Genomic DNA, 57,671 nt, shown 5'->3' on the forward strand with positions numbered 1-57,671 from the left:
CTCGTTGGCAAAGGCGATGGCGCGGTGTCGAATCTCATTCCACGAAAGTGGCATGTGCGAAGCATAGCAAACGCGGCGGCGTGGTCAATGGGAAGTCGTGGGCCGTTAATTACGGCTACGGTGTTTAGTTGTCGCCGCGCTGTTGTTCAAGCTCGTTCTTCTACGCCTATCCAAGCATTGAATCCCTTTCGTTAACGACGGTTCACGTTTGGCTTGTAACAGGATAAACCTGCTACAGGTCATTGCGCGCAATTATGCACAGGCTGGTCAAAAAACACCACCAACCTAATCTTTGGCACAGCATGGTGAAAAATTTATCTACGAAAATGTGGGTTTTGTTTTTTCGGGTACGAATGGTAAATTGCGTCGTTTCTGCTTCAAACCCGTGGTTTTCCAAGTGTTTCCGACATAATACTGTCATTCTGGATGGTTTTCTTAGCGCCATTTGAAAAGAAGTCTTCGTTAAGAATACCATAAAGGATGCTGTTGGCATCTTCCTTGCTTAAGCCCTCATAGCCTGGTCAGTAGTGGCTGGGTTTTGCCCATTGCAAGGTTATGAATTTGAACGAATATGACATTGGTGTCTTTCATGATGAGATGTTCGGCGAGGACGGGACCCCCCGCGCCGCAGCAAAGCATCTGGCCAGGAATATCGCCTCCATGGAGGATGGCGAATTGGGCTTGCGGCAGCGCGCGGCGGATCGGGCGCTGATCCAGTCGGGTATCACGTTTAACGTCTATGGTGCTGCCCAAGGCGTGGAGAAAACATTACCGTTTGATCTGATCCCACGGATTTTACCCGCCACCGAATGGAGCCGCATTGAGCGCGGCTTAAAGCAACGCATCGAGGCGCTCAATCTGTTCATTGACGATTTGTACCACGATCGCAAGATCATCAAGGACAAGGTCGTTCCGGAAGAGATCATTGCCTCGTCCAAAGGGTACCGGCAGCAATGCATGGGCATGAACCCGCCCCACGGCATCTGGATGCACATTACCGGTACCGACCTCGTGCGTCACAGCGATGGAATTATTTACGTACTCGAAGACAACCTGCGCTGCCCCTCTGGCGTTTCCTATGTGCTGGAAAACCGGCGGCTCATGAAGAGTTTGTTTCCACAGGTCTTCGCGGCTTCCAAAATCCGGCCTGTATCCAGTTATCCCAACCAATTGCGGGACATGCTGGAGTACCTGGCACCGGAGGAGACCGCGCAGCCCCGGGTGGTGTTGCTGACGCCGGGCGTTTACAATTCCGCGTACTTTGAACACGCATTCCTGGCTCAACAAATGGGGGTGGAACTGGTGGAAGGCAGCGACTTGGTGGTGGCGGATAATTACGTCTGGATGCGCACCACGAAGGGATTCGAGCGCGTGGATGTGATTTACCGCCGCATTGATGATGACTTCCTGGACCCGGAAGCCTTCCGGGAGGATTCCATGATCGGCGTGCCGGGATTAATGAAGGTGTATCAAGCAGGCAACGTGGCGTTGGCCAACGCGCCGGGCACGGGGGTGGCGGATGATAAGGTGGTCTATGCCTATGTGCCACGAGTGATCAAGTATTACCTGGGCCAGGACGCGATTATCCCCAATGTGCCCACCTACATTTGCGCGGAAGAGCCAGAACTGAAATACACGCTGGAACATCTGGATCAACTGGTGGTCAAGGCCGCCAATGAATCCGGCGGCTATGGCATGTTGGTGGGACCGCATTCCACCGCCGAACAACGTTCGGAATTTGCAACTCGAGTGACCGCCAATCCACGCAACTACATTGCCCAGCCCACGTTGGCACTTTCACGGGTGCCCACCTTGTGCGATGGCAGGCTCGAAGGGCGGCATGTGGATTTACGCCCCTACATCCTTTATGGCAAAGGCATTTTCGTGCTGCCAGGCGGCTTGACCCGCGTGGCGCTCAAGAAAGGTTCCCTGGTGGTGAACTCCTCCCAGGGCGGAGGCAGCAAGGATACCTGGGTGCTGGCCGATTCACCGGTGGTGGAAAAGGAAGCGCTGGAACCGGAGGTGCTCCATGCTTAGTCGCGTCGCCGATAGTCTATACTGGATGAACCGCTACGTAGAACGCGCGGAAAGCGTGGCGCGGTTCGTGGATGTCAATTTGAACCTGATGCTGGACTCCCAGAGCGGTGAGGGACAGCAATGGCAGCCATTGGTCAACACCACGGGTGACCATGAAGAGTTCGCCAAGCGTTTTGGACAACCCACTGAAAAGACGGTCACTCAGTTTCTCACCTTTGACTCGGAGAATGGCAACTCCATCATGTCCTGCATCAGCAGCGCCCGGGAAAACGCGCGCTCGATCCGGGAAATCATCTCCTCGGAGATGTGGGAACAGCTCAACACGTTTTACCTGATGTTGCGGGACGCCGAAAATTACGGCAAGTGGCGCGCGAACCCGCACGATTTCTTCACGGCGGTGAAGCATCAGAGCCATCTCTTCTGCGGCATCACCGACGCCACCATGACCCATGGTGAGGCGTGGCATTTTGGCCGCCTGGGACGCAAGCTGGAGCGCGCGGATAAAACATCGCGCATGTTGGATGTCAAATATTTCATCCTCCTGCGCTCCGCAGCGGATGTGGGTTCGCCGTTTGACGATGTGCAGTGGGCGGCGGTGCTGCGCTCGGCCAGCGCGTTCGAAATGTATCGCAAGCGCCACGGACGGCTTTCGCCGCGTGGCATCGTGGAGTTTTTGTTGCTGGATCATGAATTTCCACGGGCCATCCGTTTCTGCATGGACACCGCCCGCAACTCGCTGCATGCCATCTCCGGCACCCCCATGGGCAGCTTCCGCACCGCCCCGGAAAAACTGCTGGGGCAACTCACCTCGGATCTGGCGTACGCGCAGGTGGACGACATTATCAATAGTGGCCTGCACGAATATCTGGACGAATTACAAAGCAAAATTAACCGCGTGGACGTGGGGGTGTTTGAAACCTTCTTTGCCCGCAAAATGCCCGCCACCAATCGGCGGTCAGCCTTGGAAAAGAAATAATCATGTCCATTCACGTTGCCCTGCATCACCGTTCGCGTTACAGCTATGACCGTCCGGTATCACTCTCGCCACATCTGATCCGGCTGCGGCCCGCGCCGCATTGCCGCACACCCATCTTGAGCTACTCGCTCAAATTGCAGCCGCAGGAGCACTTCCTGAACTGGCAGCAAGATCCGTTCAGCAATTATCAGGCGCGCATGGTGATCCCGGAGAAAACCACGGAGCTGGTGGTGGAGGTGGACCTGGTCGCCGAAATGGCGATCTATAATCCGTTCGATTTCTTTGTCGAACCGGCGGCCGAGGCGTTTCCATTTACCTATGAGCCCGGTTTAAAGCGGGAGCTAACGCCCTTCCTCGCGTCGGCACCACCAGGCCCGTTGATGGAGCAATACCTGACGACGGTGAAACCCAACGGGCAGCATACTGTGGACTTCCTGGTCGGCCTAAATCAGCGCCTGTGGAGCGAGTTGAAATACCTGATTCGACTCGAACCCGGCGTGCAAACGCCGGAGGAAACGCTGGCCTCGAAATCAGGCGCTTGCCGCGACTCCGCCTGGCTGCTGGTGCAGATTCTGCGCCATCTTGGGCTGGCCGCGCGGTTTGCCTCCGGTTACCTGATCCAGTTGAAACCGGATGTTAAATCGCTGGATGGTCCTTCCGGCGCCGAGCAGGACTTCACCGACCTGCATGCCTGGTGCGAAGTGTTTCTGCCCGGTGCCGGCTGGATCGGGCTGGACCCCACCTCTGGATTGCTGGCGGGTGAAGGCCACATTCCGCTGGCGTGCTCGCCGGAGCCCTCCAGCGCTGCCGCCATCACGGGGGCGGTGGATGAGTGCGAGTCCACCTTTGCGCATGAGATGAAAGTCACCCGCATTCATGAGTCCCCGCGGGTGACCAAGCCTTATACGGATGATCAATGGCGCGCGATCGAGTCGTTAGGACATGAAATTGACGCACAGTTGGTCCGCAATGATGTCCGGCTGACCATGGGGGGAGAGCCCACCTTCATTTCAATTGATAACATGGATGGGGAGGAATGGAACTTTACCGCCGTAGGCCCGGAAAAGCGGAAACTCTCCGGCGGACTGATGCGTCGTTTGAAAGATCGCTTTGCGCCCGGCGGACTATTGCATTACGGGCAGGGCAAATGGTATCCCGGTGAATCCCTGCCGCGCTGGGCTTTGTCCTGTTACTGGCGCAAGGATGGCCGCCCCATCTGGCAGGATGACCGGCTGTTTGCTTTGGATGACAAATCGTACGGCCACTCGGCGACGGAAGCCCAGCACTTCATCGCCCACCTGGCAGGGGTACTGGAAGTGAAGTCGGATTACATCATGCCGGCGTATGAGGATGCCTGGTATTATCTATGGCGGGAGCGCCGGTTGCCTGCCAATGTGGACCCGTTAAAAGCGAATCTGGACGAACCGGAAGAGCGGGAGCGATTGGCCCGGATTTTCGGTCAGGGCCTGGGACACATTGTGGGCTACGCGCTGCCGCTGCAACGCTGTGAATATACGGATTCCGGCTGGCTCTCCGGCCCGTGGTTTTTGCGGCGCGAGCATCTTTTCCTGACGCCGGGCGACTCCGCCATGGGGTTGCGGTTGCCCTTGGATTCCATTCCCTGGGTTGCCGCCGAGGATCTTCCGTACGTGATTCCGACCGACCCGACGGTGAAACTGCCGCCGCTGCCATCCATCGAGGAAATGCGGGCGCGCTATCGCCAACCGGAAGCCGTCAGCCACACCCAGGCGTTCCTCCGAAACAATTCGCACGGACGCGAGCACGGCAATCCCATGCTGGACTTCGCCACCCGTCCGCCGGCGCAGCAACAATCTGCCCATTGGATTGTGCGCACCGCCTTATGCGTTGAACCGCGCGAAGGGCGACTCCACATTTTCATGCCGCCAGTCGACAATACGGAGACGTACCTGAACTTGATCAACGCCATCGAGCAGACCGCCTCAGAACTGCAACTGCCCGTGGTGATCGAAGGTGAAAAGCCGCCGCATGATCAGCGTTTGAACCTGCTTCGGGTCACGCCGGATCCGGGGGTCATCGAGGTGAACCTGCACCCGGCGCGCAGTTGGGATGAACTGGTTTTTAACACCACCACCCTCTACGAGGAAGCCCGGCAATCGCGCTTGGGTACGGAAAAATTCATGATGGATGGCCGGCACGTGGGCACGGGCGGCGGCAACCACATCATTCTGGGCGGCCAGACGCCGATCGACAGCCCCATCCTGCGCCGGCCAGATCTGTTGCGCAGTCTGCTAGGATACTGGCAGAACCATCCGTCGCTCTCGTATTTGTTCAGCGGATTATTCATCGGCCCCACCAGCCAGCATCCCCGGGTGGATGAGGCGCGCCACGATTCGCTCTATGAGCTGGAAGTCGCCTTCCAGCAGGTGCCGGAACACGGTGAGGTGCCGCCCTGGCTGGTGGACCGCCTATTTCGCAACCTGCTGATTGATGCCACCGGCAACACGCACCGCACGGAGTTCTGCATTGATAAGCTGTACTCGCCGGAGTCATCCACGGGCCGGCTCGGGCTGGTGGAACTGCGCTCCTATGAAATGCCGCCGCACGCCCGCATGAGCCTGGCGCAGCACCTGTTGCTGCGTTCGCTGGTCGCCTGGTTCTGGCGGGAACCCTACACCCGGCCGCTGGTGCGCTGGGGCACCCAGTTGCATGACCGCTTCATGCTGCCGCACTTCGTGGCGGAAGATTTTCAGGATATCACCGCCGACCTGCAACGCGCGGGTTACCCGCTGCAACGGGCTTGGTTTGATCCGCATTTTGAGTTTCGGTTTCCGCATTATGGCACGATCAACCGCCGGGGCGTTTCCCTGGAACTGCGCCAGGCGTTGGAGCCATGGCACGTGCTGGGGGAACAAGGCCAACCCGGCGGCACCGTTCGCTGCGTGGATTCCTCCCTCGAACGGCTGCAAATCAAAGTGCGCGGCATGACGGATTCCCGCCACGTGGTCGCCTGCAACGGCCGGCGCGTGCCGCTGCATCCCACCGGGACGGAGGGCGAATTTGTCGCCGGCATCCGTTTCCGTGCCTGGCAACCGCCCGAATGTTTGCAGCCCAACATCGGCGTGCATGCCCCGCTGGTCTTTGACTTGGTGGACACCTGGAATGACCGCTCTATTGGCGGCTGCACCTACCACGTGGCGCACCCGGCGGGACGGAATTACGTCCAACTGCCCGTCAACGCCTATGAGGCCGAGAGCCGCCGGCTGGCGCGCTTCTTCGCAATGGGACATACCCCCTCGACCATGAAATTGCCACCGGGCGAAGCCAACAAGCTGTTCCCCTTCACACTCGATCTGCGCCGGGAGAGCTAACCACATGAGGATTAATCCCGAAATTCGGATGGCGGATTTCGGAATTATTTCACCTCCGCCACGCTGGCGTTTTCCCCGTTCCCGGGCTATTTTGCCTCCGAACATTTGATGAACGATTTTACCGCCAGTACCGAACCTTGCGCCGCGGAGTGCCCGGTGTGCCATTCCGGCCACTCCGGCGTGTTCGATGAAATGGTGGAGTCCGGCGGCCGCTTGCGTCCCCACTGGCAAAAGTTTGACATCTGGCTGAATCACCTGGGCCACGAGGAACTGACTGTGCGCTGGGAAAATGCCCGCCGCATTATCCGCGAGCACGGGATCACGTACAATGTTCATGGCGATCCGCAAGGCATGTCCCGCCCATGGGAACTGGATCTGGCTCCGCTAATCATCTCCGCTTCCGAATGGCAGCAACTGGAATCTGCGATCCTCCAGCGGGCGGTTCTGTTCAACCACATCCTGGCGGACCTGTACGACTTTCAGTGGCATCTGCGCGATGGTTTTTTCCCGCCGGCACTGGTGTACAATAATCCCGCGTATTTACGCCCCTGCCATGGCATGAAAGTGCCACGGGGTATGTTCATGCCCTTCTATGCGGCGGATCTCGCGCGTTCGGCGGATGGTCAGTGGTGGGTGCTGGCGGATCGCACCCAATCGCTGCTCGGGGCCGGCTACGCGCTGGAAAACCGGACCGTCCTGTCCCGGGTGATCCCGGAGGTCCTGCGGGATTGCGGGGTGCGTCCGCTAGGGGCGTTTTTCCGCGCCGAGCGGGATGCGCTGCGCAGCCTCGCGCCGCGCAACCAGGATAATCCCAACATCGTGTTGCTCAGTCCCGGTCCGCACAGCGCCGCCTATTTTGAACATGCGTTCCTCGCCCGGCACCTCGGGTTTCCGTTGGTGGAAGGGGGCGATCTGACGGTGCGCGACAGCCGGGTGTTCATCAAAACCCTCGAAGGGTTGCAACCGGTGGACGTGATCGTGCGCCGGGTGGATGACGCGTTCTGCGACCCACTCGAACTGCGCGACGACTCGTTCCTGGGGGTCTCCGGTCTGGTGCAGGCCGCGCGCGCGGGCAATGTGGCGCTGGCGAATCCCCTGGGCTCCGGCCTGCTGGAAAGCCCCGCGTTCATGGCCTTCTTGCCCACGCTCTGCCGCCATGTCATGGGGGCGGAACTGGCGTTGCCCTCGGTGGCCACCTGGTGGTGCGGTCAACCCCGGGAGCGCGCGTACGTGTTTGAACGGCTCGACCAGTTGATCATCAAACCCGCGTTTGGATCCCCCTCGCAAAAATCCTTCATCCCCGCCGAAATGAGCCGGCGGGAACGGGCCGCGCTGGAACAGGCTTTGAAGGCGCGCCCCCACGACTTTGTAGCCCAGGAACTGGTGCGCCCCTCGCACGCCCCGGTGCTGGTGAACCAGCATTGTGAATCCCGCCCGGTGGTGATGCGTATCTTTGCGGTGGCCGGCCCGCAAGAGGGGCAGTTTGTGGTGCTGCCCGGCGGCCTGACGCGGGTGCCGAATTCCTTGAACGATGATCCGGTGGCCATGCATCAAGGGGGCGGCAGCAAAGACACCTGGGTGCTGGCGGATGCTCCCCTGCCGTTGTCGTCCTCGCCGGCGGTGCTGACGGGCGCGGAAGTCGCGGAGAAAACCTTCAGCGGCCTGCCCAGCCGCGTGGCGGACAACCTCTTTTGGCTGGGGCGTTACACCGAACGTCTGGAAAACCTGCTGCGCGTACTGCGCAGTATGGCGAACCGGCTCACGGCGGAATCCTCGGGCGAAACGCGCACCGGCCAATCCTGCTTCGCACGGTTTCTGGCCGGTTATCATTTGGTCCCCACGGAACTGGCGGGCAACACGCCCGGCCACGCGCTGACCAATGAAGTCCTGCGCCTGATCTACGATCCCGAAACACCCGCCGGCGTGAAGCCGTTGCTGCAACACATCCAGACCACCGCCTGGATCGTGCGCGACCGGTTCTCCGCCGATACCTGGCGGATTCTCGCCCGGCTGCAAATGGACGCCAAGCCGCGCCCGGGCCGCCTGCCGCTGGTCAATGCGCAGGCGCAATTGGACACCCTCATTCTCGGCCTGGCCGCCCTCAGCGGCATGGAAATGGAAAACATGACGCGCGGCCACGGCTGGCGGTTCCTGGATTTTGGCCGCCGCCTCGAACGCGGCGTCCACCTCGTCCGCCTGCTGCGCGCCGCCCTCGCTCCCGAGCTGCCGCTGCCGCCCATGCTGGAATTGCTGCTGGCCATTTCCGACAGCTCCATGACGTATCGCCGCCGCTATTATGCCGAGGCCCAACTGCCCGGCGTCCTGCACCTGCTGCTTTCCGACGAAACCAATCCGCGCTCGCTGGCGTTCCAACTCGAAGCCCTGCGCGACCACTGCGCCAACCTCCCCCACGAGACGGAGCACGGCACGGCTGGTTCGGAACTCACGCGGCTGGCGCAGCTCCGCTCCGCCATTGCCACCGTGGATTTCCGCCCGCTCGCCCACGCCCGGCAGGAGGCCATGATGGCGCCCTTGGAAGCGTTGTTGACGAATTGGGCCAGCCAACTCTCCGGCGTCTCCGACCAGCTCACCCACCATTACTTCAGCCACACCCAATCGCTGAGCAGCTCCGGATGAAACAACAACTCTTCGAGATCAAGCACGTCACCACCTACCGTTACGAGGGCGCGGTGGCCCTGTCGCATCATCTCCTGCGCCTGACGCCGCGCGAACTCAACCGCCAGCGCTGCCTCTCCCACTTCATCGAACTCGATCCCACCCCCACCGTCACCGCCACGCATACCGATTACTTTGGCAACCGCGTCACCTTCATCACGCAGGAAAGCGTCCATAGCGAATTCACCGTCATCGCCCAAAGCACCGTCGCCGTGGGCCCGGCCTCCATCCCAGACCCGGCGGAAACCCCTCCGTGGGAAACCGTGCGCCGCCTCTGCAACGGCGACCATACCGGCCGCTCCCTGGAAGCCACCGAGTTCGTGTACAACTCGCCGCTGGTGCAGGTGCATCGCGGCTATGCGGACTATGCGGCGGCCTCCTTCACCCCGAACCGCCCGATGCTCGAAGCGGCGCTGGACCTGACCCGGCGCATTCATGCCGATTTCAAATTCGACGCCAAAGCCACCACCGTCGCCACCCCCCTCCAGCAAGTCTTCCAGCAGCGCCGGGGCGTCTGCCAGGACTTTGCCCACATCCAGATTGCCTGCTTCCGGGCCATGGGCATTCCCGCCCGCTACGTCAGCGGCTACCTGGAAACCCTGCCGCCGGTCAACCAACCGCGCCTCATCGGGGCGGATGCCTCCCACGCCTGGGTGGCCTTCTTCTGCCCCGGCCTTGGCTGGACGGATCTGGACCCCACCAACAACGTGCTGCCCAGCCTGCGCCACATCACCCTGGGCTGGGGCCGCGATTTCAGCGACGTGAGCCCCATCCGCGGCGTCATCCTTGGAGGCGGCCATCACACCCTCAAAGTGGGCGTGGACGTCATCCCGCTCGACACCATCTCCTGGTCGAGTGGGTGAGCGATAGACCCATCCCCGTTTCCCCCACGCAACCAACCCGGGCCTTCCATGCCGTTATCCTTTGGGATAACCCCGCAAGCAGCGCGCCAATCCTGAACAGGATTGCGTCACCGGAGACCATGGTTGGTGCGGCAAGGGCCAATGGGGGCCGCGCCTACCATGGGAATCTCGCGCACCATGACTGGGCAACCCCGTAGGCGGTTGCGGCAATTGGGGACGGCGAAAAATTTTGGAGTGCGGTGGCAACTGCCGGGGGAAAAGGGGCGGCAGGCGACACCGCTTTGAATTTCAACCGGTATTCCGCAATCCGCAATCCGCATTCCGAATTCGAGGGTTCCGCCGCCGCCATGCGACACGGGTTCAGAAATGGTAGTTTGGGCTGCCACAGGCGGGTTGGCGCATCCATCCAAAGCGGCGTCGCGGCCCCCCTCCACCCCCGCCTTGCCGCACGCACTCCAAAAAACGTCCCCCCGCCTAATCCAGCGCTGGATGGGATTCCCTCAATCCGAAAGGATTGACAGCTTGTAGTCGGTCGGTCGCGAGGGGCACGGGGCGCGACCACCGGAAAACCGCAGCATGCACGACGCACCCCGAAGCGGGTGCCAGCGCATCCCTGCCCTGCTTCTGGATGAAACTGCCGCGACGTCAAACCGCCTCACGGCCATTCCGCAATCCGCATTCCGCATTCCGAATTCGGGGGTTCCGCAATCCGAAATTATGGTCCCGCCACCACCACCCGAAAACCGACATCGTAGTACCGATAAGCAGGCGTGAAGTTGATACGGCGCGAGGAGGGCAGATCGCCGGGACGCCTGCTAATCCACGACGCCCCACGCATCACCCGGGAGCCACTTTGGCCATTAGAATAATCCTCGCACCACTGCCAAACATTCCCTCCCATATCATACAGGCCAAATTGATTGGCTTGAAAGCTCCCGACTGGTGAGGTGTATTCAAAATCATCCACGTTCAACTTAGCATAGTTCCCCGCCCCCTTCGGCGGCGGCCATTGCGTCCCCCAAGGATAAATACTTGGGAGCCTACCGTCCTTGCTGCCCGGAGTACCGTTCTCTTCCTTATCCCCAATCCCCACCGCATAGCTCCACTCTGCATCCGTCGGCAGCCGGTATTCCTGTCCCGCTGCCAACTTCCCTTCTCTTTGCTCCTTCTTGGTCAGCCAAGCACAAAATGCCTTGGCGTCGTTCCAGCTTACCTTCACCACCGGATGGATGCCATCCTGGGCAAAGCGGAGACTCTTCCACGAACTGTCCACACTTGGATTTGCCTCGGCATACTTTTGATAATCCTGCACCCGCACAACCCAGATGCCAAACAACACCTTCGTCCCCGGCACCGGCGCAAATGGCATGCCCAGGCTATTCGTCCAAGGATGATCTTTACTCGCCGACAGAAACGCTTTGGTCGGTTGATTAACACTATCGCCAAAATTTTTTTCCGAGGGTTGTGAAGATTTAAGCACACCCGCCAACCATGCCCCGACAATCAATAATGCCACCGCCACCAGGCCAACCTTCCAATTCCAAACTGACTTCCCGGCTTTGGCTTCATCTGGTGACAGTCCTTCCCATACCGCTTTGGCACTCGGCGGCCGCTTCCCCGGTTCCTTTTCCAAGCACGCCATCACCGTCTGTGTCACTGGCAAGGGCACCACTGCCTCCCGCTTCAACTCCCGCAACCGCTCCGGGATGGGCTTCACCACTTCTGTCTCCAGGATCGCCTTCATCGCTCCCGGATGCGCCGTGTAAGGCGTCTCACCAGTCAGTAGTTGGTACAACGTCGCCCCCAGGGAATAGATATCATCCACTGGTTCGGCGGGTTTTCCATCCAATTGCTGCGGGCTCATGTACCACGGGGTGCCGAGGATCTGCCGTCGCTCGGTCAGCCCGGTGGTGCCGCCACTGCCTTTGACGCCCGTGGCCGCGATCCCGAAATCCACCAGCTTGAGCGCGCCCGTGGCATCCACCAGCAGGTTTGCCGGTTTCAAGTCCCGGTGAACCACTCCTTGGCTGTGAGCGTGAGCAAGCCCATCGCACAACTGCTGCACCCAGGGGCGCAACTTCTCCCATGTAAACAATTCCTGTGGTTGTTCCACCAATAAGGCATGGAGGGATTTCCCCTCCACGTATTCCATAGAGATGAAACCGGTTTCACCCGCAGGCTTATGCAAATCATGGATCCGGACAATGTTGACATGGGTTAACGCTTGGGCTTTGGCTACTTCATTGCGCATACCGCGCAGCGCTTCCGGATTGTTGGAGACCTCGGCGGACAGGAACTTCAAGGCCACTTCCTTGCTCAACTCCTCATCCTGCGCCAGCCAGACCTGCCCCATGCCGCCTGCACCGAGGGGACGGATCAGGGTAAAGCGCCCCGCCCCGACCTTTTGGCCGGGCGCAATGTTTGAATTACCAATCTGGCTTGCCATGCCGGGAAGGTAAAGGCGGCGGCGGCAGGAGGGAAGGAAAAAGCGTGCCCGGATGCCCTACACCCAAGTATTACCGGGGTATTTCTGCTGCAAGGCGCGGCGGGGCTTGGGGTATTGGTTGGCGCGGAAGGCGGGCCAACCGCGGGTGGCTTCCAGGCGTTTGCCGTCGGGGGTGCAGAGCCAGAGTTTCACCGGCACGCGGCCTTCGCCGAGGCACGGGTGATCCTTGCGCGCAAAGCATTCGTTCGCCTCGTCTGCCACCCGGTTTCCGTTCTAATCCCAAATCACAGATTTCAAAGGCACGGTGGCCATCACCGCGTCAGCCTCTCGGCCATAGCCGGAACCAGACGCGTTGCGGGGATTGAATCAAGATTTCGCGCAGTAGCGCCTCCATATTCACCGCTTTCGGTTCCTCCAGCCGCCGAGATAGGATCAGGGCGATGAACATGACCACGGCGATGGCGGCGAAAAAGAGGGTGAACCGGGTCCAATGCAGGTTCAGCCATAAGTAATCACGCTGGCCCAGGGCGTCAATCAGCATGCCCCATCCCACTGGCGCGGTGCCCAGCGCCAGGCTGGTGGTTACGGAATAAATCGCAAAGAAATGGCTGCGCCCCATTACCGGGGATACCGCCATGGCGAGGCGCGTGTTGGACATTTGCACCAATGCGGAAAACAGGCCCATGAAGAAGTGCAACCCCAACAGCAGGGACCAAGTGGCTTTAAAGTAACCGCCCGCCAGGGCCACCCAGCCCGCCAGCAGCACCAGCCAGATCAGAAAGCTGAACGACAGCACCGGCTTGCTGCCCAGGGAATCCAGCCGCGAGCCCAGAAACCAGAGGCTGCCCAGGCCGCCACAGTAAAAGACTGCGCTGAGGAAAAGAATCTGGCCTTCGGCGAGCGCTGTCTCGGACTTCAGAAAAGCGACGGTGAACGCCTGGATGCCGCCATAGACCACGGCCCACGCCATGGCTTCCCAAAGCAGGCGGCGGAACGGCTGATGGCGGGACATTTCCAGCCACGGCACCTGGGTCTTGGATTGCCGGTCTTCCTCGGGGACCGGCACATCCGGCATGCGCTTAAGAAAGTTCAGGCTGGCAGCACCCGCGAGGCCGCTGAAGCCAAACAGCACGGCGAATTGCCAGGGACTGGGATTGGTTCCCAGGCAGAAAGCGGCCAACAGCGCGCACGCCACACTGGCCACACTGACGCACGCGGCATCCCGCGCCAGGTAACGGCCCCGCACCGCCTCGGGCACCAGCCCGGCAATCCAAGGCAACCATGCCGAACTCGAGATGCCGCGCGAGAGGTTGAACCCGAACAGTAACATGAGTATCAAGGCCAGGCGGGTGCCGGCGTCCAGGAATCCGCCGGTGAAGGGGACCAGCGCCATGGCGAAAATGAACATGACGCGGGTGCCCCAGCCGGCGAACACAAAGCGTTTGTAGCCCACGCGCGCGACGTAGTGGGCGGCCGGGATTTGAAAGATCACCAGCAGCGGCATCATGCCCGCGATGATGCCCAGCACCGTGGCGCTGGCATTCAGCGTTTTGGCATACAACACCATGGGACTGCCCAACACGACCTGAAACGACAGCGCGTTAAACACAGCGAACAGGTACGCATTATGCAGGCCCGGCGGAAAGGTTGCCCGGGATGATGACTCAGTTGACATTCAAGCCGCCATGGTTCCGGCGGCAGGATACAAATGCCTCATTTTAGGGATAATTGCAAGGATGAGGAATGAATAGCCCGCGAATGCCGGGCAAAGCTGAAAGCCTTTTGCACCAGATTTATTGGCAGGTGCGTTGGGAGAAACAGGGTGTAGCCGAGGGTGAGTTCGTTCAGGGAAAGGGGGGCGGAGATTCCGGCAGTCCAATTATTTCGGCGCTGTCCATTCGAGCCGTGCAAGCTGAATTCCTTTCAAACTTGGCAGCAGCGCCGCAATGTAATACTGGCCTTCGTGCTTGATAATCTCCGGTGCCGCCACCGGCAACCGGCAGAGAAAATGGCCCTCGTCGTGGTTCACGCCAAAATCGAGCGGGTCCCGAGAATAATACACGCTGGTCTGCTGATTCGCGCCGTAGCGCTGCGTGCGGAACAGGTAGAATTGCCCCGGCTCCAGTTCGACCACGAACGGGCATTCGGCGGAGTAATTGGCGGAGCCGGATTGTCCGCCCGCCGCGACCATGCGCGCCGCGCTCCAGGTGCGGAGGTCTTTCGAGGTGCGGCAAAAGTCGGCGCCTTCCTTGCCGGTGTGCGCCGTGTAATAGCAGTACCAGAGTTCCCCGATGCGAAGGACCATGGGGTCGCGCGTTTGGGCGTAGGCATCCGGGGAGCGAAACAGGGTGACTTTGCCCTCGGCGTTCAACTGGCGCGCGAAGGTTTTTCCATCTTGGCTCGTGGCGGAGCAGATGTCTTCCCAGCCGCCGTAGAACATGGCGTAGTGGCCATCCGCCTTAAATACATAGGGCGCCTGCAAACCGCCCGCCAGTTCGCCGGTCTTCGGGTCAGCATGCAGGGCGACGCCCATCGGTTTCCAATTGGCGTCGGTCAATTTCGCGCCTTCCCAGCGGTAGAACAGCCGGGTATGGCCCGGCTCTTTGGTGCTGCGGATGCACGACCAAAGCTGCCAGGTGCCATCCGCCGCCGGCCAGACAGCGAAATCCACCGGCTGCTGTTTGGGGTTGGTCAGTTCGCCGAGGTCGGGATCGCCCGCGATCTGCCACCAATCCCCCACGATGCGCGGTTGCTTGGGCGCATCATCGGCCCACAGGGTTGAGGCAATGGCTCCGGCGAACAGGAGGCCAGCGATCCAGCGGCGAGCGTTTCGGCAGCAGGCAGGCATGATGTTATTGGGTTATTTTTGTCGGTTAGCAGGCGCATTCGGTCCGCCAAAGAGTTCCTTGAACTTCGCGGCGGCGCGTGGGAAGTCCGTTTTGTACGTGCCCTTCTCGCCGGGCGAAATCTGGTGAAGGCCGTCCGGGGGTTCGCAATTGAAATCAAAGTAGCAATGGAAGGCGACGCGGTTGGCAGGGTCGTTGATGAACCGGTGCATCTGCTCGACAAAATACGGGTTGTCCCGGCCGCCATGACCGCTGGGCCGGTTCTTCACGCCCCACTCGCAAATGGCGAGCGGCTTGCCCTGTTCGCGGGCGAACTTGCTCCAGAACGCGAGCCCGTGATCGCCGCCGAAGATTTCCTTTTCCCAAACCTTCCGCTGGCGGGCCTCGATCTCGGACGCGCTGGCCTGGGCCGGCCACGGATACGTATCCGCCTGCCACGATTCATCATAAACATCCACGCCGATGAAATCCACGAACTCCGCGCCCGGCCAGGCTTTCTCCGCCGGGAATTGCTGGTAGCCGAGCGTGGGGTTCCAGCAGAATTTCAGGTTTCCGGTGCCCGGCACGGCGCGCATGGTTTTGACAATCTGGCGCCAATATTCCGCGAACGCCGCTTCCTTGCCCTTGGCCCGCCAGGTGTACCAGTCGCCGTTGAACTCCCAGCCCGGCCGCAGGATTGTGTCGCCGAGCTGGTGGGCGAGCAGGTTTTCCGCAAATTGTTTGAAGTGGTGGTTGTAAGCGCCGGTGGCGGCTTTTTCGAGTGACACCGGCTCCCCAACCCCGCTGTCGCCCTGCTTGGGTCCGCTGCCATCCACCGGTCCGGCGAGGAGTGGGACGGCAAAAACGAACCGGCGGCCGGGCTGGGCATGCACCCACGCGGACCAGGTTTTCAGCCACCAGACGGGCCAGCCCACATTGCTCCAGGATTCGGAGCCAATGAAATCCTCGCCCCAGATCACGGGCCGGCCCAGCCACGCGGCAAAGGCGTCCACCTTGGCGGTTTCATTGACGCCGCGATACACGCCGATGGGCGGTTGGGATGGCGGTGGCTCCGCCGTCAGCCCGGTGAGCATACCTGCGGCGAGCCCAAGGATAAGGTTTTTGATTTTCATGTCTTGGAAGATACTTTCGCGCACGTGCAAAGCGAGCCTTTTCGGATGGGCCGGCGTCCTGCGAGTCTGTCGGTTCTGCCTTTGGATCGCCGCTAGAATTGGAATAGCGGATTCTTCTCCGTTTGGTAAATCACCCGGGTTTCGGGACCCGATCCTTCGGGAAAGAACTCGGGCTGGACGTGAGGGAACTCGCCTTTGGCGAGGAGAACCTTTTTCCGCCCGCTGCCATCCGGGCTCATGATATAAATGCCGACCCCGCGCGGGCCTTCCCGCGGCAGGGCGATATGGCGAAAGATCAGCCATTTGCCGTCGCTGGACCACGCCGCGACGCCTTCGGCGGTTTGTTTCCTTTCGGGGAAAAGAGGTTCGGTCAAATCCGTTTCCTTGCCGGTTGCGATATCGAGCAGCACAATGTGGAAGGCCCCGCCCACATTCCGCAAAATGCTGACGCGGGAACCATCGGGCGACAGGCGAGGATCATAGTCTCCCTGGCCGACACTCTCGGCGGGTGCGTTCGGGGATTTTTTGGGAAAGGAAATCTGCCGGGCTTCGGAGCCATCCCGGTTCATCATCCATACGCCCTGCAGGCCGCCGTTGTCTCCGGGGTGCGCGGTGAAGATGATTTTGTCCTGCACCTCATGCGGGTCTGCCATTTGGTGCAACGCAGGCGGCGTGGGCACCTGGGTGGTCAACCCCGTTTCGAGGTCATACCAATAGAGGTAGGCGCCCTTGCCGGAGCGGGTGGACACAAAGATGATCCGCTTCCCGTCCGAGGAAAAACTGGCGTTGGCGTTGACTTCGCCAGGCACGGGGCCGGCGATGGTTTTGAGTTCGGTCCCGCCGAGCTTGAAAAGACGTATTTCCGCATTCAAATAATTGTTATCTTCCTTGGCGAACCCGTCTTTGCCGGGATTGTTATAGGTGGTGAACACGACCCATTTCAGATCCGGCGAGACCCGGGTGTGAGACAACTGCCGTTTGGGATCGCTCAGGATCAGCTTTCGCGCGCTGCCGTCCATTTTGGAAATCCAGACGCTGAAATGGTCGGTCGGATCGGTTCTGATCTTCGCGGCAACCCGCTGGGGCGCCGCTTCGGCAGACTCAGCCGGTGCCGCGGTGCTCGCATTGCCGGGAGAGGCGGAAGCTGGGGCGCTCCCGTCCATCATCTTCAGAATGGCATCCGCAGTCTTCTCCACTTCCAGCCAGTCCTTGGCCTGCATCTGCCCGTGCATTTTCTTCATGAGTGCCAGGGCCTCCTTATTACCGGTCTTCTGGAGCCAAGCGGGCAGTTCTCTCTGGATTTTCTGGATCTTGGGAGGCAGGCGCTCATGGAGGCTGGCCACGGTCATCCCTTCGATCAGCGGCTCACCTTTGAGAAACTTGCGATAGGCCTGCAAGGCCTCGTCGCTCTCCGTGCATACGCGATAACTCATGTTCTTCATGGCTTCGCCGCCGATGCCCCAGGAGAAGAGGTTGACCAGCGTGGCGCCGTGATTGAACATCTTCGCGAGGTAGGTTTCCATGTTCATGCCGGTTTGGCCGGGACCGGTTCCGGGCTGCATGTTCGTCCCCTCGCTGGAGGACCATCCCACCTGCTGGTGCTTTTCCACCAGCTCGTAGATGTCCTCGAACAGGCCGGACTGCGGATAGGTCGAAAAACCAGGCCGATGGTGCTTTCCGAAGGCCACGGACGGCGGCGCAAAATGATTGTGCTGGGAATACGTGATCTCCCCTTGGCGTTTCATGTAGGTGATGCTCTTGTCGTCGCCGGTGAAAGCGCGGCGCGAGAGGAACGCGGTGTGGGAGTAGATTTTCTGCGGGGCAACCCCGGCGTCGGTGAGTCCGGTCGTCCATAGCTCGATGAATTCCTGGACAACTTTTTCCAGCTCGACGTTCATGTCCTGCGGCGGGTGTTCGCGCGTGAAGCCACGATTGCGTAGCGCGCGATAGCCGAGATACTTGCCGGTCTTGAAATCCTGCCCGATCATGGTCTCCCAGCCGGCGATGACGCCGGCGAACAGCTCTGGCCTTTTGAGTTGCTGTAGCCGATTCACGCCCGCCTGGATCGCTTTGCCGATGACGGCCGAACGCTGCCGTACCTCGCGCTGGACGGCCTGGCTGTTGAAACACATCTGCGGAGGCGCGGAGGTCGGCTTCTTTGACCAGTCCAGGCGCCGGCTCGTATTCGGCGTCCCGTCCCAGTCGAGGGCCTCGACGTTCTGCGGATCGCTCCACAGATCCTTGCGACTCCGCCAGAACATGGAGTCATCAACATGAAAGCCGACGGCCATATTGGCTTCGAGGGCCAGATCAAATGCCCTTTCAACAAACTGGGCGATCTCAATGTTGCTCTGATCAAAACAAAGCGGCCCGAGCATCACCGCCAGCCGCGTCTGCGGATCGCCCACCGTGCCGATCCGCTGTTTGATATCCTCAACGTAGTTGCGAAGCGCCGCCGTGCCCGGCACGAGCGGTTCCCTCATCCCGCTGCTCAGCGCCTGAGCGTCGTTCGGATCGGGAGTGAAGCGGGTGAAGATCTGAAAGGCCAGATACCGGGTCTCCGACTCCGCTCCGGCATTCGCAAGACTGAGGGAGACGATGCCGAGCAGGCAAAGGAGGACGATTTTTAGTATCGTTTTCACGGGATGAATGGCGGGGACAATGAGGTTAGCGAAGCAACCGTGTACGGCACACGCTCATTTCGTATCCTGCTGGAGTTGTTCGAGGAGCCGATCCAACTCTGCCTCAGCTTCCATGACTTTACCCGCTTCGATCAGGGGCTTGAACTTCTCTTCCATCGTCCTGGCGATGGCCGATGGATCGCGCCCGCTATCCGACCATTTTTTCGCGCCTTCTTGGACGCGCTGAACTTTTTCCGTGAGCCGTTTGCGCGCGTCCTCCGCGAGTTGTTTGCCGCCATCCTTCGCGATCTCGCGCAGCTTGGTCTGCTGTTCTGGCGTCAGCAGATTCTTGATCTCCACCAGCAATCCGATATGGAGATGCTTCAGTTCACGTTCGGAATCAAGCACCTTGTCAAGTTGCACAACGAGCGCTGCCTCATCCACGCGTTCCCGTTTCGCGAGGGTCGCGAGCGCCGCCGTTTCGCGTTCCAGTTGTTTCCGCAATTCCTCGGAACGCGGTTGCGTCTTCTCCACGCGGGTCCGGAAGGCCTCCCGCTGGTCCTGAGTCAGGCCGATCTGGTCGCGTGCCAGCAGGACGAGTTCCGGCGGGAAAAAGGCGCCGGCAAAAGGATCTGCCGCCGCAGCGGATTTATCTGCTGATGGCAGCGTGCAGATCGTGGTGAGGAATGCGATGAAGGTAATGAGTTTCATAATAGGTATGTTGTTTTTGTGTCAATTGCGGGGATGTCACTGGGGAAAGTCAGGCTGATTGAGCAGCGAAGCGGTCGGCGACATCCACGCAGGCAGCGTTGAAGCCGTCTCGACGGACAGTCGTGCGATGGTGTTTTGGGTTGAAACGATGGTGGCAGCAATATCTGCGTGCTCCCGCGAAGCACCGCGCTGCCTTGGAAGCAACACCAGCATGACGAATGCCACACAGGCCGCGGTGGCAGCAAGCCAACGCCAATACGGTGGTGCCGGGCGGGCGAGTAATTCCGGGAAGGTCGCTGTTCTGCTGGTCCCGTTCTCCGTGATGGTCACCATCTCCGCCGCCGCATCCAGCGCCACGTCGAGGTTCATGTAATCGAGATACAAGGCGCGCAGGTCCGCGTCCTCCTTCAGCGCCGCTTGCAGCGCGGCCGCTTCCGCCGCACTCGCCTGCCCATTCACATAGCGCTGAATCTGTTCGTGCCAGTGGTCGTTCATGTGAGTTCCTCCCGCGCGATGGTGCGGCGCACGCACTCCAGCAGCGCCTGCCGGATGCGATGCAGCAGCTTGTAAAGGGACATCGCCGTCTGCCCTCGTTGCGCAGCGAGTTCATCCATGCGTGTGCCTTTGGCGTAGGCTGAGAGCACCAGCTTGCGCTGTGGCTCCGGCAGCTTTTGCAGACAGGTCTCCAGCGCTTCCCGCTGTGCCTCATGGCTCTGGGTGGCCGCTGCTGCATCATCGGCCAGCCGGTTTACCAGTGCGTCATCAAAAACATGCCGGTCGCGTCCCCGGTCGCGCAAGTGCGCCAGCACCTCATAGCGCGCGACCCCAAAAGCCCACTTCCGAAAATCCCGTGTGGCGTCAAACGTCGCGAACTTCTGCCATAGCACCACCGCGACCTCTTGCATGACTTCCGAGGCATCGGCGCGCGACGGCAGCAGCGAGCGAACGAACGTGCGCAACGCCGGCTCATGCTCCGCGAAGAGGCGGAGAAACTGGTCGTGATGTTGGTCGTTCAAGTCGGGCATAGAGCACGTCACCAGTTATCTCCAAAAGGACATACCAGTTGCCGAAAAATCTTTTGCGAATCGCTGATAAGAATTTGTTTTCGGGTCGGTTTCACGACCAAAAAACAGTAACCGGGTGGCGGATACCCTGCAAATGAAAAGCAGATGTTTGAGTTAAGGCTGGAGGCATCCTGACAAACCGGATTGCGCTTGACGGGGTAGGGGTGAGGATTATGCTTACTGGCATGGAAGCATGCACAGTATCAAGGCGTTACCATGATGCCGCCGGTTCTCGGCGGGGCGTGATGATTGTGCGCCAGCAAGGGATTTTCAACCGCACCTGAGCATGCCCAGCGAAGCTGATACCTGCCGAAAGTTTGTGCTGCCCAAGCTCTATGCGGCGGGGTGGAACGACGATCAGATTGTCGAGCAACGCTCGTTTACGGATGGGCGCATTGTGGTGTCCGGCCCGAAGGTATGGCGGCGGGCGCAAAAGCGCGCGGATTACTTATTGCGCTACCGCACAAACGTGACGCTGGCCGTGGTGGAAGCCAAGCCCGCGCACAAGACGCCCGGCGAAGGGCTCCAGCAGGCCAAGGAATACGCGCAAATCCTGGACCTGAAATTTGCCTACAGCACCAATGGGCATGGCATCGTGGAATTTGATTTCATCACCGGCAAGGAAACGGTCGCGGATCAATTCCCCACGCCGGAGGCACTCTGGCAGCGGCTGCATGGGCACCTGGGGCTGAACTCCGCCGCGCAACAGGAACAGTACCTGGCGCCCGGCCCGGCGTCGTCCGGCAAGCTACTCCGCTATTACCAGGAGATCGCCGTGAACCGCATCATCCGGGCCATCCTCAACGGGCAGACCCGCGTGCTGATTACGATGGCCACGGGCACCGGGAAAACGATGGTCGCCTTCTACATCTGCTGGCGGTTATGGGCCTCGCGCTGGAATCGCAAGCACGACCCGACGCGCAAACCGCGCATCCTGTACCTGGCGGATCGGAATTTCCTGGTGGATGATCCCAAGGATAAAACGTTTGCGGCGTTCGGCGATGCCCGGCACAAGATTGAGGGCGGGGTGACGGTGCTCAGCCGGGAGTTGTATTTTGCGACGTACCAATCCATTGCCAAGGACGAGCGCCGACCCGGCCTGTATAAAGAGTTTCCCAGGGATTTCTTCGACCTCATCATCGTGGATGAATGCCATCGCGGCAGCGCGCGGGATGACTCGAACTGGCGGGAAATCCTCGATTACTTTGAGCCCGCGTACAAGCTGGGCATGACCGCCACGCCGCAGCGCGAGGAGAACAAGGATACCTACCTGTATTTTGGCAACCCGGTCTATACCTACAGCCTGAAGCAGGGGATTGATGACGGGTTCCTCGCGCCGTACCGGGTGCACCGGGTGGTCACGCAATGGGATGCCGTCGGATGGCGGCCCAGCAAGGCCGAACTGGACCGGTATGGCCGGGAAATCCCGGATGAGGTGTACCAGACCGCCGATTTTGAGCGTCGCGTGGCGCTGCGCGCCCGCACGGAGGCGGTGGCCCGGCACCTGACGGATTTTCTGAAAAAGACCGACCGCTTCGCCAAGACCATCGTGTTTTGCGTGGACCAGGAACACGCGTTGGAAATGAAGACGGCGCTCAACAACCTGAATGCGGACCTGGTGCGGAATTATCCGAACTACGTATGCCGCGTGACTTCCGATGAAGGGGACGTCGGGCGCGGGCACATGCAAAAGTTCCAGGATGTGGAGACGGACCCGCAATCCCCCATCATCCTCACCACCTCGCAACTGCTGACGACGGGACTGGACGCGCCGACCTGCCGGAACGTGGTGCTGCTGCGGCTGGTGAATTCCATGGTGGAGTTCAAGCAGATCATCGGGCGCGGCACCCGGGTGCGGGATGAGTACGGCAAGCTCTGGTTCAACATCCTGGATTACACCGGCTCGGCCACGCGCAATTTTGCCGATCCCAAGTTTGATGGGGATCCGGCCTTTGCCACGCAGGAGGAGATTGACAAACAGGGCAAAGTGAAAGCGACCGAGGTACTCACGCCGGAGGAACCTGAAGACGCCACCGGCGAAATCAACGAAACCCCTTCACTACAGCCTTCCAGGAAGTATTACGTTGACGGTGGGCGGGTGGAGATTGCGGCGGACCTAGTCTATGAACTGGACGCCCATGGCAAGCAACTGCGGGTAGTCAAGCTGACGGATTACACCGCGGAGAACGTGCGCACGCTGGCGGCGAACCCAGAGGAACTGCGCGCCTGCTGGACAGATACGGAGCGCCGGGCGGAGATCATCGCCCAACTGGCGGATCGGGGCATAGACTTTCAGACAGTGGCAACCCAGGCAGGCAAGCCGGAGGCAGACCCGTTTGATCTGCTGTGTCACCTGGCGTACAACGCGCCACTGCTGACGCGGCGGCAACGGGCGGACCGGGTGAAAAAGCAGGAAACGGCGTTCTTCAAGTTCTTCGGTCCGGAGGCGCGGGAAATTTTGAATGATCTGCTGGAGAAGTATGCGACGGATGGGGAATTGCAGTTCACCCTGCCGGATGTGTTGAAAGTCCGGCCCATCTCCGATCACGGTAATGTGAATGAGATTATCGGGAAATTTGGCGGGACGGAGAAGCTGAGGAATGCGGTAAACCAGTTGCAGGAACTGATCTATTCGGCTTGAAACGAAGACAGGATGAACAGGATTTACAGGATACCAAAACTCAGCAGATAAGGGAGTTTGGATTTTCATCCTGTTCATCTTGTTAATCCTGTCTCACACTTCGCATGAGGCATGATGACGACAGGATGAACAGGATTTACAGGATACCAAAATGGAAGACCAGGAATTAACTGAAAAAATCATCGGGTGTGCCATGAAAGTACACTCCACGCTGGGACCAGGCTTTCTGGAATCGGTGTACCACAAGGCTTTGGCTCATGAATTGCGCAAGGCTGGCTTGAAAGTCGAATGCGAAAAACCCATTACCGTTTATTACGACGGCGTTCCGGTCGGTGATTTTTCAGCCGACATGCTGGTTGAGGATCGGGTGATGCTGGAACTCAAAGCCAACCAAACGTTGGTGCCCGGCAACGAAGTCCAATTGGTGAATTATTTGACGGCAACCGGCACCGAAATTGGGTTGCTGTTAAATTTTGGCGCGGAACGATTGGAGTTCAAACGGAAATCACGAACCTATCGTCCCAAAAAGCCAGGACAGGGTTTGATGGATTCCAAATTGTGACCCTGATATGGATTTTATTATGACAGGATGAACAGGATTTACAGGATGGCTAAATTCGGTTGATAGTATTCGGAATTTCATCTTGTTCATCTTGTTAATCCTGTCGCACCCCGCATGCGAGGCATGATTATGACAGGATGAACAGGATTTACAGGATAGTTAAATTTAGCAGATAAGAGAATTCTGTTTTTTCATCCTGTTAATCCTGTTAATCCTGTCCTCAAAATAAATATCCGGGTTGTTTTATCCTGTTCATCCTGTTAATCCTGTCTTTAACAAATTTATGTCGTCACCAACCACAGCACAGTCGCTCGGGTCGTTGCTCAAGTCCGCGCGTGATATCATGCGCAAGGACAAGGGGCTCAACGGCGACCTTGACCGTCTGCCGATGCTGACCTGGATCATGTTCCTCAAGTTCCTGGATGATCTGGAGCAGCAACGGGAGGAGGAAGCCAAGCTGGCCGGGAAGAAGTTCCGCGCCGCCATCGAGCCGCCGTACCGTTGGCGGGATTGGGCCGCCAAATCCGACGGCATCACCGGGGATGAGTTGCTGGCTTTTATCAATAACGAGGAGGCCACGCGGCCCGATGGCAAGAAGGGGCCGGGCCTGTTCCGGTATCTGCGCACGCTCACCAGCGCCAACGGGGATGACCGCCGGGAGGTGGTGGCCACGGTGTTCAAGGGCGTGGATAACCGGATGAAAAGCGGGTATCTGTTGCGCGATGTCATCAACAAGGTCGCCGGCATCCATTTCACCTCCAGCGATGAGCTGCATACGCTGGGTTCCCTGTATGAATCCATGCTGCGGGAGATGCGGGATGCCGCCGGGGATTCGGGCGAGTTCTACACGCCGCGCGCGGTGGTGCGGCTCATGGTCACGGTGACTGATCCGCGCCTGGGCGAGACGGTGCTGGACCCGGCGTCAGGCACGGGCGGGTTCCTGGTCGAGGCGTACAATCACTTGTCCAAACAGGTCAAGACGGTGGCGGATCGCCGGGTGTTGCAGGAGAAGAGTCTGCTGGGGTGCGAGCCGAAGCAGTTGCCGTATCTGCTCTGCCAGATGAACCTGTTGCTGCACGGGCTGGATGCGCCGCAGATTGATCCCGGCAACGCCCTCCGGTTCAAGTTGACCGATATCGGCGAGCGGGAACGCGTGGATGTGATCCTGACGAACCCGCCGTTCGGCGGCGAGGAGGAGAAGGGCATCCAGGGGAATTTCCCGGAGGATAAACAGACGGCGGAAACGGCCATGTTGTTTTGCAGTTGATCATGCGGAAGCTGCGGCGTAATCCAAGTGGCAGCGCCGTCTCGGCGCTGAACAGCGGAAAACCAAGCGGCGGGACGCCGCTTCCACATTTCGCGCGGGCGGCGGTGGTGGTGCCGAATGGGACGTTGTTCGGGGATGGGGTATGCGCGCGGATCAAGGAGGAGTTGCTCAAGGAGTTCAACCTGCACACGATTGTGCGGCTGCCCAACGGGGTGTTTGCGCCGTACACCAGCATCCCGACCAATGTTTTTTTCTTTGACCGGTCCGGGCCGACTCAGGAGGTGTGGTATTATGAGCAGCCGCTGCCCGAGGGGCGGAAGAATTACACGAAGACGGCACCGATCCAGTTTGAGGAATTCGCGTCGCTCGTCGCCTGGTGGACCGACCGGAAGGAAACCGGACAGGCCTGGAAGGTGCCTGCCGCGGAACTGCTGGCCAACGGGTGCAACCTGGACCGCAAGAACCCGAGCGCCAAGGAAGACATTACGCATCTGCCGCCGGAACAGTTGGCGGCGGATATCTTGAAGAAGGAACAGCGGATTGCGGAGATCATGGGGAAGATCAATAAACTTCTCAGCATGCAGAAGCATGGCTAACCTCCTGACGAATGAGCACCCACATTCAAACTCAAGTGCCGTTTCGACTGGTGATCGCAGATAAACGCACCAACTCGGAGGGGCTACAACTTGCCGATATGGTGGCGCGGCCGGTGGCGCTGTCGGTGCTCCGCCCTGGCCAACCGAATCAAGCCTTTGAGATTCTGCGTTCCAAATTGTGGCAGGGACCGGATGCCAGTGTGGAAGGATATGGGTTGAAATGTTTTCCCGTAAAAAACGAAAGGCCACCGGGAAGTCCCAGTGACCCTACGCCGAACGGGTAGTCCCATTCCAAATCTGATCGAAACCTACTCATGCAAACCAGAAAATTCAAGTCCAATTCGCATAAAAATGAACACGATGGAAAAAGACAGGATGAACAGGATGGACAGGATGAAAACCGCCGGATGTGGATGGGATTTACACCGAATTTATTAGCATGAGCAAAACGTGGCCAAAGGTGAGGTTGGGTGAGGTGTTGAGGCACCGCAAGGAATTCATCACCATTGATGACCTTAAAAATTATCGGCGCCCGCGTGTTCAGCTTCATGTTCAAGGCATTGTCCTCCGCGATGAGGTGCCCGGCGCACTCATTAAGACAAAAACTCAACAAGTTTGCCAGGCAGGCGAATTTCTCGTCGCCGAAATTGATGCAAAGGTTGGTGGTTTTGGCATCGTGCCCATGTTCCTTGATGGCTCAATTGTCAGCAGTCATTATTTTCTGTTTGTCGTAGATGAGTCCAAGCTTGACCGACGATTTTTAGACTTCTTTATCCGCACGCCTACGTTTTGCGAACAAGTTGCTGCACAAGGCTCAACCAATTACGCGGCCATACGCCCAACCCATGTTCTTGGCTACGAAATCCCGTTGCCGCCGTTGGCGGAGCAGCGGCGGGTGGTGGCGCGGATTGAGGAACTGGCCGCCCAAATTCAGGAAGCCCAATCCCTCCGACAACAGGCCGTGCAGGAGGCGGAGGCGATTGTTGCCAATCAAATCAAAGCATTATTTGACGATGGCCAAGAGTCTGGATGGAAATACGGTTGCCTTGGCGATTACGTCGTTGATGACTGCTACGGCACATCGGAAAAGACTCACGACGACAGTTCGGCCACGCCGGTTCTTCGGATGGGAAACATTCAGAACGGTCGGCTTGACACACGCTGCTTGAAATATCTTCACATAGCAGAGAAGGAGCGGGCGAAGTTGCTCCTTACACGTGGCGACATCGTGGTGAATCGAACGAACAGCGCAGAGTTGGTTGGGAAATGTGCAGTGTTTGATCTGGACCGTGATTTTGCTTTTGCTTCTTACCTTATTCGCCTTCGTCTTGACTCCGACAAAGCCGACTCGCGCTTGGTTGCGTCATACATCAATTCGCCTGCTGGCCGTGCATATATGTTCAGCGAACGAAAACAGATGACAGGGCAGGCAAACGTCAACGCGACGAAATTGAAAGCGTTGCCAATCGCTTTGCCGCCACTTCCCCAACAACGCCGGATCGTAGCCGAACTGGACGCACTACAGGCGGAGGTGGATGCCTTGAAACGGTTGCAAGGCGAGACCGAAGTGGAATTGGATGCATTGCTGCCCGCTATTTTAGACCGGGCATTTAAAGGAGAATTATGAGTTATCCCGAATCTGAAATGCCCATCCGCCGCGAACTTGGCGAGGCGCTGATGGCGTTTATCAAGAAGTTGACGGCGACGCGGCTGGGGAATGACCAGGAGGATTCGGTGATGCGGCAGGTGGCGACCGAGGAATATCGTCAGGCCGTACTCAAGGCGGCGGCGCAAAATATTGAGGTTTCGCTTTGCTGGCATACGCTGGCGGTCTGGACGGAGGAAGGCAAGGAGCGCATCGGGTATTTTGCGCGGGCGCTGGATTGCTGCCGGGCGGAAGCCAAGGCCAAGCCGCCGGAGACGTTTCGGGAAATCTGGTGCTGGATTCACACGCAGGCGGATTGCCTGTTTGAAATCGGGCGGGTGCATTTCCACGAAGGCGCGCCGGAAGTGGCGCGGGAGTTTTTGACGGAAGCGCTGCCGCTGGCGCGCCAGGCCGATGCGTTGCAGGCGAAGGCCGATGTAACGGATGACCGGCTGGAAGGCCGGATCGCGGAATTGCTGTTGCAATTGCCGGAGGAAGAATAACGGCATCCTGTCAAAGCCTGTCGTGCCTGCAAGCCGAAACCGATGTGGGATTGGAGGCGTTGCAGCCGGCGATTTTGGATAAGGCGTTTAAGGGAGTGACATCTGAGGAAGGCCGAATTTTTTAGAAAAAGTGAATCATTCATCCAGCACCGCTCATTCCCTTGGTGCGCTTCTGAAATCCGAGCGCGACATCATGCGTGAGGGTGAGGCCGATGTGCCGCCCTTACAGGGCGGAGGGGATTTATTTGGGTGTGGTTTCCTGGGGCTTCGCTCGGCGCTTCACCCCAGGCTATCACATGAACGGGCCTTCAGCCCTCAAACAACGGCATGAATGTTTTGAAACCATATTTCGAGGGGCTCCGCTCGGCGCTCCACCCCAGGCTATCACATGAACAGGCCTTCGGCCCTTGTTAAATTCGTTTGATAGGATTCGTTTTTCATCCTGTCCATCCTGTTCATCCTGTCCTTTTTATCTTAAGATACTCATCATGTTGCGACAATTCGTTCATACGTTGAACATTTCCGCGCGCGGGCGCGGGTTCTATGAAATTACCGATGAGGTCAACGCGCTGGTGCGCCAGAGCGGTTTCCAGACCGGGCTGTGTACCCTCCATGTCCGGCACACCAGCGTTTCGTTGTTGATCCAGGAAAATGCCGATCCGGAAGTGCGGCTTGATCTGGAACGCTTCTTTAGCCGGTTGATCCCGGATGGCGATCCGTTGTTCCGCCACACCTGCGAGGGAGACGATGATATGCCCGCTCATGTGCGCACCGCGCTGACGTGCGTCAATCTCAGCATTCCGATTACCCAGGGAAAACTGGTACTCGGCACGTGGCAGGGGCTTTACTTATGGGAACATCGCACGGCCTCGCATCGGCGCGAGGTGGTGGTGCATTTAATCGGGGAAACGTGAACCAACAACCGTTCTGACCACGGATTTCACGAATGATACGGATTCACTGCGGCTTGCGCCGGGCACCCTGACGACGTGAGTTCAGGAATCGAGCGTGGAATGCGTTCCATCGCAGAAGGGCGGGTTTTTGGTATGCTTGCAGCCGCACCAAGTCACGCGGCGGGGATTAAAAATTTCAAAGGTTTTGGGCGCGAGGCCGGTGCCTTGATGGGAGCCGTCGCAATAGGGCTGGCTTTGGGAGCGTCCGCAGGAGCACCAATAGTAAACCCCTGGCATCATTTGGTCCACGTAGGGACCACGGCTGGCCACCACTGGGGCGGCGGGTTCCGCCGGTTCGGAGGCTAGCGCGGGTTCAAGGGCTTCCATCACCGGTACAGCGGGCGGCTCGGGCGTTGGCGTGGGAACAACGGGTGGTTCGAACGACGGTGCCGAGGCTTCCGAGGTAGGTTCCACCGGTTGAGGTTTGCGACCGAACAAACCCTGCACGTCAGTCACGTTGAGGTCCGTGAGATCAAAACAGATATTGGTTCCGCGTTTCTCGGCAATCGCGATTTGATCCGCCAGCACCTTGGTGGTTTTGCTGGCGTAGAAACGAACGGCGCCCACACTGAGATGAGCGCCAAAAATAACCATCAGGATACAGTGCTCGTCCACGTTGAGCATGAGGGTGCTGAATCGCTCGCCCTGCTGGTACATGCCGGGGAATTTGTCTTCATTCAACAAGCCGGCCATGAACTGCACGGCGTTGAAGGAGTTCGAGGCCAAGGTGGCCAGCACATCCGGCGGATACTGATCCTGTCCGCCGCATTGCTGAATCAAGTGCCCGGCCTTCTCCACCAAAAGAACATGATTGGCCTCGGTTTTGGCCATCAGTTCTTTCAGGGCGGCATCAATCCGCTGAAAGTCATCCTCGATCAGTTGAGGAAAATCCATAATCAGGTGGTGGAAATCCGGCGACCGCCCTCGTTGATGAACTTGTGCAACAACATGCGCGTAATCATATTGAGGGTTTCAAACACGCCTTCGCATTTGGGGGCGGTGGCGGTAAACGAGGGGACCTGGACATCACGATTATTAAGCAAGAACTCCATGTATTCGACGGGCGCGAGATTGGGCAGATCGCGTTTGTTGTACTGAAGCACGTAGGGGATGTCGTCAATGTTCATTTTCAGCCCCTTGAGGTTATCCGCCAGGTTTTGAAAACTCTCGACGTTTTCCTGCATCTTGTCGTATTGCGAATCGGCCACAAAGACAATGCCATCCACCCCGCGCAGCACGAGTTGGCGGGTGGTGTTGTAGATGACCTGGCCGGGTACGGTGTAGAGTTGGAACTTGGTCTTGAAGCCCTTGATGGCCATGGCCTCCAGGGGCATAAAGTCGAAGAACAGGGTGCGATCCGAGCTGGTGGCCAGCGATACCATTTTGCCCTTGGCATCCGCATTACCCACCTGCACGTTGGCGTGAACCTGCTCGAGGTTGGTGGTTTTACCGCATTTGGCAGGCCCGTAATAAACGATCTTGACCTGCAATTCTTTGGTTGCCGCATTAATGATTGCCATAAGTATTTGTCGTTTGTGGATTTTACTTTTGCTTTTGCAGTTCTTCTGCCACCAAATTGATATGGGCGGCGGGCAGGCATTCGCCCGGCCGGCTGACCGCCGCAAAAAAGACCGCGCCAGACTGGCAAATCTGCCATTGGCATTTGCCCGCCTTAAGGGTCAGGGCGGTCACGTCGCCCATGCCGATGTCTCGGGCATACTGGTTCATCCGATTGAAAATTTGCGGAATAAAGGCAGCCACCGTGTCGCTCTTGAAATCCGGCGGCAATTGGGCTGCGACCAGCATCCCATCCTCAAAGGCCAACAGCGTACCCGCAACCCCGGGCAAGGCCGCCGTGTGCTGCACAATATCGTTCAGTTCCCAGTTGGTGCGTCCGGGCTGCCCAAACAATTCGCCCAAGGTCGTGGGCAGCTTGACCGCCGCCGGAGTGGCGGCGGGGACTTGAATGGGGACGACCGGCGTGGATGATGCCGCAACGGGGGGCGGCGGAACCACCGGCACCGGCGCTGGAGCGGGGGGGGGCGGTGCGGCCGCCGTCTTGCCACCGAACATGTCGGGAATCTTGCTATCAATCGCCAGCTTTTTCTGGGCTTGTTGCGGCTTGTGCTGGCTTAAATATAGCGGCGCGACCACTTTTAATGGCAGATCCACGGAGGCGCTACCTTGCGCGGAGGCGCCCGAGGGAGCGGGCTTGACCCAGCCCAACAGTTGCTGCCAAGTGAACGCCACTTTGCCAAATTTAAGACCACGGCCCACTTCTTCAGTCGGAATGAAAATGAAACCACCATCGAGGCCGAGCTTGGCAATCTCTTGTTTGATCGCTTCCGGCCAATTGGCACTCACCTCGTTTACCGGGACGGTGATCATGCCCGCCACCACGGGGCCGGCAGGAACCGCCGGAGCCGGAGCGGGGGTGGAAACAGCGGGCGCAGGCGTCACCGGAGCGGCGGGTTTGGCCGGTGCCATGGACGGCAATCCGGCCGGTTTCGGTGCGGGAGCCGCCGGTTTCGTCCCACCAATCATGGTCGGCGCGGAAGCTGGTTTGGCCGCTGGCGCGCTGGATGCCGCCATCATTTCACGTAACGCGGGAGAGACTGACAGCGGAGCGGTTGGCGCTGGCGGTGGGGGCGGTACGCTGACTTGGGGGGGCTCAGGTTCAGGGGGCGATACCGGTTTTGGTGGTTCGGGTTCAGGGGCGGGTGCCGGTTTGAGAGGCGCTGGCGCTGGAACTGGAGCCGACTCGGATCTACTGCGGGCCGCCTCCATCGAGGCAACCCCGATGACGGTTGCCTTGTCCGCGCCGCCGGGTTTGCCTTTGGGGCCAAACAAACCACCGATATCGTTGGGAAGGGCGACCCGTTTTTGGTCGCTGCGCTTTGGCAGCGCGGCAGCGCCGACAATGGCAATAATCTCGCCCAGAGGAATTTCCACCTGGGTGTGATCCAGATCGCCGCCCGCCGCCAACAGCCCAGAAGCCCCTGACCGTAATTCGGCATAGGTGACCTTGACCACGCCGGTGGACAGTTGCGTCAGCGTTGCTTGCCGGGAGATTTTGACCACATCTTTTGCCCCGACGGCGCGCGTCAGTTTGTCGTGAAGCTCTTTGGGCAGCTTGGCGATGATGGGCTTGAGGGGCAGTTCCAAAACATCCGCAGGGTCCAGCAGGGGAACTGGCGACGGTTCCTCCATCGGAGCCGAGTGCGGAGCTGGCGCCGGGGCGGCCGAGGGTGGTTTGGCAGGTCTGGCAGGCTGCTGGACCTGAGGTTTGGGAGTGGCTGTGCCGGCGGGTGCCGGATTGGCTGGCTGGACCGGAGCCTGGGACTTCTCCTCCGGTTTGCCACCGAATAATTTTTTAAAGATGCCGAACATTAGGATACCTTTAGGGACGAGTCTGGCATGAATCCGGAAATAAATCCATAAAAATCGTCATAATTCATGGGACTTGCTTTTAGGCGGGGAATGGTCTTTAATGGTACGGGTGCCGGGTTGGTACGGCGGTTTTCATTTTGACCATCGGTTGCGCCATAAACCGGCTAAAGCCGGGATTCCGAACTGGGTGAGGCGCGACTTTGAGCGGTTGGGATCCTCCCGGCTTTAGCCGGGCGAGATCAGAATGAGAATGGCCTGGGACGGAAACGGCGACGTGGATAAGCATGGCAGAAAAATATAAGATTTTGTTGCTGGATGACGAGTTGGATCTGCTGGAACTGTACCAGGAGATGATGAAGCAACTCCCCAGTCAACCGGAAGTGCATACCTGCGATTCGGGTGCCAAGGCAATTGCATTGCTTGATTCCGAGCCGTTCAACCTGATGATTTCCGACCTGAACATGCCCCGCATGGACGGTTTGCAGGTGCTGTCCATTGTGCGCCGGAAATATCCCAAGCTGCGCGTCGTGGTCATCACTTCCATCATGGATGAACAGTTCCGTGCCCGCGCGTATGCGTTGGGGGTGGATTTGTTCTGGCAAAAACCCGGTAATGAGCAGGAGACCAAGCTGTTCCTGGAAAGCATTGAAGCGCTGATGGCCAAGGAGGAACAGGGTGGCTTTCGCGGGGTACAAAGCAAGAGCTTGGTGGACATCATTCAGCTTGAATGCATGTCCCAAAGTTCGGCGGTACTAAAAATCACCAACGGGGTGCTCGAGGGGCGCATTTGGATTATTAATGGCGAAATCATTGACGCTACCATTGGCGATCTTACGGGCGAGGATGCCTTCAAGAAAATCCTCTGCTGGAAGGCGGGTAATTTTGAAAGTCTGCCACCGGAGCCCACCCGCACGCGTACCGTGTTTAATTCGTATCAGGGTTTACTGTTGGATTCGGCGCAGAACATGGATGAGGCCCAGGCCATCGCCGATGGGAACGCGCCAGCGTCGGAAATTCATGAGGAAGCGAGCCAGCGCGTCACGCCGCTGCAAGCCAGCGCGAAGGTCAGCGGGGTGGATTTCCTGCTGTCGGTGCCCTTGGATGAAAGCAAGCCGTTCGAGCAGTGGGGGGTGGAAAGCCCCGAGACCATGCTCAAGTTCACCCGCTGGATGTTCCACACGTTTCATGAACTTGGGGAGCGTTTTGTGGCTGGGCAGGTGCGGGAGGTGGCGGGCCGCGGGATGCAGCGGCATGTGTCCATGGTGCGGGCGGGCGACCGATATTTGTGCGTCGGTCTCAAACGCAACCTGAATGCCGAGCAGCGGCGCGAAACTGTTAAAACCGTCATTTCCAAATGGGTATCCTGAATTTTTTTTCCAAGGCCAAACCGGAGCTATTACAACTGCCCAGCGGCAGTTTTACGGTGGATCCACAGGGGCGGGTGGTGAGTTCGACGTTGCCGCATAACTTTCCCGAGGAGCAGACGCGCCACATCGCCGGGGTGGTGCTGCAGGCCTTCAAACAGGCGCAAGCGGCCAACGTGCCGCTCCTGGAACTGGCCATTGAATTTTCCGCGTTGAAAATCACCGCCAAGGAAATGCGCGGTGGCGCCATGATTTTCCTCGCCCCGCACGGTCCCTCCACCCAAGGATAACCCGAACCATCCGCACGCCTATGAGCGACAAACAGAAAATTGAAAATGTAATTATCCAGTTGGAGACATACCTGGAAAGCTGGAAACAGTTCAAGACGTTCATTGAATTGGCGCGCGCCAAGAAATTTTCCCCGGAGGATGAGGCACAGTTCATGGAGGTGAAGAGCGCCGTGGCGCAACAGTTGGAAATGATCCTGGCCGCCTTTGAACAACCGGTGGTGGATCGCAATGAAATCCATGCGCTGCTCTCGGACGCCTCCTCGATCCGCAACCTGAGCGAGAAGACGGAAAACGCCCTGCGCAATGACGAGAACAAATGGAATAAAATTTACATCACCCTGCAGGCGGCGGTCGGCCAGCTTAAGGCGCAGCAGAAACAACTGGAGGGGAAATCGTTCTGGTCCGGGCTGTTTGGCGGCAAGAAATGACCACCAAGGTTAGTCGAGAGGTGTGCGCGGGCATTTTTCCCGCGTAAATTTACCACCATAAAAGCATTGTTTTTCATCGCTGCCCGGCGTAGGCTGGCAACGGATGATGAAGACATTCGCCGAAATGAATTTTCCGGGTCGCCTGATCGCCGTTGAGGGCCTCGACGGCTCGGGCAAGACCACCCAGCTTTACTTGCTCAAGCGCTGGCTTGAGGCGCAGAATCTCCGGGTGTTTCATAGTGAATGGAATTCCTCGGAGCTGGTCAAATCCGCCACCAGCCGGGGAAAAAAGAGTGAACTCCTCACCCCCACCACCTTCAGCCTGATTCACGCGACGGATTTTGCGGATCGCTATGAGCGCCAGTTGGTGCCGCTGTTGCGCGCCGGTTACCTGGTCTTGTGCGACCGGTATGCGTTCACCGCGTTTGCCCGGGATACGGTGCGCGGCTGCCCCGCCGAATGGGTGCGCGGAATCTATAGCTTCGCCTGCCAGCCGGACATCACCTTCTTTTTCCGGGCCAATTTGGACGTGTCGTTGCAGCGGATTCTGGATGGCCGCCCGCAATTGAAATATTTTGAGGCGGGCATGGACCTGCATCTTTCCAACGATCCGCAGGAGAGCTTCAAGATTTTCCAGGGGCGCTTGCTCGAACGCTATCTGGCGATGAGTTCCGAGTACCAATTCACCGTGATTGACGCCAACCAGGCCATTGAAACGCAGCAATCCCTGGTGCGTCGGCTGGTGGCCGCCCGAATCAACCTGGCGGACTATCCGCGCGTGCGCGCCACCCCCCAGAACCCCACTATTCCCGCCGCTGTATGAAAGCCAAAAACAAGCCTCGAACCACACCAGGAACCCCGCCGCCGGCCATCCAGGTGCCGCGTCCCACCCGTAAACGCTTTTACGGGCATGGGTTGCCGGGCGTCAACGTGGAACAACTGTTGGGGCGGCTGATTGTGGTGGAGGGAGCGGATGGCTCGGGGCGTTCCACGCAAATCCGCAAGCTGGTGGATTGGCTTGAAGGGACGGGACACGCCACCGCCCAGGTGGGGTTGAAACGTTCCACCCTTGTCAGCGAGGAACTGGACCAAGCCAAACGCGGCAATATTCTGAGCCGCACCACGTTCAGCCTGTTCTACGCGACGGATTTTGCGGACCAACTCGAAAACTCAATCATCCCGGCGCTCAAGGCCGGGTTCATTGTGCTGGCGGATCGTTATATTTACACGCTGATGGCGCGGGACCTGGTGCGCGGGCTGGACCCGGAATGGGTGGAAAACCTGTATGGCATGGCGCTGATTCCCGACGTGGTGTTTTATGTCGAGGTCTCGCCGGAAAACCTGGTGCAACGCAATTTCGCCAAGGATTACACGCTGGATTATTGGGAAAGCGGCATGGACATGGGCCTTTCCCGAGATATGTTCGACAGTTTTCTCAAATACCAGGGGCTGGTGGCCGAGCAGTTCCGCCAATTGCAAAAAACGTACGGTTTCACCATCCTGGATGGCAACCGGCCCGCCGAGGAAATTTATGCGGAATTACAATCCAACATGGAAACGGTGCTCCGTGGCAAAGGTCCGGCTGCCTGAGACGTACCCGAACTGCCCCCCAACCAACCAGTAATCATCAAACCTCAAATCTCGAAAGGCGCGCTATGGCTGATAATGTCAAACCTGAATATCTCATCGGAGTGGATCTGGGCGGCACCAAAATCATGGCCGGGGTGTTTACCCCAAGCCTGAACTGTATCAGCACCACCAAGATCAGCACCAAGGCCCAGCGCGGACCGGAGTCCGTGATTGAGCGCATTGCCCGGTGTGTGCGTGATGCCGTGGATGAATGCGATCTGGACCTGAAACAGGTTCGCGCGGTGGGGGTGGGTGCGCCTGGGTCCGTTAATCCCGAGGCGGGCAAGGTGATTTTCTCGCCAAACCTGCCCGGCTGGAAGGAGGTGGCACTTAAAAAGGAGCTGGAAAAACATTTAGGATTGCCCGTGTTTGTGGAGAACGATTGCAACGTATGCACGCTGGGCGTGTATGAGTACGAGTTGAAAGCCAAACCCAAAAGCATGATCGGCATTTTTCTCGGCACGGGTATCGGGGGGGGGATCGTCCTGGATGGAAAAATGTTTTCCGGTTTCAACCGCACGGCGGGGGAGTTGGGCCACATGGTGTTGGAGATCAACGGGCCAAAATGCTCCTGTGGCAACAAGGGCTGTTTTGAGGCGCTGGCCAGCCGGGGAGCCATTTTCAAAAGAATCCAGGCCGCCGTAAAGGACGGCCAGAAAACCCTGCTGACAGAAATGCTGGGAGATGAATTGGAGGACTTGCGGAGTGGCGACCTGCGCAAAGCGATCCGGCGCGGGGATAAGTTTGTGGAACAAGTGATCGAGGAAGCCGCCGAGTACACGGGCATTGCCGTAGCCAACCTGATCAACCTGATCAATCCCGAAGTGATCGTGCTGGGCGGGGGCGTGATTGACGCGCTGGAAGACGAAATGATGGCCATCATTGTGGAAACCGCCCACGAATATGCGCTCACGGGAACCGACGCTGGCATTGAGATTATCCCCTCCAAATTGGGTGACGACGCTGGCATTACCGGCGCGGCGGTGCTGGCCCGGCGCGAGTTCAAGGCGACGCAATAAACATGGACCCCGCCCGCAACCGGGCTGAAGTGTGCTCCTCAGCTCCAGTGAACACGCCGCATGAATTTGCCGGACGAATGGACACCGCGAGCCCGGCTGGACCGCGTCGCGCCGTGGTGGATATTGGCACCAATTCGGTCAAGCTGCTGGTGGTGGAACTGGGGCCCGAGGGGCCGATGCCAATTCTGGAACAGAGCCGGCAAACCCGGTTGGGCGAAGGTTTCTATGCGGCACATCGGTTGCAACCCGGCCCCATCGCTCTGACCGCCACCGCAGTGGCCGAGTTTGCCGCCTTGGCGCGCACACATGGCGCGCCCGGCATCCGCGTCATCGCCACCAGTGCTGCGCGAGACGCGCGAAATCAAGAAGAGCTATTGCAGGCCATCACGCTTGCCTCCGGTTTAAAGGTGGAAATCATTTCGGGCGATCAGGAAGCGGAGTGGGCCTTTCAAGGAGTGACCAGTTCCCCCCTCCTGGCGGGACAACGGCTCTTGATTCTGGATTTGGGCGGCGGCAGCGCGGAATTTATTTTGGGGGAACACGGTCACCGTCAGTTCAGTCGTAGTTACCAATTGGGCTGCGTGCGATTGCTGGAACGGCTGGCACCACCCGACGCACCGACACCCGCTGATTTGGCGCAATGCCGTGATTATGTGTACCAGTTTTTGGCAACGCATGTGAGTGCCGATCTGCGGTCGCTCTGGTCAAGCCAAGCCACGGCACCCTTGCTGGTGGGCACCGGCGGCACGGTCACCATCCTTGGGCGGCTGGAAAACCGGATGACGGATTTTGACCGTACACGCCTTGAAACCACCGAGCTTACGGTGGATTCCGTGCGCAATTGGGTGGACCGGCTATGGTCGCTGCCCCTGATGGATCGGCGTCGGCTGACCGGGCTGCCGGCCAATCGTGCCGATGTCATCCTGATGGGCAGCGTGGTGTACGAACAGGTCATGGAAACCTTTCATTTGCCCGCCTTGCGGCTCAGCACCCGCGGGCTGCGCTTCGCCGCTGCCATGGCAGGAGTGTGAGTTTGAATTGTCAACCGTCCTTTCAATCCAGGCATAACAAAACCTCCGCCAGATCGGAAGATCGCGGCGGAGGTGAGTTGGTTTTGATAATTATTTCCGGTACTTCCGGTGCGGGGGGAACGATGACAACCTGTGCTTGGGCGGGCACGGCGGGCGCGGCGGGAACATAGACAAAACTCGGCGTCGCCACGTTGACGGATGGCCCCAGCACCAGCGCCTGCGGATTCGCGGGGGCTTGCATTAGCCAGTTGTACTTGACGAGACTTGGAGCGCGGGAATACCCCACCCCGAAATGTTCTCCCCCGCGATTGACCGTCGGATCAGTGAAGGCGTGGCCACCCGTGGGCCCCAGCGGATGCAACGGGTCCTGCGGATTGGTCCAGGAACCGGCGGCAAAGCTGCCATCCGGGTTCTTCTTGGGTTCGTAGCGGACATACACCTTGGAATGCGCCGGGTCCGTTTTGTCCTCGGTGATTTTGGGGACGCCGTAATGGTTGTAGTCGTACGTATAGGTGATATCGGTGCTGTGAATATCATCCAGTTCAATGCAGAAACCGTAATTGGTATGCCCGGTGTCATTGACCACATCGAAATTATTCAGGGAACCATACGCGACCGCATGGGCGGCGACCGGCATGACCAGCAAGGATAATGACAGAAAAAGTTGTTTCATATTTGAACGTTTAGTTTCTGATTTGAATGGTGGATCATTTAACCGATAAACATTTGCTACATGACACCGCTCCTCAAATCATCACGGATTAATGTAGCACTGAATTGTCAGGGGGCAAATAGCGACAGACTGCAAGCAGTCGGGCAGTCATTTGAAGGACGCAATCATGCCCAAACGATGTTGGCCAGCATGGGCGTCCATTCGGAAATACCGTAATCCGCAGAAAGACCTTTTGCAGAAAAATTTCCGGGTGAAAAATATGAAAGCAGGGAAAATTTTGGAGTCCCGACTTCAGCCGGCGGGAGCGGAAGTTACCTGGTGAAATGGGACAAGCATTTGCCGGATGGCCTCGCTCATCCGGCGGGGCCGTTCATCCAACCCGGCGCAGACATGCAGGCTTTCGGCCTCCAGAATCAGCCGGTCCGATTGGTTCACGATCCGATAGCCGAATTCCACCCGCAACCGGCTGAGATCGCGCAGCCACACTTCCACGCGCAACCCATCGTCATAACGGGCCGGGGCCTTGTAACGGAGGCGGCATTCGATGACGGGAAAGGCGAACCCCTCCGCCTGCAACTGCGACAGGGACAGCCCGCCCTGGCGAAAGAGTTCCCCCCGCGCGGCCTCAAGGATATCCAGGTAGCGCGCGTAATAGACATGATTCCCCACGGTACAATCCCCGTAAGTCACGCGATATTGATAAGTAAAAATGCCGTTCGCCATGCCGTCACCCTGCCGCAAAACTCCCGGGCTGTCATGCTTTTTCACTCGCGCTTAGCGGTGCCACAGGCTGCCTCAAGCTCGGTTTGGTTCAAGCTGGAAGCGGCGGTTCGGAGGTTCCCATGGCCGCGGAATTACCCGAAAGAAAGTGAAGCGATTAAGCTGATTCCCTCAGCCGGATAATGAAAATCCTCTCCCCGAGGGAGAGGAAACAGGTGAGGGGGTACGGAACCACAGACCCTGCCCACCTCGTATTTTTCGTAACACCCCAATGCGCTTGATGCAGCCCTGGCGGTGCCAGCCGGCCCAAGGTAAGGGAGAGAAGAAAACTAGTACAAAACTAGTACGCCGTTTAAATTTTGGACGTTAGTAATTGTTTGGTTTTTGTGTTGAAAATGACTCTAACACACAAATCGTTTACCACGGATGCCACGGATGAGGGTAAAGGCTTGCCCGCGAATGAACACGAATGGAAAGACGCAAAACCTTTGCAGGAACCTTCCAAGGCATAACAATGGCAGGTAAAAGATGCCAAGCAGGGGATAGAAGCTGGGAGCGGGAAGCGCGGTGTTGCAAATCCGAAGACCGAAAAGCGAGGTCCGAAAGAAATCCGAACCTCGCAAATTGAGAAACGGGGGGACTTTACACGGTCAGTTCCATGCCTTCGGCGCAGGCGAAGCATTCCATGGTTTTACCGGATTCAGCAATCCATTGGCGACAGCGTTCCACTTGGCGGTCCAGATCCACATCCTCCCGGTCCGGGTCATGATGAAACAGGCCGAGTCGTTTCACCCCGGCTTCGAGGGCGATTTTTACCACGGCCTGATAGGTGGAGTGACCCCAACCCCGGGTTTTTCGGTACTCCGCCTCGGTGTACTGGGCGTCATGGAATAATAAGTCCGCCCCCGCAATGAAACGCACGAATTCCTCCCGGCTCGGTCCTCCCTCATGGTGAAACCCGATCTCGTTATCCGGCACGAACACAAAGCTGCGATCCGCCTCCATGAGTTTAAACCCATAGCCGCCATTGGGATGACTGAGCGGGATGGAACCACAGCATAATTGGCCGTCGGTGTGAGTGGGGTTACCGGAGCATTTTGTTGAACCGCAATGGCAACCATAACGAATGTTGGCTTTCAATTGGGCAAAGGCGATGGGAAAATACGGTGGTTCCATCTGATGCGCCAAAAACTGCCGGATGGATTGCTGCGTGGCCGGGCCCCCGCAAATGGCGATCTCAAAATCAGGTGAATAGGCCGGACCAAAAAAGGGAAATCCTTGAAGATGGTCCCAATGCGCATGGGAAAACAAAAAAGTGATTTTATGCGGCCCTTTTTCTCGGAGGAGATGTTTTCCAAGATTGCGCACCCCGGTGCCGGCATCCAGAATGATCCTATTCCGCCCCCTGTCCCGCACTTCCACGCACGTGGTATTGCCGCCATAGCGGTCCACTTTCGGACCGGACACGGGCAACGAGCCCCGGCATCCCCAAATCTTGATTCGCATAAAGGTTGCCTATGTCAGATGGCCTCAAAAGTCAAGCTGCAAACATTCTTGAAATATTTATCAAAGGAGATTAACCATTGCAAGAATCACTTTTTTCGTTTTATCCATCGCCGCTTGGCTGCGCTCCAAACCATGTGCCACACTGGAACGCATTTGCCCTCAATGCCGGATTCGCAGGATGCGTGATATCCCCTGGCGGTGTTGCGCCACCCAGTGATAAGACCGCTCCGCGAGCCACATCGTGCCGGGCACCCATAATAGCAAGGCGGGCAAGGAGGTCAACGGGCAGCGAAGCGCAATAAACCGCACCGCCCGCGCGGAGCGGTTCACGACTCCGCTAACGGAAACGCAATGCATGGCCTGGGTCAATGCCGGTTCAGACAACTTCACGCAACATGGATCGGACGCGGCTTGCTGCCAGGGGATGCAGGCAAAGCGGTCAAACCAATCCAACGCACGCAGCAGGCGGATGGAACCCCGGCAAAAGCCGCAGTCGCCATCGTAAATCACCCAATGTCTTTGCCGTGGCATTTTAGGTACGCGCCACTTGGAAAGTGGTTGGCAAAGCCAGAGCGGGTTTTGAACATGGTCTCTCTTCCAGACAATACGCCATGGCTGCCTTGAGATTTCGGAATTCGGAATAATCCGTCTCCTTAACTCGACGGCTACGAGCGGGAGCGAGGGAGCAATGCGGCCGCAGGTTCGCGCGCATATTCACGAGGGATTGGCATTCTCATCCGTCCCAAACACTGGCAGTCCCACTTTCCAGCGAATGGCCACCAGGCGCAGGACCAGCACGATGCTGATGCCGATGAGCGCGTTCGACGGGTTGAGCGGAAAGAGGGTTACCAAGCCGACAAACACGGCCGCCCCAGCGAGGGAGGCCGTAGCATACAGGTAAATCTGCGGGCGAAACACCAGGGGGATTTCCCCCGTGAGCACATCGCGCAACATGCCGCCCACCACGCCGGTGATTACGCCCAAGGCGATCGCGCTGGCGGGGGACACTTGGAAATTCAACGCCTTTTCCGCGCCTACGATGGTGAACAGTGCCAGGGAAAACGCGTCGGCCAGCACCAGAAGGTTGCGCCGTGATTCAAAAATTTGGGCCAGGAAAAAGGTGACTAGCGCCGTCGTGGCGGCATTGAGGAGATAGCTGGCATGCCGAATCCAAGTCACTGGGACATCTCCCAGCATCAAATCCCGCACTGTGCCGCCACCGAAGGCCGTCACCAGCGCCAGCACCAGCACGCCAAACATATCCACCTGTTTGCCACGCGCCGCCAGCACGCCGGTGATGGCGGCCACCGCGACGGCGAAATGCTCAAGAAGAAATTGCAGTTTCATGAGACCGCAGTGATCATAAACCGAAATCCTTGGGTGCCTGGCTGGTGACTGGCCGGGTAAATTTTTCGCCGTACTTGGTGAAGCCGGGAATGAACCCGCCTTGCGACAGGAAGAACTGGCCGTTCTCCACCCCCATGAAGCGATCCAGGCGGTCTTCCTTGCCGGTGGCGTCATGGCTGAATTTGGCCTCGGTGATCTCAGTCCATTGGCCTTCCGCCGTGCGAATCCATTGGTTGCCGTAAAGCACCTTGCGGTGCAAGTGCCCATTGCTGCCGCCAAAGTTTTCACTGAAACTGTAGAGCCCGTGCAGGTACCCGCCATCCTTCGGCGTTTTCCAACTGGAAATCAGCAGCCACGCTTTTTTATCCGGATGAAAATAATATCCGGCGAAGACGGTGTGCGTGGCATCCACCGGTTTAGCGGTGACGATGAAGCGCTGTTTCTCGCCGGTTTTCCAGAGATACGTCAGATGGCTGTGGCCGCCGGTCCCCTCGTTGCCAAAGTCCCCGGTGGAGACTCCTTCGCCCTTGGCAACCAGCCGCACGCGATCTTCATCGCCCACTTTTTTCCGGTCCACCGCTTCGCCGCCACTGTCCCATACGCTGAAGATGATCCGCCGTTCGGTGGCGCTGTTGATCTGCATGCCAAAGTATCCGCGATGCCAGCCGCACGCCTCATAATATGTCCAGAGCGGTTCCTCAACGCCGGTCATTTCACAATAGAATGCCGCTACTTTGGTCTCCTTGGGTACCGGGTAGGCCAGGTGGACCGAGGCGGCATTGCGGCGCGGCTTGAGGTTGAAGTGCGCGTCCCGGATCGCCGGGCCATCCAGCACCAAAGCCGCCAAGTCCCCGGCGGGTTGGCCCGGCGCATTGAGCGATTCCAGTTTGAAGCATTGGTAACCCGCCTGTTTGATTTGGACGGTGCCGAATTTGGCCTGAACAACGGTGTCCCCCTGGCCATTCACAGTGGCCTCATGCGCCTGTCCCGCCACGGTCAGGCGCAATTTGGAAAGTTTGCCTGCCGCCAGCCGCAGGGACAACGCGCATTGCAATTCACCAGTGGATTTCAGCTCGCCATACCACAGCACGCTGAGCGCGGGATTGGTCCAGCCGGAAATTCCCGCTTTGGCGGAGACGCGCGCGCCATCCGCGATGGGGTCCAGATAGGCGGTAAACGCGGGCACTTGCAGCTCAGCGCGGGCAATCCCCGCAAGCAAACCAAGGCTGGCACATACTGCCGGGAGGGCGGTGGCGAATTTTATGCGTTTCCGTTTCATACTGTTATTCAATTTCCAAGAAACCTAGCCGAACCAGCGCAATAAATCCAGCACAATGGTTTGCGCGAAAACCCGCTTGTAGCGCCGGCTCTACCCTAGAATGATGGAGATTCCGACACCAGCAAATACCAGTCCGAAAAAGCCTAAGAACGCCGCTGGCAACCAGAGCGTGGAAAATGCCCTCAATTCGACGTGATCGGGATTGGCGGGATCCACGAGCACCTTGACCTCTGCCCCAACCCGATACCCCTTGCGATTTGACCCGGTGGAGGCGGCGAACACAATGGTGCGGCCATCGCGCGCGGTGAACGCGACCTGCGGATGATAATAGCACTTGCCGGACTGCGCCGACTCTTGGTAGCCGACGATGCGACCGGGAGCCGAGCCCCAATCGCGCAGGCGCCGCAATGACTGGTGGCTGATTAGCGCTGCCAGAAACAAGAACAGCAATCCGCCCAACGTGAACACTATGCCAACGACGATTTCCACACCCGAGCGATACCACCAACGCTGGCGGAGCGCAACGGCCAAAACACGCACAGGGACGCCGTGAATTCTACTTTGCTTCCGCCGGCGGCAGAGGGCGATGCGCTAAAAATGATCCTATCAATTTTGTAACGTTTTCGGGCATTCAGGCGTCTAAGTTGGCAACTTGATATGGGATTGAAAGTCGTACAGCGTGGAGTGTGCGTGTTTTGCATGGCAAAACACGGTCGGTTTATTGAATGAGTGTCGCCCGCCAAACTGACGGAGCAGCCGCGCTGGTTGCTCCGGCAACGGTCCCCGAGCTGTTGCGTCCGGAATTGTTGCACGAACTCTTCGAGGAAACCGCCCGTACCTATCCCGGGCGCATGGCCCTGATGTGCCGTGACGAGCGGATGACGTATGGGGAACTGGATGCCAAAGCCAACCAATTGGCGCACTTTCTGCGCTCCCGGAACATTGGCCGCGGTGCGTTGGTCGGTTTGCTGCTCCCCCGGTCCATGGATGTTTTCCCGGGGCTGTTGGCCATCTTAAAAGCCGGGGCCGCGTATGTGCCGCTTGATCCGGACTATCCGGCGGATCGTGTTCAATACATCCTGGCCGATTGTGCGGTAGCCGCCATTATCACCGTATCCGCGCTGAAGGAAAAGCTGGGGCCACTGGCGGATCGCGCCGTATGCTTGGATACAGACGGGAAAGATTTTAACCCGCAGCCGGCGACCCGGCTGGAGCGCGATGACCGCAGCGCCACGCCGGAAGACGTGTGCTACGTCATCTACACCTCGGGCTCCACTGGGCGGCCTAAAGGCGTGCAGATCGAGCATCGCAGCGCGTGCCACCTGGTACGCGCCGAAGGCATGATTTTCCACGTCCGCCCGGAGGACCGGGTTTATCAAGGGTTCTCGATCGCATTCGACGCCTCCGTGGAGGAAGTATGGCTGGCCTTTTATTCGGGAGCGACGCTGGTGGTGGGCACCCGGGACATGACTTTTTCCGGTCCCGCCCTGTCGCAAAAACTGACGGAGGCCGGGGTGACGGTTTTCTCAACCGTACCAACCCAGTTGGCGATGATGGTGGAAGAGGTGCCCACGGTGCGACTCCTGATCGTGGGTGGTGAGGCGTGTCCGGCGGATTTGGTGCGGCGTTGGGCGCGCACCGGGCGTCGGATGGTGAACACCTACGGCCCCACCGAGGCAACGGTCATTGCCACTTGGGGCGACGTGCGACCGGACGAACCGGTCACCATCGGGCGGGCGGTGCCAAATTATCACCTGGTGGTGCTCAACGAGCAACTTCAGCCAGTATCGGATGGGCAGACGGGAGAACTGTGCATTGGCGGCATCGGGTTGGCGCGCGGATACATCGGGCGCGCGGACTTGACGGCTGAAAAATTCATTCCCAACCCGGTGCCGTCTGGGCCATCCCGGTTGTACCGGACCGGTGACTTGGTGCGGCGGTTGCCCAGCGGTGACTTTGAGTTTTTGGGCCGGATTGATTCCCAGGTGAAACTGCGCGGCTACCGGATTGAACTTTCGGAAATTGAATCCGTGCTGCTGACGTGTCCGGGCGTTCAGGCGGCGGCAGTGACCGTGCGCGAGGATGTGCCCGGAGTGCCACAATTGGTGGGCTACATTGTCTCCAACCAGCAACCGCCGCCGGCCGAGGCAGACTTGAAGCGGGCGTTGAAAACGCGCCTCGCTGCGTATATGGTGCCGGCCTGCATCGAAACGCTCGACCGGTTGCCGATGTTGCCCAGCGGCAAGGTGGACCGCAAATCCCTGCCCGCGCCGCGCCCCCGGCAGGCGGAAATAGAAGCGGGCTTCGTGGCGCCGCGCAACCCGCTCGAAGAAAAGCTGGCGCGCGTTTGGGAGGAATTTTTCCGGCCCATGAAAATCAGTGTCACGGCCGACTTTTTCCACGATCTGGGCGGCCACTCTCTGCTGGCGGCCCAGGTGGTCAGCGAGTTGCGGCAGGCGGCGGAATTTCGCACGCTTTCCATTCTCGATTTGTACCAGCAGCCAACGATTGAAAAATTGGCGGCGCACCTGGCGCAAACCGGCAGCCCGACCGGGACGTCCGCAACGACGGGGAAATCGGAGCCGAAGACTCGCGTCCCGCGCATCCCCAAGCTGCGCCATTTCCTGTGCGGCACCGCGCAATTTTTCAGCTTTTACCTGGTGCTGGCGATTTTCTCGATGCAGTGGGTGGCCCCCTACTTCACCTATGCCTGGATGAATGAACAGGGCTATGAGCGCTGGCAATCCATCTTGGGGGCATTCACCGCGCTGGTGGCGCTCTATCCGGGGTTGCTGCTGCTGGCAATTCTGGTCAAGTGGCTGGTCATCGGCAAAATTCGTCCCGGGGAATACCCGCTCTGGGGAGGGTACTATTTCCGGTTCTGGTTTGTGAACACCATCCAATCCTCCGTGCCGGTGAATTACCTGGAGGGAACGCCACTACTGAATTTGTACTATCGCCTCATGGGCGCGCGGATCGGACGGAATGTCCACCTGGCCTCGCCCTGTTTTGTTTGTCATGACTTGGTGGAGGTGGGCGATGACACCAGCGTGGGCACCGAGGCCTCATTCAGCGGACATCACATCGAAAACGGTAAACTGGTCATCGGCAAGGTGCGCCTCGGACGCGATTGTTTTGTGGGTACCCGGGCTTTGGCGCGGGAGAACACCGTGCTGGAAGATGGCGCCGCGCTGGAGGACCTTTCGCTGTTGCCGTCCGGCATGACGATTCCCGCCGGCGAACGGTGGGCCGGATCGCCCGCCCGCAAGGTGGCGGCAGATCGCCCGGCGCAAAACCGCGACACGCCGCAGGTTGGACCGCTGAAGCGCGCAGCGTTTGTGGGGCTGCATTTGCTGGGTGTCGTGCTGTTCCCGGCCTGCGTGCTGGCGGCCGTCCTACCCGGCATGATTGTCATGAACACCCTGAATTATAATGATAATTATGCGTGGTATCTGATGGTCGCGCCAATTATCGCGCTCTCGTTTGTGGTGCTGCTCGCGCTGGAAATCGCCGCCGTGAAATGGCTGTTGCTCGGGCGCGTGAAGCCGGGCCGCTACCCGGTGCATAGCTGGTTCTATGTGCGCAAATGGTTTGTGGATCAATTGCTCGAGCTGAGCCTGGATTTTCTCGGGCCATTGTATGCCTCGATTTACCTGGCACCCTGGTACAAGTTGATGGGCGCGAAACTGGGTGATCGTGCGGAGATTTCCACCGCGTCTTTTATCTCGCCAGACCTGCTGGAATTGGGGGAGGAAACGTTTATTGCCGATAGTGTCTCCCTCGGGGCGGCGCGGGTGGAACGGGATTACATCACGTTGGGTGTTAACCGGGTGGGCAAGCGCAGTTTCATTGGCAACAGCGCGCTGATGCCGCCGGGTACGCACGTGGGTGATAATTCACTGGTCGGCTGCCTCTCGATGCCGCCCGACAAACCGGAGGAGGCCGCCCGTGACGGGGCGACTTGGCTGGGCGTGCCACCCATCTTGCTGCCGCAACGCCAGACCAGTTCCTCGTTTTCCGCTGAAAACACGTTTCAGCCCAATGCCAGTTTGCGCGCGCAACGCGCGGCCATTGAGTTCATCCGCGTCATTCTGCCCGTGACGGGATTCGTCGCGCTCACCAGCCTGATGTTCACCGCGCTGGTGTGGCTGGAGCAGGATTATAATTTGTGGCAGATATTGCTGATTTTTCCGTTGATTTACGCGGCTTGCGGAGTGCTGGCCATCGGGTTGCTCACGGTGTTCAAATGGCTCCTGGTTGGACGCTACCGTCCCGGGGAACGTCCCTTATGGAATCATTTCGTCTGGCGCAACGAACTGCTCAACGCGGTGCATGATCACTGCGTGATCGCGTTTATCGCCTGCATTTTCCTGGGTACGCCGTTTATCTGCTGGTTCTTCCGCCTGCTCGGGGCAAACATTGGGCGGCGGGTGTACCTGGATACAACGGACATCACTGAATTTGATCTTGTCCGCATCGGCGACGAGGCTGAGATCAACGCGGATGCCACGCTGCAAACGCATCTCTTCGAGGATCGCGTGATGAAGATGTCGCACGTGGACATCGGTGAACAATGCACCGTGGGCAGCGCGACCCTGGTGCTGTACGACACGCGGATGGAGCCGGGCGCACAACTGAACGATTTATCGCTGCTCATGAAAGGCGAAACCCTGACCGCCGATACGTTCTGGGAGGGCATCCCCGCCCGGCCACCCGCCGGCAGGTAAAGAGGTTGAGCCCACTTTTCGTAGCCGTTGAGGCAAGGAAAAGGACAATTCCGAAATCTCCGGGCTGAGACAGTCACTGGGTGCAGCGCTAAACAGTATCGTTTCCCGGCGATTGTAAATGCAATTGACAATCGCCGGAAAGTATTTTAGCGTCCTAACATGATTCAACGGCATATCGCAGCTTACGTACGGAAAGTGGCCAAGGGGTATCCCGCCGTAGCCATTACGGGACCCCGCCAGGCAGGCAAGACCACCCTGGCGCGCGCCTTGTTTCCCGACCATCCTTATGTTTCCTTGGAAAATCTGGATGATCGGGAGTTCGCCTTGACCGATCCCCGCGGTTTTCTTGCCAAATATGAACAGGGGGCGATCTTTGACGAAATACAGCATTGCCCGGATTTATGTTCGTACCTGCAAGGCGTTCTGGATGCGCGGTCAACCCGGGGCCGGTTCATTCTCACCGGCTCGCAGCAGTTTGGGGTGATGTCGAGGATTACCCAGTCGCTGGCCGGTCGCGTTGCCCTGGTGCATTTGTTGCCATTTGCGTACGATGAGGTGTATGCCGCAGCGCCATCGCTCAACCAAGTGTTGTTTGCCGGTTTGTATCCGCCGGTTCATGACCGCCAGCTTGATCCAGGCGATTGGCTGGCTCACTACGTTCAAACATACGTCGAGCGTGATGTGCGCCAGTTGCTTGGGGTTCGTGATTTGAACACGTTCCAAAAGTTTGTCCGTTTGTGCGCCGGACGCACCGGTCAATTACTCAACCTTTCGCAGTTGGGCACCGATGCCGGCATCACCCACAATACCGCCAAGGCCTGGCTCTCCATCCTGGAGGCCAGTTACCTCGTGTTTCTCCTGCCACCTCATCACGCGAATTTCAACAAACGGCTGATCAAAAGCCCCAAGTTGTATTTTTACGATACCGGCTTGGCGGCTTATCTGCTAGGGATCCGTGAACCGGAACAGCTCGAGACGCATCCGCTGCGTGGAGCGCTCTTTGAAACCTGGGTGCAGGCTGAACTGCGCAAAATGCGCTTTAACCACGGGCACGCATCCGATTGGTATTTTTGGCGGGACCAAGAGGGATTAGAGGTGGACGCGCTTTTTGATCGCGGCGGCGACCTCATTCCGGTTGAAATCAAAACTGGAACGACCCTCAATGCGGATTTCTTCAAGGGTTTGACGGCCTGGATCAAGCTGGCCCAACCATCCAAGCCGCTAGCTTACTTGATATACGGCGGAACCGGCAACCAAGTGCGTCAAGGGATACAAGTTCTGGGCTGGAAGGATCTGAATCAAATCAACCCGCACCTGGCCAAATAATGAAGTTGTTGCCTATGGAACAGGTCCTGATGATTTGCACAAAAAGCTTTCGTTGAATTACTTATGTCGGCAACATGAAAATCCAGCGATGTCCACTGGGTTTTCATTAATCCTGATTTAAGTCCCAGTTCCCCTGTTGATTTGGGCGTTCGGCCTTTTCCTTACTTCAACAACCGCGCGACATCCCTGAACTTGGGGGCTTCCGACGTGCGCAGCAACTCGAAAAGAACAGTCTCGACGCAGGTGATGCCGGCACCGGCAGCACGCATGCGGTCCAGACCGATTTGACGATTCTCCGGAACACGGGAGGTTACGACGTCCGCCACAGTCTCCACCTGATACCCGGCCTGGAGCAAATCCAGCGCGGTCTGGTACACGCAGACATGCGCCTCGATGCCAGACAGCAGCACCTGGGTGCGGCCACTGGCCTTCAGCGCCAGCATGAATTCCGCGTTGCCACAGCCGCTAAAACTCATTTTGGCGATGGGCTTTTGGTTGGGCAGCAGCGCCGCGATTTCCGGCGCGGTCGGGCCCAGACCAGCGGGATTCTGCTCCAGCCAAAGGATGGGCACGTCGAGGAGTTGCAACCCTTTCACCAGAATTTGCAGGTTTTTGAACAGGGCGTCTTTCTGGTGCATGACCTGCGCCAGCTTGCCTTGAACATCAATGATCACCAATATGGATTTGTCAGTCGTCAACATACGCGGGTTTGGGTGTACGGTTTTTTGTGGTGAATCGCAAGCATGGAGGATTTTCGATCAGTGATCCTCCGGGAAAATAAAGTCCACTTGGGGAAAATCCGAAAGACGGCGCCGGTCGTTAGTGAGGTGTTTCCAACCGAGATGCTGGGCCTGCGCCCGGATCATATAATCCGGCAACACCAAGCTGCCTTTTTCCTTTCGCACGGGATTCCTCATGAAATGTTGGCCTGCAATCCATGCCGGAGGAAAGTCAAAGTCCACCCTGTGCATACCTAAAAGATCCTCATCCACCTGTTCCTGAGTGCGGCCACCAGCCGCCAGTTCCGCATAAGTAACAGAACTTACCGCTAGTTTTTCTTTGCCCGCCCAATAAACCAAACCATCACGACAGATGACATGGTCACGATGTTGTCTATCCAGCCAGGCAACGATTACGGAAGTATCCACCAAAATCATTCAAGTCCCCGGGTTTGTTTCAAGAGATCAGTTCCTGAAATCTTTCCGCTCCATGTTCCTGCCCGCGCGGCCAACCTCTGTTGCATGGAGTTCAGATTGTTTTTATTGGGAGCACGCCCGACCACCGCACACCCTTTATCCAATGACCAGACCAAGGTGGTGCCTGGCAACAAGTTCAGCTTATCCCGGATTTCTTGCGGGATGGTGGTCGTGCCTTTGGACGTTAACGTAGTCTCAATCATGTATATATCATACCATAATTATTCTTACGATCAACCGGTAAGAATTACTTTTGAATTATGTTCGCACCGCCACTTGACTGCGGCTCAACGCCGCACGAGGGTCTTGCGGGTTGCCGCTGCAAGGAACTGCCGCCGCTCCTCAGGGAGCGAGGAACCGAATTTGATGAGTTTTCCGTCGTTCAACTCAATGAGGATGTTTGTCTTGTCCTGTCGCCGCCCGGATCTATCGTACGAGGAGGCGTCTTCCATTCGCACCGCTTTGACTTCCCCGATTTTAAAGCGCCGGGACCAGCCAATCACGCTGAGACCGGTGAAGACCGCGCCTTCGTTTCCTTGGAGGCGTACTTCGGTGCGGCCCATCAGGCTGGAAAGGAACGCGCCAATCATGGCTGCGCCAATGACCATGAACGGTGTGAGAAAGAGCCAGAGAAACAGTGTCATGCCCACGGTCATGGGCCCACCGTTCATCTTGGGGATCGGAAACCAATCCGGGGCGGTAATACCGAGATGCTTCAGAGTGGCGCTGATGGCCAGCAGCACGAAGACGGACACAATCCCATTCCAGAAAAGCGAGATTCCCAGTGCTCCCAGCGCGGTGCCCAACGCCCGATGGGACGCCCCGATGATCTGCTGCATACCATCCTTCCGGTACCACGTCCCCGCTGGGGGATGCGCCATATCCACCTGCGGGTCAAAGCCCGGGTCGCACACCATCTCCGAGAGTGGGTGCGCCAGGTTGCAGGCACGGCAATAGGCGACATTTCGGGCGACATTCACATCCTCAGCCGGGATCGTCTGCCCGCATTGGGAACAGGTTGGTGTTGTCATGTTGAACTTGGAGTATTCAATTCCTCTTCGACGGCTTTGAACTCTTCCAGCGCTTCTTCCAAATCTTCGATGATCTCGGCCGCAAGCACAGCGGGCTTCGGCAAATTCTCCGTGTCCGCCAGGGTGTCGTCTTTGAGCCAGAAGATGTCGAGGTTGGCCTTATCACGAGCCATCAGGGTCTCGTAGGTGAAACGCTTGAACCGTTCGGATTCCACGCGTTTGGCGCGCTTGGTGGTTTGATAGCACTGGACGAAATCCTTAAGGTCTTCATCGGCAATCGGGTTCTGGCGCAGGGTGAAATTCTGATTGGTGCGCAGGTCATAGACCCATAGTTCCTTGGTCCACGGCGTTCTGGCGGCGGGTTTCTTGTCGAAAAACAGCACGTTGGCCTTTACGCCGGGGGAATACCAGATGCCAGTGGGCAGGCGCAGCAGGGTATGAACATCGCAGCGTTCCAGCAGGGCGCGGCGGATTTTTTCACCGGCCCCGGCCTCGAACAGCACGTTGTCCGGCACGACCACCGCCGCCGTGCCGCTATCGGTAAGCATCGAGCAGACGTTTTGCACAAAGTTGAGCTGCTTGTTGCTCGTCGTGGCCCAGAAATCCTGGCGTTCGTAGTAGATTTTTTCGGTCTCCCGCTTCCCGTCGTCGTTGATGACGGTGATGCTGCTTTTTTTGCCGAAGGGCGGATTCGTCAGCACCATGTCCACCGGGGCGGGCTTCTTGGCGAGGCTGTCGGCGGTCTCAACAATAGTGTTGTCGCTGCCACCCATGCCGTGCAGGTACAGGTTCATCGCGCAGAGGCGCGTGACGCTCGGCACAATGTCGGTGCCGCGGATGGCTTCCTCGTTCAGAAAGCGCTGGGCCTTGCGATCCAGACCGGGATTTGACTTTACCAGGTACTCATAGGCGGCCAAAAGGAAGCCGCCGGTGCCGCAGGCCGGATCGGCGATGCGCATCGTCGGCGCAGGGCGCATGACTTGCACAATGGCGCGGATGATGGGGCGCGGCGTGAAGTATTGGCCCGCGCCGCCGCGCACGTCCTCGGCGTTACGGGCGAGCAGGCCCTCGTAAATCTCGCCTTTCACATCCATGTCCAGCCCGGCCCAATTCTCCGAATCCATCAGGGAGATGAGCCGCTCCAGTTTGGCGGGGTCGGTGATCTTGTTCTGGGCTTTGGCAAAGATGATGCCGAGCAGTCCGGGCAGCTTTCCCAGCTCACGCAACGTGGCGGAATACTGGAGTTCCAACGGGTCGCCGGACTCTTTTTTGAGCGCGGCCCAGTTGTATTTCTTGGGGATAACATTCTCCAGGCCGAGCAACTCGCGCTCATGGGCCATCTTGAGAAAGAGCAGAAACGTGATCTGCTCGGTGTAATCCATGAACGCCAGCCCGTCGTCCTTGAGGACGTGGGCGTAATTCCAGACTTTTTGAACGAGGGCGGAGGCGGTTGCGGACATAAGCAATAATGGTTGGTGTAATCGAAATTATTTTTTGCGGCGTGCGCGGCCGGGGGCTTTGCTCCTGGCCGTGGTTTTGGGAACCGATGGCGGCAACAGCGCTTCCACTTGGTCGCGATCCCGTTCCAGAAACACCCGCAGTTGCTCCTCGGAAGGCAGCGCAGTCAGATAACGGGAGACAAAGAGCCGGTTGGCAATGCCTGCCGTGGCAAATTCCACCTCCACCCGGTCGCGGTCGCTGCACAGAATGATGCCCACCGGAGGATTATCTCCCGGTTCCATTCCATGCGCTTTCCACCAGTTTAAATAAAAGTTCATCTGGCCGGCGTCGCCATGTTGGAAGGCGCGAATTTTCAGGTCCAGCAGGACATGGCAGCGCAACCGCCGCTGGTAAAATACCAGGTCAATGTAATCGTGCTTGTTGCCCACCGTGATGCGCTTCTGGCGGGCCTCAAAACAAAAGCCGGTTCCCAATTCCAGCAGGAATGCCTGCAAATGATCCAGCAACGCCTTTTCCAAATCGGATTCCAGATACTCCATCCGCTGGGCCAGCCCGGTGAACTCCAACACATAAGGATCGCGAATCAAGTCTTCAATGGTCTCCTGCCGTTCCTGCCGATTTCCTCGGCGAATGACGGCCTCCTTGTTTTTCGACAACGCGGTGCGCTCGTACAACAGCGATCCAATCTGCCGCTGCAACTGGCGCTTGGACCAGTTACCCTTGAGGCACTCGTTTTCGTAAAACGCGCGCTTGAGCGGATCGTCGAGCCGGATGAGTTCCAGAATTTTGGTCCAAGAGAAGCGAAGCGCCAGATGCGGCGCGAGCGGTGTTATGCCGATCGGTTTGCCGATTTCCTCACCACTGGTGGGGAAATTGTCTTTGTGCCCGGACGCCACTATGGAAATAGATTCGGCAACTGCTGCTTGGCCCATTCGGCAACCAGTGGTTGGAAAATCTTCGAGCGCTTTGAATTCCTGATCGAAACCCAATTTCCTCACCACCGGTGAGGAAATTATCGAGCCGATCTGTGGATAGATCAGATAGAATTGCCGTGTTCGCTCAAGCATCTGCACGCTCAATCCGGTGAGACCTCTCTTCCGTAGGTCTCCCGCGAGCCGCTGGAGCAGTTTCGTCCCATACTTCGCCCGGTCCTCTCCCTGCTGCTCGAACTCCACAATATACGCGCCAACCAGCCAGTTGCGAATCACCAGGGCCTGGTTGACGGCCGTCACCGCGCGCCGTTGCAATTGCTGGCTGGCCGAATCAATCGCTTTGATCAGGTGGGTGTATTTCATGACATGGCATCCCGTTCGCAAATTTTGTTCGCCGACATATTGCACCCAGAAACCATTTTGAGGAAGTGCAGAAACGCGATCTGCTCGGCGCAATCCATGAACGCCAGCCCGTCGTCCTTGAGGACGTGGGCGTAGTTCCAGACTTTTTGAACGAGAGCCGAGGCTATTTGTTGATTGCTGCTCATGGATTTGAATTCAAAAAATCTTCAAGCCAATCCCGTTTTATTTGGTGGCCTGCTTCTGTCTTGTAAATCTCGGCACGCGCGTATGCCAAGGAAGCTGCTGAATACTCAGTGTCTTTGTGGATCGCTCGAAGGAGTTCTTTTTGCTCTTCCTTGTAAAGGACACGCATTGTCGGGTCGGCAATTCTAGGCCTAAGGCGCTCCATATTTTGAACGAGTCGTTGAATCCGTCCAGCCAGAGGGCGACGGTCGTCAACCAGCTCCTTGCAGTGAAGATGATAGACCTCAATTGTAGTCGCTGCCCGATCATGCTCAGGTGTGCCTGCTGGCTTCGCGGGGGTTGGATGTCCGTCAGGCCTAAAAGTCAGAAGCTTCCAGTCGTCCGGATCAATCGGGTCGAGCAATTCAACTTCTTCCTGCTCGTAATCGTCTGTCTCCAACCGCGCCCGAAAGCTTCCGGGGCGAAGTGGGAAGTGATCCCACTTTCCACCACTGGTCTTGCTGACTTTGTCATTGCGGCGTTGGTTGCACCATTGACTCGAAAGTCGGTAGTTTCGCCAATTGAACGCGAGCCACCAATACCCCTCGTGGTCGGGGTCTTCCTGCACACGGTTTTTCGGACGAAAGTGATCCACGTTCTTGTCTGAAGCCGGATTTTTGCTCTCGGAATACCAGCATTTCTCGTTGCGGAGAGCTTTCAAATGAACTGCCAAATCTCCCCAAATCTTTGGGCGACCCGTCGCGTTGGCAAATCCCGCAGAGATGGCATCTTTTCGTGCCTTGGCAATTCCGGCGGCGTTCTTGCCGGCGGCCCTTGCCGCAGCTTCCGCTAGCTGAATCTCAGTTCGCAGGTCATTTAGCGCTGCGTCGGCACGCGCTTGCCAGCCGTTTGGCAACTGAAGTTGGTCAATGTCAATGTAACGCATGCGCTTCGACCTCCTTCTCAACTTCAGCGACTGCCTCGGCCAGAACCTCCTTGGCAATGCGGTCAATTTCCTCGGTGTCCTTCTTGGTTAAAACTTCCTTCCCAGCCATTTGCTCCGCATACCGCCTACCCCACGCCCGGACGAAGGCGGCGTAGTATGGATCGCTGAAAGCTTTCGAGAAACCGGCCTCCACCAATCGCTTGTCGATTTCCTCCAACATTTTCTTTTCTGGGCCGGACAGCTCCGTTTCTTTGGCAATCAAACGGACTCGGTTGTCGAGGTCAGCGAGAGTTTCAGGGTCAAGGTCGCTTCGGAAGCCAAACATCTCGCTCGTCAATATTCCAGTGAAGCCAAGTCCCTTCGGATTAACCGAGGCCTGCTCCCAGTGGCACACGAGAGTTTCCTGGTCGCGTTTGAGAAGATGAACTTGGTCTTTGAGCAAGCTCGCGATCACGAGCGGGTCGTGTGTCGCCATCAGAAGCTGACTTGTCTGCTGCTCAGGCGACGGGTTACTGTCATCGCTTACGACTGAGGCCAAGTCCTTGAGGTATTCAACGCTCCAGTGCGGGTTCAAGTGCGTGTCCGGCTCGTCCAGCAGAATGAGGGATTGATGCGACTTCGTGAACCGCATCAGGCCAAGGACCATGAGCAACTGCTGTTCGCCTTCGCTCAATTCCCGAAAAGTGATGGGAATATCTTGATTATCGGCGGATTTGACGCGCACCTGAATCTTCACATCGTGAATTAGTTCACTGAAGTCAGTACTTTCCAGCGCGAGGAAGAACGAGCGCGCATCGGCATACTCCGCAGCGAACTCGTGCAAACTCTTCAGGTCGGGCAAGAAAAAATAATAAAGTTCCTCGCTTGGCAGCCGGTAGCCATCGCTGACCTTCTGCTTCAACACCATCGGCGCGACAGCGTAGCGCTTCAGCTTCTCCATCACCCGCCGCATGATCCCGGTTGCACCCCAAAAGTCTTCTGGTTTGCCTTTTGCCCAGCGCGGTTTGCGGATCACGAAAAGCGCCGACTCAAAGCCAACAATCCGCAGTCGTTCTTCCAAGAAACGCCATATCTTTGGGTCTTCCTTATAGGAGAAGGCCAACAGCACATATTTCGCGTGGTGTGTCTCGGCGCAAAAGAAGCGCCTTTGTTCTAGCAACCACGCGAGCGTCTTTGGGTCATCCGAACTTGCCGTTCGCAACCGATCATAGTGGTCACGTTTCATCGGCAAGAAATGTTCCGCCAGACGATTCGTCGGACCGGAGTAATAGCCGAATACGAACTTCGGCAGCAAAATGTTTTCCCGTTTGACGGGCCTGAAAGCCTCGCCTTTGAACCCAGTCGGAAACTTTGCTTGGTGCACTTCAGGTCGTTTCATGGCCTGGGGATTCCAGTCCACCTTCACGATGTGACCTTCAATTTCATACTCCAGGCGATAGCCAGCCATCGGCTCGTCGGTCCAATTGTTCTTCTCCCACCAGTAGTGCAGGTCGCGGAAGATGATGACGAGCGATTCAAACAGGTTGGATTTTCCCGTCCCGTTCCAGCCAAGAACAATGTCCAGCCCGTGCGCTGAATTGAAATCGATTTTGTAGTTTTTGAGATTCTTGAAATCCTCAAGCCAAAGACTCACAAGGCGAAATCGCCCCGGCTTCTGTTTGGTCTGCTTCGGCTGGACAGCGGAAACCTTCGACACAGCTTTCCCGCCTTTGGAGGCTGCCTTGAAAACCTCTACGATGTCGCGCGCCGTCCGCAGCAACCCGTAGAAACTCACCACTTGGTCGAGCGCAAAGCCGGCAGCTTGGAACAACTTTTTAGCGTCAGGCGTTTTCCCGATTTTCTGCCACGCCTTCTGCAAAGCATCGTTTGTTGGAACGGATTGGTTCATATCGGAGGTCTCCTTCGTTCGTTTGGATGTGGTTTTGCCACGGGCCTTCCTAGCTTGCTTTTGTACCTCGGTGTCGGCGATTCGTGCGGCACGG

The 57,671-nt window shown here is 58.1% G+C and carries 48 protein-coding genes and 1 pseudogene (1 of these 49 running past the window's edge); 21 read left to right on the plus strand and 28 right to left on the minus strand.

The window, feature by feature from the left end:
* Window positions 1-555: 555 nt before the first annotated feature.
* The 5 genes from WCO56_04725 (at window position 556) to WCO56_04745 (ending at window position 9,902) form a co-directional block, all read left to right on the plus strand.
* A complete protein-coding gene (locus WCO56_04725) occupies window positions 556-2,037 on the plus strand; it encodes a circularly permuted type 2 ATP-grasp protein (protein MEI7728849.1) in 1,482 nt (493 codons plus the stop codon).
* Window positions 2,030-3,013, plus strand: coding sequence for an alpha-E domain-containing protein (locus WCO56_04730; GenBank protein ID MEI7728850.1), 984 nt, complete (start codon window positions 2,030-2,032; stop codon window positions 3,011-3,013). Before WCO56_04725 ends, WCO56_04730 begins: the two co-directional genes overlap by 8 nt.
* Window positions 3,014-3,015: 2 nt before the next feature.
* Window positions 3,016-6,363: a transglutaminase family protein gene (locus WCO56_04735; GenBank protein ID MEI7728851.1), complete on the plus strand. Its 3,348-nt coding sequence runs from the start codon at window positions 3,016-3,018 to the stop codon at window positions 6,361-6,363.
* Between the two features lie 108 nt (window positions 6,364-6,471).
* Window positions 6,472-9,000: a circularly permuted type 2 ATP-grasp protein gene (locus WCO56_04740; GenBank protein ID MEI7728852.1), complete on the plus strand. Its 2,529-nt coding sequence runs from the start codon at window positions 6,472-6,474 to the stop codon at window positions 8,998-9,000.
* Entirely contained in the window at window positions 8,997-9,902 is a 906-nt protein-coding gene (locus WCO56_04745; GenBank protein ID MEI7728853.1) for a transglutaminase family protein, read from the plus strand. Before WCO56_04740 ends, WCO56_04745 begins: the two co-directional genes overlap by 4 nt.
* 715 nt (window positions 9,903-10,617) lie before the next feature.
* Here WCO56_04745 and WCO56_04750 read toward each other — a convergent pair.
* The 9 genes from WCO56_04750 to WCO56_04790 all read right to left on the minus strand — a co-directional run bounded on the left by WCO56_04750 (window position 10,618) and on the right by WCO56_04790 (window position 20,663).
* Entirely contained in the window at window positions 10,618-12,348 is a 1,731-nt protein-coding gene (locus WCO56_04750; GenBank protein ID MEI7728854.1) for a bifunctional serine/threonine-protein kinase/formylglycine-generating enzyme family protein, read from the minus strand.
* A 57-nt stretch (window positions 12,349-12,405) separates the two neighbouring features.
* Window positions 12,406-12,609: an ATP-dependent helicase C-terminal domain-containing protein gene (locus WCO56_04755; GenBank protein MEI7728855.1), complete on the minus strand. Its 204-nt coding sequence runs from the start codon at window positions 12,607-12,609 to the stop codon at window positions 12,406-12,408.
* A 58-nt stretch (window positions 12,610-12,667) separates the two neighbouring features.
* A complete protein-coding gene (locus WCO56_04760) occupies window positions 12,668-14,023 on the minus strand; it encodes an MFS transporter (protein MEI7728856.1) in 1,356 nt (451 codons plus the stop codon).
* Window positions 14,024-14,227: 204 nt separating this feature from the next.
* Entirely contained in the window at window positions 14,228-15,196 is a 969-nt protein-coding gene (locus tag WCO56_04765) for a hypothetical protein (GenBank protein ID MEI7728857.1), read from the minus strand.
* A 12-nt stretch (window positions 15,197-15,208) separates the two neighbouring features.
* A complete protein-coding gene (locus tag WCO56_04770) occupies window positions 15,209-16,306 on the minus strand; it encodes a glycosyl hydrolase (GenBank protein MEI7728858.1) in 1,098 nt (365 codons plus the stop codon).
* A gap of 92 nt (window positions 16,307-16,398) precedes the next feature.
* Entirely contained in the window at window positions 16,399-18,948 is a 2,550-nt protein-coding gene (locus tag WCO56_04775; protein ID MEI7728859.1) for a hypothetical protein, read from the minus strand.
* Between the two features lie 54 nt (window positions 18,949-19,002).
* Window positions 19,003-19,638, minus strand: a complete 636-nt coding sequence (locus tag WCO56_04780) for a periplasmic heavy metal sensor (GenBank protein MEI7728860.1) — start codon at window positions 19,636-19,638, stop codon at window positions 19,003-19,005.
* 36 nt (window positions 19,639-19,674) lie between these two features.
* Window positions 19,675-20,133: a hypothetical protein gene (locus WCO56_04785; GenBank protein MEI7728861.1), complete on the minus strand. Its 459-nt coding sequence runs from the start codon at window positions 20,131-20,133 to the stop codon at window positions 19,675-19,677.
* Window positions 20,130-20,663 carry a sigma-70 family RNA polymerase sigma factor gene (locus WCO56_04790; protein ID MEI7728862.1) on the minus strand — a complete coding sequence of 178 codons (534 nt, stop codon included), beginning with the start codon at window positions 20,661-20,663 and terminating at the stop codon, window positions 20,130-20,132. The genes WCO56_04785 and WCO56_04790 overlap by 4 nt, the downstream gene beginning before the upstream one ends.
* 325 nt (window positions 20,664-20,988) lie before the next feature.
* On the opposite strand from WCO56_04790, the gene WCO56_04795 reads away from it, so the two are divergent.
* The 7 genes and pseudogenes from WCO56_04795 (at window position 20,989) to WCO56_04825 (ending at window position 28,830) form a co-directional block, all read left to right on the plus strand.
* Window positions 20,989-23,343 carry a DEAD/DEAH box helicase family protein gene (locus tag WCO56_04795; GenBank protein ID MEI7728863.1) on the plus strand — a complete coding sequence of 785 codons (2,355 nt, stop codon included), beginning with the start codon at window positions 20,989-20,991 and terminating at the stop codon, window positions 23,341-23,343.
* Between the two features lie 151 nt (window positions 23,344-23,494).
* A complete protein-coding gene (locus WCO56_04800; GenBank protein ID MEI7728864.1) occupies window positions 23,495-23,905 on the plus strand; it encodes a GxxExxY protein in 411 nt (136 codons plus the stop codon).
* Window positions 23,906-24,188: 283 nt separating this feature from the next.
* Window positions 24,189-25,768, plus strand: a pseudogene (locus WCO56_04805) (class I SAM-dependent DNA methyltransferase).
* Between the two features lie 11 nt (window positions 25,769-25,779).
* Window positions 25,780-26,052 carry a hypothetical protein gene (locus WCO56_04810; GenBank protein MEI7728865.1) on the plus strand — a complete coding sequence of 91 codons (273 nt, stop codon included), beginning with the start codon at window positions 25,780-25,782 and terminating at the stop codon, window positions 26,050-26,052.
* A gap of 155 nt (window positions 26,053-26,207) precedes the next feature.
* The gene (locus WCO56_04815; protein MEI7728866.1) at window positions 26,208-27,395 is read left to right on the plus strand and encodes a restriction endonuclease subunit S; all 1,188 of its coding nucleotides are present in this window, start codon (window positions 26,208-26,210) and stop codon (window positions 27,393-27,395) included.
* On the plus strand, window positions 27,392-27,916 hold the full coding sequence (locus WCO56_04820) for a hypothetical protein (protein ID MEI7728867.1): 525 nt from the start codon (window positions 27,392-27,394) through the stop codon (window positions 27,914-27,916). Before WCO56_04815 ends, WCO56_04820 begins: the two co-directional genes overlap by 4 nt.
* 488 nt (window positions 27,917-28,404) lie before the next feature.
* Window positions 28,405-28,830, plus strand: coding sequence for a secondary thiamine-phosphate synthase enzyme YjbQ (locus tag WCO56_04825; protein MEI7728868.1), 426 nt, complete (start codon window positions 28,405-28,407; stop codon window positions 28,828-28,830).
* Window positions 28,831-28,911: 81 nt separating this feature from the next.
* Here the strand turns inward: WCO56_04825 and WCO56_04830 are convergent, their stop codons facing one another.
* The 3 genes from WCO56_04830 to WCO56_04840 are packed head-to-tail and all read right to left on the minus strand — an operon-like array spanning window position 28,912 to window position 32,259.
* On the minus strand, window positions 28,912-29,763 hold the full coding sequence (locus tag WCO56_04830) for a CDGSH iron-sulfur domain-containing protein (GenBank protein MEI7728869.1): 852 nt from the start codon (window positions 29,761-29,763) through the stop codon (window positions 28,912-28,914).
* 2 nt (window positions 29,764-29,765) lie between these two features.
* The gene (locus WCO56_04835; GenBank protein MEI7728870.1) at window positions 29,766-30,389 is read right to left on the minus strand and encodes an ADP-ribosylation factor-like protein; all 624 of its coding nucleotides are present in this window, start codon (window positions 30,387-30,389) and stop codon (window positions 29,766-29,768) included.
* A 22-nt stretch (window positions 30,390-30,411) separates the two neighbouring features.
* Window positions 30,412-32,259, minus strand: a complete 1,848-nt coding sequence (locus tag WCO56_04840) for a roadblock/LC7 domain-containing protein (GenBank protein ID MEI7728871.1) — start codon at window positions 32,257-32,259, stop codon at window positions 30,412-30,414.
* A 284-nt stretch (window positions 32,260-32,543) separates the two neighbouring features.
* On the opposite strand from WCO56_04840, the gene WCO56_04845 reads away from it, so the two are divergent.
* The 7 genes from WCO56_04845 (at window position 32,544) to WCO56_04875 (ending at window position 38,020) form a co-directional block, all read left to right on the plus strand.
* Window positions 32,544-33,626, plus strand: a complete 1,083-nt coding sequence (locus tag WCO56_04845) for a response regulator (protein MEI7728872.1) — start codon at window positions 32,544-32,546, stop codon at window positions 33,624-33,626.
* A complete protein-coding gene (locus WCO56_04850; GenBank protein MEI7728873.1) occupies window positions 33,614-33,913 on the plus strand; it encodes a hypothetical protein in 300 nt (99 codons plus the stop codon). The genes WCO56_04845 and WCO56_04850 overlap by 13 nt, the downstream gene beginning before the upstream one ends.
* Window positions 33,914-33,933: 20 nt before the next feature.
* Window positions 33,934-34,341, plus strand: a complete 408-nt coding sequence (locus WCO56_04855; protein ID MEI7728874.1) for a hypothetical protein — start codon at window positions 33,934-33,936, stop codon at window positions 34,339-34,341.
* A 103-nt stretch (window positions 34,342-34,444) separates the two neighbouring features.
* Entirely contained in the window at window positions 34,445-35,164 is a 720-nt protein-coding gene (locus tag WCO56_04860) for a thymidylate kinase (protein ID MEI7728875.1), read from the plus strand.
* Window positions 35,161-35,931 carry a thymidylate kinase gene (locus WCO56_04865; protein MEI7728876.1) on the plus strand — a complete coding sequence of 257 codons (771 nt, stop codon included), beginning with the start codon at window positions 35,161-35,163 and terminating at the stop codon, window positions 35,929-35,931. Before WCO56_04860 ends, WCO56_04865 begins: the two co-directional genes overlap by 4 nt.
* Before the next feature lie 65 nt (window positions 35,932-35,996).
* Window positions 35,997-36,989: an ROK family protein gene (locus WCO56_04870; GenBank protein MEI7728877.1), complete on the plus strand. Its 993-nt coding sequence runs from the start codon at window positions 35,997-35,999 to the stop codon at window positions 36,987-36,989.
* 77 nt (window positions 36,990-37,066) lie between these two features.
* Window positions 37,067-38,020 (plus strand): Ppx/GppA phosphatase family protein, encoded by a 954-nt coding sequence (locus tag WCO56_04875; protein MEI7728878.1) that lies wholly within the window; start codon window positions 37,067-37,069, stop codon window positions 38,018-38,020.
* Between the two features lie 22 nt (window positions 38,021-38,042).
* Here the strand turns inward: WCO56_04875 and WCO56_04880 are convergent, their stop codons facing one another.
* The 7 genes from WCO56_04880 to WCO56_04910 form a co-directional block, all read right to left on the minus strand.
* Window positions 38,043-38,693 (minus strand): hypothetical protein, encoded by a 651-nt coding sequence (locus WCO56_04880; protein MEI7728879.1) that lies wholly within the window; start codon window positions 38,691-38,693, stop codon window positions 38,043-38,045.
* Window positions 38,694-38,984: 291 nt separating this feature from the next.
* Entirely contained in the window at window positions 38,985-39,461 is a 477-nt protein-coding gene (locus WCO56_04885; GenBank protein ID MEI7728880.1) for a thioesterase family protein, read from the minus strand.
* 594 nt (window positions 39,462-40,055) lie between these two features.
* Complete coding sequence (locus WCO56_04890) at window positions 40,056-40,919, minus strand: MBL fold metallo-hydrolase (protein ID MEI7728881.1); 864 nt, start codon at window positions 40,917-40,919, stop codon at window positions 40,056-40,058.
* A 159-nt stretch (window positions 40,920-41,078) separates the two neighbouring features.
* On the minus strand, window positions 41,079-41,450 hold the full coding sequence (locus WCO56_04895) for a DUF393 domain-containing protein (GenBank protein MEI7728882.1): 372 nt from the start codon (window positions 41,448-41,450) through the stop codon (window positions 41,079-41,081).
* Between the two features lie 183 nt (window positions 41,451-41,633).
* Window positions 41,634-42,266, minus strand: a complete 633-nt coding sequence (locus WCO56_04900) for a trimeric intracellular cation channel family protein (GenBank protein ID MEI7728883.1) — start codon at window positions 42,264-42,266, stop codon at window positions 41,634-41,636.
* 13 nt (window positions 42,267-42,279) lie between these two features.
* Window positions 42,280-43,545 (minus strand): DUF3472 domain-containing protein, encoded by a 1,266-nt coding sequence (locus WCO56_04905; GenBank protein MEI7728884.1) that lies wholly within the window; start codon window positions 43,543-43,545, stop codon window positions 42,280-42,282.
* 90 nt (window positions 43,546-43,635) lie between these two features.
* Window positions 43,636-44,085: a DUF3592 domain-containing protein gene (locus WCO56_04910; protein ID MEI7728885.1), complete on the minus strand. Its 450-nt coding sequence runs from the start codon at window positions 44,083-44,085 to the stop codon at window positions 43,636-43,638.
* A gap of 185 nt (window positions 44,086-44,270) precedes the next feature.
* Here WCO56_04910 and WCO56_04915 point away from each other — a divergent pair, with 185 nt between their 5' ends.
* Complete coding sequence (locus WCO56_04915; protein ID MEI7728886.1) at window positions 44,271-48,272, plus strand: Pls/PosA family non-ribosomal peptide synthetase; 4,002 nt, start codon at window positions 44,271-44,273, stop codon at window positions 48,270-48,272.
* Between the two features lie 159 nt (window positions 48,273-48,431).
* Entirely contained in the window at window positions 48,432-49,598 is a 1,167-nt protein-coding gene (locus WCO56_04920; protein ID MEI7728887.1) for an ATP-binding protein, read from the plus strand.
* A 161-nt stretch (window positions 49,599-49,759) separates the two neighbouring features.
* On the opposite strand, the gene WCO56_04925 is transcribed toward WCO56_04920, so the two are convergent.
* The 9 genes from WCO56_04925 to WCO56_04965 all read right to left on the minus strand — a co-directional run.
* A complete protein-coding gene (locus WCO56_04925) occupies window positions 49,760-50,299 on the minus strand; it encodes a hydrolase (GenBank protein MEI7728888.1) in 540 nt (179 codons plus the stop codon).
* 57 nt (window positions 50,300-50,356) lie between these two features.
* On the minus strand, window positions 50,357-50,755 hold the full coding sequence (locus WCO56_04930; protein ID MEI7728889.1) for a PIN domain-containing protein: 399 nt from the start codon (window positions 50,753-50,755) through the stop codon (window positions 50,357-50,359).
* Window positions 50,752-50,997, minus strand: coding sequence for an AbrB/MazE/SpoVT family DNA-binding domain-containing protein (locus WCO56_04935; GenBank protein ID MEI7728890.1), 246 nt, complete (start codon window positions 50,995-50,997; stop codon window positions 50,752-50,754). The genes WCO56_04930 and WCO56_04935 overlap by 4 nt, the downstream gene beginning before the upstream one ends.
* 84 nt (window positions 50,998-51,081) lie before the next feature.
* Window positions 51,082-51,825, minus strand: coding sequence for a hypothetical protein (locus tag WCO56_04940; GenBank protein MEI7728891.1), 744 nt, complete (start codon window positions 51,823-51,825; stop codon window positions 51,082-51,084).
* Window positions 51,822-53,285: a class I SAM-dependent DNA methyltransferase gene (locus WCO56_04945; GenBank protein ID MEI7728892.1), complete on the minus strand. Its 1,464-nt coding sequence runs from the start codon at window positions 53,283-53,285 to the stop codon at window positions 51,822-51,824. Before WCO56_04945 ends, WCO56_04940 begins: the two co-directional genes overlap by 4 nt.
* Before the next feature lie 27 nt (window positions 53,286-53,312).
* Window positions 53,313-54,581 carry a PDDEXK nuclease domain-containing protein gene (locus tag WCO56_04950; GenBank protein MEI7728893.1) on the minus strand — a complete coding sequence of 423 codons (1,269 nt, stop codon included), beginning with the start codon at window positions 54,579-54,581 and terminating at the stop codon, window positions 53,313-53,315.
* Entirely contained in the window at window positions 54,578-54,766 is a 189-nt protein-coding gene (locus WCO56_04955) for a hypothetical protein (GenBank protein MEI7728894.1), read from the minus strand. Before WCO56_04955 ends, WCO56_04950 begins: the two co-directional genes overlap by 4 nt.
* On the minus strand, window positions 54,763-55,689 hold the full coding sequence (locus WCO56_04960; protein ID MEI7728895.1) for a hypothetical protein: 927 nt from the start codon (window positions 55,687-55,689) through the stop codon (window positions 54,763-54,765). The genes WCO56_04955 and WCO56_04960 overlap by 4 nt, the downstream gene beginning before the upstream one ends.
* Window positions 55,676-57,671 carry the 3' portion of an AAA family ATPase gene (locus tag WCO56_04965; protein ID MEI7728896.1) on the minus strand. 1,463 nt of this gene lie beyond the right edge of the window, so the window shows 1,996 of its 3,459 coding nt (coding positions 1,464-3,459); the start codon falls outside the window, past its right edge; its stop codon occupies window positions 55,676-55,678. Before WCO56_04965 ends, WCO56_04960 begins: the two co-directional genes overlap by 14 nt.

The sequence above is a fragment of the Verrucomicrobiota bacterium genome (assembly GCA_037139415.1).
Lineage (GTDB): Bacteria > Verrucomicrobiota > Verrucomicrobiia > Limisphaerales > Fontisphaeraceae > JBAXGN01.

Bases quoted from the DNA above. Each gene is read 5' to 3' on its own strand.
- WCO56_04725 (MEI7728849.1), top strand. From the start codon at position 556: ATGAATTTGAACGAATATGACATTGGTGTCTTTCATGATGAGATGTTC.
- WCO56_04730 (MEI7728850.1), top strand. From the start codon at position 2,030: ATGCTTAGTCGCGTCGCCGATAGTCTATACTGGATGAACCGCTACGTA.
- WCO56_04735 (MEI7728851.1), top strand. From the start codon at position 3,016: ATGTCCATTCACGTTGCCCTGCATCACCGTTCGCGTTACAGCTATGAC.
- WCO56_04740 (MEI7728852.1), top strand. From the start codon at position 6,472: ATGAACGATTTTACCGCCAGTACCGAACCTTGCGCCGCGGAGTGCCCG.
- WCO56_04745 (MEI7728853.1), top strand. From the start codon at position 8,997: ATGAAACAACAACTCTTCGAGATCAAGCACGTCACCACCTACCGTTAC.
- WCO56_04750 (MEI7728854.1), bottom strand. From the start codon at position 12,348: ATGGCAAGCCAGATTGGTAATTCAAACATTGCGCCCGGCCAAAAGGTC.
- WCO56_04760 (MEI7728856.1), bottom strand. From the start codon at position 14,023: ATGTCAACTGAGTCATCATCCCGGGCAACCTTTCCGCCGGGCCTGCAT.
- WCO56_04765 (MEI7728857.1), bottom strand. From the start codon at position 15,196: ATGCCTGCCTGCTGCCGAAACGCTCGCCGCTGGATCGCTGGCCTCCTG.
- WCO56_04770 (MEI7728858.1), bottom strand. From the start codon at position 16,306: ATGAAAATCAAAAACCTTATCCTTGGGCTCGCCGCAGGTATGCTCACC.
- WCO56_04780 (MEI7728860.1), bottom strand. From the start codon at position 19,638: ATGAAACTCATTACCTTCATCGCATTCCTCACCACGATCTGCACGCTG.
- WCO56_04785 (MEI7728861.1), bottom strand. From the start codon at position 20,133: ATGAACGACCACTGGCACGAACAGATTCAGCGCTATGTGAATGGGCAG.
- WCO56_04790 (MEI7728862.1), bottom strand. From the start codon at position 20,663: ATGCCCGACTTGAACGACCAACATCACGACCAGTTTCTCCGCCTCTTC.
- WCO56_04795 (MEI7728863.1), top strand. From the start codon at position 20,989: ATGCCCAGCGAAGCTGATACCTGCCGAAAGTTTGTGCTGCCCAAGCTC.
- WCO56_04800 (MEI7728864.1), top strand. From the start codon at position 23,495: ATGGAAGACCAGGAATTAACTGAAAAAATCATCGGGTGTGCCATGAAA.
- WCO56_04810 (MEI7728865.1), top strand. From the start codon at position 25,780: ATGAGCACCCACATTCAAACTCAAGTGCCGTTTCGACTGGTGATCGCA.
- WCO56_04815 (MEI7728866.1), top strand. From the start codon at position 26,208: ATGAGCAAAACGTGGCCAAAGGTGAGGTTGGGTGAGGTGTTGAGGCAC.
- WCO56_04820 (MEI7728867.1), top strand. From the start codon at position 27,392: ATGAGTTATCCCGAATCTGAAATGCCCATCCGCCGCGAACTTGGCGAG.
- WCO56_04825 (MEI7728868.1), top strand. From the start codon at position 28,405: ATGTTGCGACAATTCGTTCATACGTTGAACATTTCCGCGCGCGGGCGC.
- WCO56_04830 (MEI7728869.1), bottom strand. From the start codon at position 29,763: ATGGATTTTCCTCAACTGATCGAGGATGACTTTCAGCGGATTGATGCC.
- WCO56_04835 (MEI7728870.1), bottom strand. From the start codon at position 30,389: ATGGCAATCATTAATGCGGCAACCAAAGAATTGCAGGTCAAGATCGTT.
- WCO56_04840 (MEI7728871.1), bottom strand. From the start codon at position 32,259: ATGTTCGGCATCTTTAAAAAATTATTCGGTGGCAAACCGGAGGAGAAG.
- WCO56_04845 (MEI7728872.1), top strand. From the start codon at position 32,544: ATGGCAGAAAAATATAAGATTTTGTTGCTGGATGACGAGTTGGATCTG.
- WCO56_04850 (MEI7728873.1), top strand. From the start codon at position 33,614: ATGGGTATCCTGAATTTTTTTTCCAAGGCCAAACCGGAGCTATTACAA.
- WCO56_04855 (MEI7728874.1), top strand. From the start codon at position 33,934: ATGAGCGACAAACAGAAAATTGAAAATGTAATTATCCAGTTGGAGACA.
- WCO56_04860 (MEI7728875.1), top strand. From the start codon at position 34,445: ATGATGAAGACATTCGCCGAAATGAATTTTCCGGGTCGCCTGATCGCC.
- WCO56_04865 (MEI7728876.1), top strand. From the start codon at position 35,161: ATGAAAGCCAAAAACAAGCCTCGAACCACACCAGGAACCCCGCCGCCG.
- WCO56_04870 (MEI7728877.1), top strand. From the start codon at position 35,997: ATGGCTGATAATGTCAAACCTGAATATCTCATCGGAGTGGATCTGGGC.
- WCO56_04875 (MEI7728878.1), top strand. From the start codon at position 37,067: ATGGACACCGCGAGCCCGGCTGGACCGCGTCGCGCCGTGGTGGATATT.
- WCO56_04880 (MEI7728879.1), bottom strand. From the start codon at position 38,693: ATGAAACAACTTTTTCTGTCATTATCCTTGCTGGTCATGCCGGTCGCC.
- WCO56_04890 (MEI7728881.1), bottom strand. From the start codon at position 40,919: ATGCGAATCAAGATTTGGGGATGCCGGGGCTCGTTGCCCGTGTCCGGT.
- WCO56_04895 (MEI7728882.1), bottom strand. From the start codon at position 41,450: ATGCCACGGCAAAGACATTGGGTGATTTACGATGGCGACTGCGGCTTT.
- WCO56_04900 (MEI7728883.1), bottom strand. From the start codon at position 42,266: ATGAAACTGCAATTTCTTCTTGAGCATTTCGCCGTCGCGGTGGCCGCC.
- WCO56_04905 (MEI7728884.1), bottom strand. From the start codon at position 43,545: ATGAAACGGAAACGCATAAAATTCGCCACCGCCCTCCCGGCAGTATGT.
- WCO56_04915 (MEI7728886.1), top strand. From the start codon at position 44,271: ATGAGTGTCGCCCGCCAAACTGACGGAGCAGCCGCGCTGGTTGCTCCG.
- WCO56_04920 (MEI7728887.1), top strand. From the start codon at position 48,432: ATGATTCAACGGCATATCGCAGCTTACGTACGGAAAGTGGCCAAGGGG.
- WCO56_04925 (MEI7728888.1), bottom strand. From the start codon at position 50,299: ATGTTGACGACTGACAAATCCATATTGGTGATCATTGATGTTCAAGGC.
- WCO56_04930 (MEI7728889.1), bottom strand. From the start codon at position 50,755: ATGATTTTGGTGGATACTTCCGTAATCGTTGCCTGGCTGGATAGACAA.
- WCO56_04935 (MEI7728890.1), bottom strand. From the start codon at position 50,997: ATGATTGAGACTACGTTAACGTCCAAAGGCACGACCACCATCCCGCAA.
- WCO56_04940 (MEI7728891.1), bottom strand. From the start codon at position 51,825: ATGACAACACCAACCTGTTCCCAATGCGGGCAGACGATCCCGGCTGAG.
- WCO56_04945 (MEI7728892.1), bottom strand. From the start codon at position 53,285: ATGTCCGCAACCGCCTCCGCCCTCGTTCAAAAAGTCTGGAATTACGCC.
- WCO56_04950 (MEI7728893.1), bottom strand. From the start codon at position 54,581: ATGAAATACACCCACCTGATCAAAGCGATTGATTCGGCCAGCCAGCAA.
- WCO56_04955 (MEI7728894.1), bottom strand. From the start codon at position 54,766: ATGAGCAGCAATCAACAAATAGCCTCGGCTCTCGTTCAAAAAGTCTGG.
- WCO56_04960 (MEI7728895.1), bottom strand. From the start codon at position 55,689: ATGCGTTACATTGACATTGACCAACTTCAGTTGCCAAACGGCTGGCAA.